Below are 54686 nucleotides of genomic sequence, written 5' to 3' on the forward strand. Positions count from 1 at the left end.
ATGCGCCACCACCGTTTGGCTGACGTGAACCCCTTATCGCCCTTGACCCTGATGACCATCGGCTGCAAGTGTTCTACCCTCGCAAACCCGATGCCCACAGGATCAACGAACACATGGACCGCCACCTGATTGTCGTCAGCGACGTCATCGAACCTGAAGTCGAGCACGTACTCAGCGCCGGGCTGAGTGCCTTCAATGATCAGATGACCGGCATCAACGACCGCCGGTCGCTGGCAGTCACGGTCCGCGATCCGGATACCCATCAGGTGCTGGGCGGTATTACCGGGCGTACGTCGCTCGGTCTGCTGTTTCTCGATTTGTTCTACTTGCCCGAGTCACTGCGCGGCTCCGGGCTCGGTTCTCGACTGCTCAACGCGTACGAGGACGAAGGCCGTCGTCGCGGTTGCCGCTCGGCGGTGCTCTATACCCTCAGTTTCCAGGCCCCGCAGTTCTATGAAAAACACGGCTGGCAGCGCTTCGGGGAAGTGCCTTGCGACCCGCCAGGCACGAGTCGGGTGTTCATGAGCAAGGCGTTGTGAATGAGCCTGTCTGCACCCGATCAATCCGCCGATCACTGCGCTTGAGTAAAACGTATCGCCCTGCGCCGATGTTTCATTTAATACCCCCGGATTTATCCGGGGTATTTTTTTGCGGCCCAGCTAAGATTTACAGATGGTGAACCTTATCCCCGGATACCCGGTCGATACATGCAACCTGACTTGGTTTGCCGACACCCCCGATTGAAGGGGTGATAACAGGCTTGCTTCACTTTTTGGAGAACGCCCCCGTGATATCGACCCTACACATCGCCAGGCTCAAAGCTTGGGGCGCCCATGGTTTTACCGCCACCGGCGTGGTCACTGCCTTCCTCGCGACCCTCGCCCTGCTGGAAAACCAGGCCACAAACTGCCTGCTGTGGCTGGGCGTCGCCCTGATCGTCGATGGGCTGGATGGCGCGTTGGCACGCAAGGTCAATGTCCAGTCGGTACTGCCAAGTTTCGATGGCTCGATCCTCGATCTGGTCATCGACTACCTGACGTACGTGTTTATCCCCGCGCTGTTCATTTATCGTTACATCCCCTTGCCGGACTACACGCTGCTGCTGTCCGTGTCGCTGATTCTGGTCTCGTCGCTGTTTTGCTTCTGCAACGTCAACATGAAGAGCAAGGACAACTACTTCCAGGGCTTCCCCGCCGCCTGGAACGTGGTCGCCCTGTGCCTGTACATCATCGCCCCGTCGCCGTGGATCACTTTTCTCACCATCATCGGCCTGGCGCTGTTGACCGTGACCCGGATGAAGTTCCTCCACCCGTTCCGCGTGCGCAAGTTCATGCCGATCAACATCGCGGTAACGGCCATCTGGCTGCTGTGCAGCTTGTCGCTGGTGGTCAACCATCCGGTGATCAACCCGCTGGTGATGGGGCTTTGGCTGCTGATGTCGGCTTACTTCCTGGGGATCTGCATCTGGCGCACGGCGCTGGAGTGGTTCGAAAACTCGCGGAGATAAGGGAACACATCGACCATGCCCATCCATATTGTGCAACTCGGTTCACCGCGCGCCGCCAATGAAGGCCTGCGCCTGGGCACGGTGCGGCGCCCGCCGCGTGGCGTGCCGAAGGCCGAGTTTGCCAGTCGGGACTTTTATGACGTGTGGCAGCCGCTGCTGTCTCCCAGTGCAGAACTGGTCGCAGAAGCCAAAGCGGCAGAAGACGCCAAGGCGTGGGAAGCCTTCAAGCGCAAGTTCAAGACTGAAATGAACCACCCGGCGCCCAGCCAATTGCTCGATTTGTTGGCGGCGTTGTCCCATCAAACGTCACTGGCAATTGGCTGTTATTGCGAAGATGAAGAGCATTGCCATCGGTCGGTATTGCGGGCGTTGTTAGCGGCGCGGGGTGCGCAGCTCAAATAGTCGCTCAAGATCGAGGTAAAGGATTTCGGTAAGGACACAAGGATTGGGGTCTTCAAATGAATAACCAGATTCGACTCGCCACCCCTGACGATGCGACAGCCATCAGCCAGGTCATCATTCAATCGCTGCGTCAGTCCAATTCCCTGGATTACCCTCCCGACGTCATCACCCAAGTAGAGAAAAGCTTCTCTACCGAGGCCATCCGCGCCTTGTTGAGCCAACGCCAGGTCTTTGTCGCCACCATCGATAAGCATGTGGTCGCCACGGCCAGCCTTGATCAAGACGTTGTGCGCAGCGTATTCGTTGACCCAGGCCATCAGGGGCGCGGACTCGGCAGGCAACTGATGGCAACGATTCAATCTGTCGCCCAGGACGCAAAAATCGAGGTACTGCGCGTCCCCTCCTCCATCACCGCAGAAGCCTTTTACTTCAAGTTGGGTTATCGAAAGATCCGCGACGAGTTTCACGGGGCCGAGCGCACGATCATTATGGAGCGGCGTTTGACGCCCGTTGTCGACGCCTCGACGTCAGTTCAACGGGGCTGACATTCAAAATAAGTAGGAGTTGATCGATGCGCATCGCCTTGCTGTCAGACATCCACTTGTCCGTCAACGCGTTACCTTTTCCCGATGTGGATGCCGATATTGTCGTTCTCGCCGGAGACATCTCTCGTCCGTCTGCGGCCATTGAGTGGGCCAAGTCGTGCCCTGTTCCGATCGTGTACGTGGCAGGGAATCACGAGTTTTATGGCAGTGACTTGATCTCTACCTACGAACATTTGAACTTGTTGTCGCAAGGTACACAGATCCACGTATTGGAACGCTCGGAGTATCTCCACAACGGCGTGCGGTTTTTGGGTTGCACGCTGTGGTCTGACTATCGTCTTTTCGATTCTGCAGAGGATCGGGCACAGGGTGTTGATCTGGCTACGAAGCTCATGCGGGACTTCACCCACATAAAAATCTCGCCCGATTTTCCAGACCTGTTCAGCCCGGCGGTTTCCCAACTGATTTTTTTACAGACCGTCGCCTGGCTGGAAGACTGCTTCACCCGCGACAGAACCACTCCCACGGTGGTGGTTTCGCATTTTGCACCGACACGGTTGAGCATAGGCCCGCTGTTTGAGAATTCGCCGATTAACGCGAGTTTTGTTTCAGACCTCGAAGACCGGATCAAGGTCTGGCAGCCGGCACTTTGGCTGCATGGCCATACCCATGGGAGCTTTGACTACCAGGTGGGCAAAACTCGCGTCATTTGCAACGCCCGGGGCTATGCAAAAAATGGCATTAATGAAAATCCGGAATTTAATCGCTCATACGTGATTGACCTGGATATCTGAGGCAACACGGCCCTGCCTCCTGGAAGCCGGGTCCAGAAAACCGAGCAAGGCCTGCCGGGTGTCATGCCAGGCCGCCGAATGTTCCATATCGAGGAAGTGCCCGGCGTTCTTGATGATATGGAACCGGGACTGAGACGCATGATCGGCGAACAGCCGGGCGTCTTCGACCGAGGTGTACTCATCCCATTCGCCGTTGACAAACAGCAGCGGTATTTCGATGGCAGCGGCACAGGCGACGTAGCAATGGGTGTCTTGGGTCAGCACCTCATTGACGTGGAAATGCATCTGCCTGTACTCGTGCTCGTCCAGGCTTCTGACATGGCGGTCATTAAAGCGTTTGAACAGCGATGGCAGGTGCTTGCCGATCGTGCTGTTGATCAAGCGACCGACACTGAGGCGGTCGCAAGCCTGGAGATGGTTCAGGCCGCTCTCCAGGTAATCGCGCATCGGCGTATTGATCCGCGCTGCGAATGAACTGATCACCGCCTTCTCGATTCGTTGCGGCCGCTGGGCCAGCGCCAGCAAGGTGGCCGCACCGCCCCAGGAAAAGGACAACACGTGGTGCGCACCAAAGTGTTCGATTAAATCCAGCAATATCGCGGCCTCGTCTTCCTTTCGGATCGGTTGGCCGTGGAGGTTGTGTTCCTTCGACTGACCGGCGTAGGGCTGGTCGTAGAGAACTACATTGAATCGCGGCTGCAGGTAACGCACCGTTTGGGCAAAAGATGCGGTCGTTGCCAGTGAGCCATTGACCAGAATGATGGTCTTGTCAGCGGCTGTGTTGAGATAGTGCTCGGTATAAACCTTGTACTTCCCGCAGATCTCGACGATGGCAGTTTTCGGCATCATGACATTTACTTCCTTGAACCCATTGGACTAAGCGCACAGCGTTTGGATGCCCACAGGGCCCTATCGCAGAAAGCAGTACACGTGGACCTGACAGTGAAGTGTCAGGCCAATACATTAATAACTCAGGGTGATTTTCAAGCGTCAACGCATAGGCCTCCTCGGGCTTAATCTGGCAACACGGACAAGCAACAACAGCGCGAGGGTGCTCCGATGGTTGCCGTGACCAATTAGTCACTGGTTGACCATATGTTCAGAGTTAAGCAGGGATTTCCCCATCTGCAAGAACGCAGACGAGTTATTGCGTCGAACCGCAAGCTAAGGCTGGAGGCTGGAGGCGTGAGGAATCAGATACGCAAGTGCGCACTCATGTAGTCAATGAAAACGCGCAGCTTGGGCGAGGCATAACGGCTGGCTGGCCACAGCATCCAGAAGACGACCTGGCGGTCAATGTAATCGTCCAGCACGGTGACCAGCTGGCCGCTTTCCAGCGCTTCGCGCACCAGGAAGGTAGGCAGAAAGGCAATGCCCCTGCCCTGGATTGCGGCATAGGCAAGAGGCTCAATCGTGTTCGACGTCATCGTGGCGGGCAGCACCAATTCAGCCTCGGAGGCTTCGAGCCGCAGCGGCCAACGCTCCAGCTTTCCCGTTGCGGGGAATTTGTGTTGCAGGCACAAATGGCGTTCCAGTTCACGCGGATTAGCGGGTACACCCTGCCGCTTGAGATAGGTCGGCGACGCTACCAGCACATGTGCACAGGAACCCAAGCGGCGCGCGGTCAAGCGAGAATCGGTTTGCTCGCCGGTCCGAATCACCGCATCGAACCCCTCCTCGATCACATCGACCATGCGGTCGCAAAAATCGATATCCAGTTCGACTTCCGGATACTGCTCCATGAACCCGTCAAAGGCCGGCATCATCAGGTCGCCCAGTAGAGGTGTGCCCACGCGAAGCCGTCCACGCGGACTGCCAGCCAGGCCTGACAGCTCGGACTCGGCAGCGGTGAGCTCGCTGAGGATGCGGCGGCATCGCTCAAGGAACAGGGTCCCCTCGGCCGTCAACGTGATGCTGCGTGTACTGCGATGAAACAGCCGTACATGCAAGCGCTCTTCCATTCGAGCGATGGTTTTGCCCACGGTCGAGGACGACACCCCTAACTGGCGGGCGGCCTCGGTAAAGCTGCGCGTTTCGGCAACCTGCACGAACATTGAGATGCCACTCAGACTTTCCATCGCTGTTCCTGCTTGCCCCGGTACAACCCAACCTACAAGGCGGGATTACGGAAAAATCATCCGAAATGTTCGGCATCGCGGGATATTTTTCTTCACGAACTTTACGCCTACATTGCGCCCATCTCACCACTGATAGGTATCGATGTTATGTCCAAACTGCATACGAGCATCCAAATAGGCCCCTACCAAATTGCCCATCGCGTCGTCCTGGCGCCACTTACCCGGATGCGTGCCGAGCCGGGCGCCATCCCTGGCCAGTTGATGGCCGAGTACTACGCCCAGCGTACAACCGCTGGCGGGCTGCTGATTGGCGAAGCCACTATCGCCGCACCCAATGGCAATGGATACCTCGGTGCTCCCGGTTTGTATGATGACAGCCAGATCGCCGGCTGGAAGCTCGTGACCGACGCCGTCCATGCCAAGGGCGGCAAAATCTTCCTGCAGCTCTACCATGCGGGGCGCCAGTCCAATAGCCTCTTGCAGCCGGACGGCGCCCAGCCGGTGGCCCCTTCCGTCGTGGACCACGGCGGCCTCGCCTTCACCGAGACCGGCTGGACCCCCGGCACCCCGGCGCGCGAACTGACCATCGCGGAAATCCGCGGGCTGGTAGACAGCTTCAGCGCCGCGGCCGAACGCGGTATCGCAGCCGGATTCGACGGCGTGGAGTTGCACTCGGCCAACGGCTACCTGTTCGATCAATTCCTCCAGGACGGTAGCAACAAACGTACGGATATCTACGGTGGCTCGTTCGAGAACCGCAGCCGATTCCTGCTGGAAGCAGCAGAAGCGGTGATCGCCGTCTGGGGCAGCAATCGGGTGGCGGTGCGTCTGGGGCCAAGCGGCAATTTCGGCGATATGTCCGACAGCGACCCCGTCGGCCTGTTCACCTATGTCGCGTGCGAACTGAACAAGCTGGACCTCGCCTATCTGCATCTGATCGAGCCACGCATTTTAGGTGTCGCCGAGGACGAGCGCCGGGACCAGAATCCCGTGGCGTCCCAACTCATCCGCCAGCACTACAAGGGCACCCTTATCGCGGCGGGCGGCTTTTCTGGTGAATCGGCGAAGGCGATCCTTGAAGCCGGCGATGCCGACCTGGTCGCTTTTGGCCGCCACTTCATCGCCAACCCTGACTTGCCAGAGCGCCTGCGCAAGGGCTGGCCGCTGAACCCTTACGACCGCGAGACTTTCTTCGGGGGCACCGAGGTGGGTTACACGGACTATCCTTTCCATACCGAAGCAGCATGACAATCCGCACCGCTGGCAACTGGGGGTCGTAGTACCCCCCAGCTGTCCAAAAAACCTGATTCACTTCAGTCACGGGCCTCTCGGGCCCAAGGTGCATTCTGGCTGATGGGAGGTGCTGAACAGATGAAGGACCTTTTCACCTACAGGCTTTTCACAAGGGTGGCGCGACTGGGCAGTTTTTCGGCCGCGGCACGCGAAGTGGGTCTTTCTCAATCCCAGGTTTCCAGAATTGTGGCCGAACTCGAAGCCGATCTCGGCACTCTGCTCTTGGCAAGATCGACACGCGCGGTCGTGCCCACTGAGGCAGGGGCAGATTTTCTGTCACGCATGGAGCCCATCCTTGCAGCGGTGGAAGAAGCTGAGCAGAGCGTTCGCGGAGGTGGAGAGCTGCGTGGCGTCGTCCGGATCAGCATGCCAACGAGCATCGGCATCAGGGAAATCATTCCGCGTATAGCGCCGTTCGCAGCAATGCATCCCAACCTGCATATCCAGGTCCTGCTCGCCGATCACTGGCAGGATCTGATCCGCGAAAATATCGATGTTGCGATAAGGCTGGGGCGGCTCTTGGATTCCAGCGCAACGAGCCGTCAGATCATGACCATCAAGCGATTCATTCTCGCCTCCCCCTCCTACTTGCGCGCCGCTGGAGAGCCGACGACACCGGAGGACCTGCAATCACATCGAATCATTGCAGGTCCAGCCTCGACTGTCCCGAGCGGCTGGATGTTCACACGCAATGGAGAGACCAGGACCATTCAGCTCGAGGCTCACTTCTCGACCGACGAAAATGAGGGTGCTGTCGCAGCCGCAGCCGCTGGGTTGGGGATCACGTCGACAACGGCCTGGGCGTGCCGGCGTGAGCTGGAAAGTGGTGAACTCGTCACACTGCTCACCGATTGGGAGACCGAATCCGTACCTGTTCATGCCTACTTCCCCCATGGTTCACGCACCCGGGGTGCCGGCCGCGCCTTGATCGAGCATCTTGTAACCAGTCTTCTGGCTGAGGGTTGTGACACGTCGGGCTTGTAGGTTTATGCATCCCTTGCATAGAAGATAGCGAAAAAGAGTGGCTAATCAGATCCCGCCGAAGCTGCCAATTTAGTGTCACCCCCCTGCACGACGCATCGGTCGACCTGTTCATCTGGGCGGCGCGCTGGACGGCCTTTATTTTCATCCTTCCAGGAGAAGTGTCATGCGTATGACCGGCAATACTATCTTCATCACCGGCGGCGGCTCCGGCATTGGACGAGGCTTGGCTGAAGCCTTCCACACGCTCGGCAATCAGGTGATCATCTCTGGCCGGCGGATGGAGCGGCTACAGGAGACGCTCGGCGCCAATCCGGGTATGGCCGCCATTGAGCTCGACATTACCGACCCGGACAGCATCCAGGCGGCAGCGCAGAAGCTCATTTCCAATTACCCGAACGTGAATGTGCTGATCAACAATGCCGGCGTCATGATGCTGGATCACGCAGACAAGCCAGTGGACGATGCGCTCGCACTGTCGACCGTCACCACTAACCTGCTCGGCCCGATTCGCATGACCTCGGTCCTGATCGAGCATCTGAAGGCGAAGCCTGATGCGGTGATCGTCAACGTCTCCTCCGTTCTCGGCTTCGTGCCGATGGCAGTGACGGCGGTCTATTCGGCGACCAAGGCGGCCCTCCATTCCTACACGTTGTCACAGCGTTATCTGCTGCGCGAACAAGGCATCCAACTGATCGAAATCGCGCCGCCTTGGGTACGTACCGAGTTGCTCGATAGCAGCGAGGAAGAGCGCGCCATTCCTCTCGACCAGTTCATTACGGAAGCGATGAAGCAGTTCGAGAGCGGCGTGGACGAAATCCTCGTATCACCCGCCGAGGCGATGCGTGCCAACCCTGGCCCGAATGAGCATGCGTGGGTCAATCAGTTCAACGACATGATCGCAGCCGGGCCCGCGTTGGGCTGACCGCGACGATGTCAGAACTGGCAACATCAGGCGGCCTCAGCGATCGTCTGTCCCTCATATTGCTAACAGGACCAAGACCATGACCGCACGCACACCCGCCGAGAACAAGGCAATCGTTCTCGAAGGCTTCGACACCCTATTCAACCGCAAGGATTTGGCTGCGGCCGAACACTTCTGGTCGCCCTCTTATATTCAACACAGTGCTCATGTGCCCCCAGGTCGCGAGGGCCTGTTCGATCTGGTCGCCGCGGGGTCGCCCACACTGCGTTATGAATGCCAGCTCGCGGTGGCGCAAGGCGATTTCGTCATGCTGCACGGCCGATTCTCTGGCCTCGGCCAGCCGGTGAACTGGGTCGTGGTCGATATTCTCCGCCTCGAGAACGGCGTGATGGTCGAGCATTGGGACGTCATCCAGGACGAGGCCACGCGCGAAAGCTCCGCGGGCGGCCATCCCATGTTCGGAGATCATTTCCCGGGCTGACGCCCCTTGAACAACCACTCGGTCGTTTGTTGCGGCGACGAACAACACAGGGCGTCGGTCTCGTCGAAATACTTGGCTATTGGCCCGCGCCTTGCTTTGGCATCTTTTGCGTGATGGGCGTTGCAGGATGCAGACCGCAAGCCTGGCAACGATCATGGAGTTTATGCAGGACCTGAACGGGGTGTTGATTGTGGTAAGCATCTAGACGACAGGCCGCCCCACTTTCAGGAACACCCCAAGGTTGGGGACTTTCGCCCGCCAAAACTGGCAGGCTTATTTATTGCCAAATTTCATTAAAGGCAGGCTGTCCACGCTCCGCGCGCAAATAAAAAAATAAATGAACTACAAGGGGAGCCCTACCTTGAAAACTTCAACAATCTGCGTCGCGGGCAGCCTTTTGGTTTCGGTCGCGGCGTCTGCTACAGGGATGATTCCCGTCCTCGACCTGGACTTCACAAGGTCGGCTGCTGAAACGCTGAAAAAACGGGGAATCAACGACGCTTGTATCGTTGCCGCTTCAAACCCGAAAACGTTCACCTATTGCCGAGAAGGATCGCCAACGCTCTGGAAGTATCAGGCTTTGGATCTGGAACAACAGGCGGTGATCCTGAATGACGAAAAGTTGCTCCTGACAGACAACGGGCAAATCACCGTCGCAGAAGTCGATAGCGCAGCCTGCCAACAAGATAACCCTGTGCCATTGGTTAAACCGGCTATTACTCGTGGGCTGGGAGTCGGCCTGATCACCCTGTTTCTATTGATTGGCTTGCGATATGCCTACCGGGCAAACCGCCGCCCGTAACCAAAATATGATGGGTAAAGGGTCGGCGTAAATCTGCGCAAATCACGAGTAAGCACAGACTCAAGAAGCAGTGCTATTTGACGAGTCGTGTTTCCTTGGAAGGCCTGTATCCGAAATACGAGCTATAGCACTTGCTGAAGTGGCTGGGCGATACAAAGCCACACGCAACCAACACGTCCACCTGGGACAGCTCCGTGTGCTGGAGCAGTCGACGCGCCTCGGTAATTCGCAGCTCCATGTAATACCGTTGCGGCGTTGTGCCCAGTTGCTCCTTGAACAAGCGCTCGAGTTGTCGACGCGAACGGCCTGCGTATACCGCCAACTGCTCCAACTCCAGAGGCTCTTCGAGGTTGGCATCCATCAGCTTCACCACCTCGCGTAATGGCGCACTCACGCAGACATTTTCAGTCGGTTTTATCCGCCGATAACGCGACTCCTCGAAAGCCAGAATGTCCTCAATCCCCTCGACGAGGGCTTTGTCGTGCAAGCCTTTGATCCAGTCCAGCGCCATGTGGAATGCCCCCGAGGGACTGGAAGCCGTGAGCCGGTCTCGATCAATGACGTAGGGCTCACTGGTGACATGCGTCGCCTTGGAGATTTCCGCGAGTGCGGGGCGATGTTCGGGGTGAATCGCGCAACGATATCCGTCAAGCAAGCCTGCCCTTCCCAGGAACCATGCGCCATTCCACAACCCGGCCAGACTGACACCCTGGTCTGATGCAGCCCTCAACAGGGAGATGAGTTCATCCGTCGCTTTGAGTTCTGTCCTGTAACCGCCACAAATGACCAGAAGGTCCAGGTCCTGGATCGCTGAGCCATCGAAACGGGCATCCGGCCGAATGACCAGGCCCAGGTCACTGATGACTTCCTCATCGGTCAAGCCAAACGTTCGGGAAGAGAACAACCCGGGTCGCAGAAGATTCGCGGTGACAATCGTATCCAGTGCTTGCGTGAATGCGGGCAGCGAGAAATGCTCAAGCAACAGAAATCCTGCCCGAACCATTTGAGTTTTCTCGTTGGGGTTCTCATTCAGATAGCGGAGATTTTTCCCCTTCATTCCTCCGCTAAATTGGCGTCGTTCGATCAATGTTCGACCTACTCGGTTACGTAACCCAACCTGTCGTTGGGTGCGTTGATAAACCTCAATGCTAACTGTAGAAGTTTCAAAACCACTAGCGCCATTTTTGCGATTGATCAGGCCAGCTGAAAGCCGTGACGTAGAGGGTCCTTATCCGTTTTCCATGACGAACTGAAAAACCAAGAAGATTACTCCTCGGCGAGCCGTGTCACTTTCGCTGCGGCTCGTAACTGAACCACCTGTGATTCCTCGCTCACCGTCGAGGTGACCATCGTTGCAATAATGGACTTGAGCGCCAACTGCCCCACCGGCTGACCCTGACTGTCAGTGACTACCAATTCGTCGAGTCCCGCTTCAACCAGTCGTTTGACCGCCGACTCGAGTGACGTCCCCATGGTTACCGCCAGCGTTGCTCCAGCCTTCGCCCGAACAAACGGCCGCATGATGGCCTCGACGCTGATCACCCGCCCCCGGTTCACTTCCTTGACGAAGTTGGCAATGTAATCGTCGGCAGGACTCATGACGATCTCCTGCCGGGTGCCTTGTTGCACCACCTCACCGTCACGCAAGATAGCGATGCGATCACCGATGCGCAGCGCCTCATCAAGGTCATGGGTAATGAACACGATGGTCTTCTTGATCTCTTTTTGCAGGTCCAGGAGCACCGATTGCATGTCCATGCGGATCAGCGGATCAAGGGCCGAGAAGGCTTCATCCATCAACAGGATCGGCGCATCACTGGCCAGTGCCCGGGCCAGGCCAACGCGCTGCTGCATGCCGCCGGAAAGCTGATTGGGATAGTGACGCTCGTAACCTTTGAGCCCTACCCGATCCAGCCAGCCCCTGGCGATCTCTTCTTGTTTGCCACGGGGCAATCCCTGGATCTCCAGCCCATAGACCGCATTGTCGAGCACGGTCCGGTTCGGCAGCAGCGCGAACTTCTGAAACACCATGGAAATTCTGTGCCGGCGAAATTCTCGCAAATCATTCTGGCTCATCTTGAGCACATCCACGCCACCGACGATGACTTCGCCGGCCGTGGGTTCGATCAATCTATTGATATGTCGGATCAAGGTCGATTTGCCCGAGCCGGAAAGCCCCATGATCACCTGAATGCCCCCCGACGGCATGCTGATATTGATGTCCTTCAAACCCAGTACATGACTGTGATTGCTCAGCAGTTCGGCCTTGCTCATGCCCTGTTTGACCCTCTCGATACTGGCATGCGCCTGGTAACCGAAGATCTTGTAGAGATGCTTGATTTCGATGCCGAAATCGTTGGTCAGATTAGTGGCCATGGACCCGCTCCAGATGCTTTTGCAACCTTTTGCCGTAGGCTTGGCTGACTCGATCGAAGATCACCGCAATACCGACAATGGCCAGGCCGTTGAACATGCCCAGGGTGAAGTATTGGTTGGAAATGGCTTTGAGCACCGGTTGCCCGAGCCCCTGAACCCCAATCATCGACGCGATGACCACCATGGCCAGGGCCATCATGATCGTCTGGTTGATGCCGGCCATGATCGATGGCAACGCCAGAGGTAACTGGACATTTTTCAGCTTCTGCCAGCTGGATGAGCCAAAGGCGTCGGCACACTCCATCATCTCGGCGTCGACGTGGCGGATACCGAGATTGGTCAGGCGGATCATTGGCGGCAAGGCGTAGACCACGACCGCAATCAGCCCCGCGACCTTGCCGATCCCCAGCAACATCACCACCGGAATCAAATAGACAAAACTTGGCAGGGTCTGCATCACGTCCAGTACTGGGCTGACCAGGTTCTGCAGACGATTGGAGCGGGCCATCGCGATGCCGGTCGGCAAGCCGATGACAACGGATATCACCGTGCAGACGAAGATCATCGACAGCGTCTTCATCGTGTCGGACCACATGTCCAGATACCCGATAGCCATCAGCGTGAACACGCAACCCAGGACAATTTTCCAGCTGCGGCTGGCGAACCAGGCAATCAGGGCGACCAGCACAATGATGATCGGCCATGGCGTCGTGGTCATGAACCGTTCGGACTGATTAAGGAACACTTGCAACGGCTGGAAAAAGGCCTCGAAGCTATCGCCGTAGGTGCTGGTGAAATTGCGAAAGGCACCGTCGATGGCCTTTTTCAAGGCCCGGAGTCTTTCGTCCTCCATATGTGGAAAGCTGAGTAACCACTCCATGACATTCCCCTTTCGTAGAAGACCGTAAGAACGCTGGCAGGTCATTTCAATACATGGGTGTTTTTATTGTTGTCTGCGCAAAGGGGTCGATGCAGCCTGTCGCAACGGGCTGCATTGACCCGAGAGATTAAAGTGCAGCTTTGATCTTGCTGCTCGCTTCAGGCGTGACCCACTGACTCCAGAGCGCTTCGTTGTTTTTCAGGAAGTACTTGGCGCCTTCCTCCCCGGTGGCCTGGTTATCGGTCATCCAGGCAATCAGTTTGTTCACCGTCTCGTTGGACCAGGCGCGCTTGTTCAGGTACGCCATGACGGTCGGCGAGCGAGCCGCGAAGGATTTGGTGGTCAAGGTAAAGACCCGATCGATCGGCCAGCCATTCGGTTTTGGATCAGGGCAGTCGGCGACCGTATTGCAACGTTTCCACTCCACCGGATCGACAGCAAGGCCATTTTCCAGTTTCACCATCGGGTACTTGCCCAACAAGGCGGTGGGCTCCCAATAAAACCCCAACCAGGGCGCCTTGCGCTCGTAGGCTTTGGCAATGGAGCCGTCCAGCGCCGCTGCCGAACCGGTATCCACCAGCACAAAACCGGCCTTCTCGAAGCCATAGGCCTTGAAGAACTGACTGGTCACCACGGTGCCGCCCCAACCTTGGGGGCCGTTGTAGATCGCGCCTTTTTTCTTGTCGTCAGGGGCCGGGAACAGTTCGGGATGCTTCTTCACATCATCGAAGCTCTTGATGTCGGGGTGGGCGTCAGCAATGTACTTTGGAATCCACCAGCCTTGAGAACCGCCGTCGGATAAGGAGCTTGCTGCCTGAACCAGGTTACCGCTTTGAATACCCTTCTTCGCGACCTCCGGAACCAGGTCGATCCAGCCTTCGGGGGCGATATCGGGCCGACCCTTTTCAGTCATCGAAGTGATGGTTGGAACCGTATCGCCAGAGACCAGATCGGCATTACAACCGTAGCCGGCATTGAGGATCAGCTTGTCAACATTGGCCATCACTTCGGCTGATTGCCAGTTCATGTTGGCGATCGTCACATCACCACACTCAGACGCTGACACCCAACCCGTGAAGGCAACAATCCCCAGTGCAAGTCCCGTCTTCGAGAAAGACTTTATATTCATAAACGCTAACCTCGATTGCGGCCAGAGTTAAGGAGGGCCAACTACCGCGTCATTGGACCTTCTTTCGTGTCAGCAGAATGGGCAAATGGACTCATGGAACTGGCGACCGAAGCCGCCGAATCCAGACCTGCTTTTATTGTTTTATCGAAGCCGTCGGCGATCATCGCTTCAAGGCCCGCCGCCGTGACGCCGCGGTAACTGATGAGCGCCTGCAAGAGTTCGTCGACGGTGTGCCCATTGCCGATCAGCTGGCTGGCATCGACCACCACTGCATTGGCGGCGCGCTGGGCAATGGCGGGAGGCAAGCCGCTATTCACGGCATGTTGGAACAAGCTGCGAGCCAGCAACGCCGGGTAAGCAGGCCCTGTTCCCACCAGCGCTGTCAGGTAGTTCAACTGGTGTTCGGTAAAGACTTCATCGGCGCTGCCGAAGGTTTCGAACAGCCGCTGGGCGAACGCTTTCTGCTCGTCGGTGACCTCTTGCGTGACCAACCACGGTGTATAGGACTTGCCGATCTCTGCGGCGGCATTGGCCATGGCGCGAATCACCTGACGACTGCCAGTACGCTGTACCACCTCTTCCAGGGACACGCCGGCCATCAACGAAATCACCAGTCTGTTTTCAGCAAAAATCTTCACGTCGACAAACTGCTCGGGACGTACTGACACGATGACCACATCACTACGTTCCACCAGTGCCTGGTTGTCCCGCGTTACCGACACCTGTGACCACTTGGCACTCGGTAACGGGTTGCTGGTGCTGCGATTCGAAAGCACCAACGCACCGGGCTGAACAAAAGCCTTGTCGAGCATCGCCAGAGCAATCGAGCGGCCAAGCCATCCCGATCCACCGATAATGCCTATCGTGGGTTCGTCGAACATTTGAACCTGCCTTCGTCAGTCAGAAGTCGCGGTCAGTCAGGGGTTGGCGGTGAAACTTCATCCATCACAAACCCATGGCGGGAGTAGAAGCGTTTCAACTCGCGTTCCAGGGGTTCCTGGCCGGTGAATATCTTCACGTACTCGGGAATCCGCCGCATTCGCTCCCCGACATCCTCTCGGGTGTTGGTGCTGATATAGCCAATCTGCGTCAGGTAAATCGTTCGAGCTCGCACATCGGCGGCGTCAAATGCATAGTCGAAACGCACGAACATCCGGATAAGGGCTTCGCGCCTGGCAATGTCGGCCACCCGGATATGTTCAGCCACTTCAGCGGACTGCAAGGCCCAGCTGCGCATCGCAAATTCAAACTGTGAATCGAACAGTTCCGGGTTCAGCCAACAGTCGAAAACATTGAGCATCGCCTCGGCAATGCTTTCGGCATAACACTCCGTCTGGGCGATCAGATTGCCGGTGTTCTTCACCCGCCAGCGCTCGATCAATGCGGCGAGCAGCTCTTCGCGATCCTTGAAAAACCAGTAAAAACTGGTTCTCGACAACCCCAGTTTTTTGGCCAGCGGCATCACCCGCACCGTGTCGACACCGCACTCGGTCAGGCTTTCATACGCTGCATCGAGCCACCCTTCCAGGGACCCTCTCCAGCCGGTTTCTACTGCTTTGGTTTGTTCGTTCATGGCTCGATCCTAGTCGCTCACCCGACACCGCGCAAGCAAAATGTACACCTGTGTCTAGCTTGTTGACACAGGTGTACATTTCATCCTAACGTAATTTCAACGTAGGTCCTTGCCCTCTTCCGGAGAGTCTTGACGATGCTGAATGATCCGCTCCTCCAGCCCTATCAGTTGAAGCACCTGACTCTCAGAAACCGCATCATGACCACCGCCCACGAGCCGGCCTATCCCGTAGACGGCATGCCCAAGGATCTCTATCGCGCCTACCACGTGGAACGGGCGAAGGCCGGCGTGGCCTTGACCATGACGGCTGGGTCTGCTGCGGTTTCGCGGGACAGCCCACCGGTGTTCAACAACATCCTCGCCTACAAGGATGAGGTGGTCGGCTGGATGAGAGACCTCAGCGACGCCTGCCACGAACATGGCGCTGCGGTCATGATCCAGTTGACCCATCTTGGTCGGCGCACGCGTTGGGACAAGGGCGACTGGTTGCCCGTGGTCTCACCGTCATTCGAGCGAGAGGCTTCCCATCGCTCCTTCCCGAAGAAGATGGAAGACTGGGATGTGGAACGCATCATCAAGGACTATGCCGACGCCGCCGAGCGGATGAAATTTGCGGGTCTGGACGGCATCGAGCTGCAAGCCTACGGGCATTTGATGGATCAATTCTGGTCGCCGCTGACCAACGACCTCGATGGCCCCTATGGCGGTTCCATCGATAACCGGCTGCGCTTTACCTTCGACGTCCTCAGCGCCATTCGCCAGCGCGTCGGCCATGAGTTCATCGTCGGTGTGCGTTATACCGGCGACGAACAACTGCCCGGTGGACTGACCCCGGCCGATGGTCTGGACATCTCCAGACGTTTGAAAGACAGCGGCATGGTGGATTTTCTTAACGTTGTGCGTGGACACATCGACACCGACGCTGGCTTGACCGACCTGATTCCGATCCAGGGCATGCGCAACTCACCGCACCTGGACTTCGCAGGAGAGATTCGCGCCGCCACCGACTTCCCCACCTTTCATGCGGCGAAGATCCCGGACGTGGCCACCGCCCGCCATGCCATCGCCTCGGGCAAGATCGACATGGTGGGCATGACCCGCGCGCACATGACCGATCCCCATATCGTGCGCAAGATTATCGAGGGTCGCGAAGAGGATATTCGCCCCTGTGTCGGCGCCAACTATTGCCTGGACCGGATCTACCAGGGCGGTGCGGCCTATTGCATCCACAACCCGGCCACCGGCCGTGAAACCACCCTGCCCCATGACATCCCCAAGGCGCCGAGGAAACGCAAAATCGTGATTGTCGGCGCCGGTGTCGCCGGGCTGGAAGCGGCGCGAGTGGCGGCCGAGCGCGGTCACGAGGTGGTGGTATTCGAAGCGGCCAATCAGGCCGGTGGCCAGGTTCGGCTCACCGCGCAATCGGAGCGGCGGCGGGAAATGATCAGCATCGTCGAGTGGCGCATGGCCCAGTGTCTGGCCCGAGGCGTCAGCTTTCGTTTCAATACCTGGGCCGAGGCCAGCACCGTCCACGACGAAAACCCGGACGTGGTGATCATCGCCACCGGCGGCCTGCCCCACACCGAGATTCTTTCTGCGGGCAATCAGCTGGTGGTCTCGGCCTGGGACATTATTTCCGGGGATGTGAAACCCGGGCGCAATGTCCTGCTGTTCGACGACGCGGGTGATCATGCGGGCCTGCAGGCCGCCGAGTTCATCGCCAAAAGCGGTGCAAAAATCGAGATCATGACGCCGGACCGGACCTTCGCACCGGAAGTCATGGCGATGAACCTGGTGCCCTACATGCGCTCGCTGCAAGCCCTGGATACCACCTTCACCGTCACCTTCCGACTGCTCGCCGTCGAACGCGAGGGCCATGATCTGCTGGCGACCATCGACAGTGACTACGGCAGTGCGCGCAAGGTCCGACGCGTCGATCAAGTGGTGGTCAACCATGGCACCCGACCGCTGGACGAACTGTATTTCGAGTTGAAACCCGTCTCCAGCAACGGCGGTGTGGTCGAACATCAGGACCTGATCGTCGGCAACCCACAAAGCGTGCTGACCAACCCGGACGGCAGATTCCAGTTGTTTCGCATTGGCGATGCCGTGGCTGCGCGCAACACCCACGCGGCGATCTACGATGCCTTGAGACTGGTCAAGGACTTGTAAACGAACCCAGGTGAAGAATCATGCCAAGAGATGAAACACCCTCGTGGAGAATTGCCGGAAAAAACGGCATTCAGGGGCCGGTCGAAGGTTCTCTCTATTACTCGTCCTCGATGGATGACTGGTTGCCGACAAAGGCTGAAGGCTTCTGGATCAAACCCCTGTTCGAGGACAGCGAGCGCGGTGAAAAAACCCTGTTGATGAAAGTCGACCCTGGCGCGCATGTCGCCAGCCACACCCACGAAGGGGAGCTTGAGCAACTGTTCGTGCTGCAAGGCTCATTCTTTGATCAGGATCGAACGCTGAACGTCGGCGACTACTGTTGCCGCGCCCCCAACGCGGCACACAGTGCGGGCTCGGTACAAGGGGCCATTCTGATGGTGATCTATACGCGCCGCGCCTAAACGATAGCGGGATACCCATCGACACTGTCGGGCCAACGGGTCAGAACTTCGAAACCGTCGTCAGTGACCGCGACCATATGCTCCCACTGAGCCGAGAGTGAGTGATCCTTGGTGACTACGGTCCAGCCATCAGCCAGGGTTTTTACATGGCGTTTGCCAGCGTTCAACATGGGTTCAATGGTGAAGATCATGCCGGCTTTCAGTTTCAGGCCCTGGCCTGGGAAGCCGTAGTGAAGGACCTGCGGCTCATCGTGATAAATCTTGCCGATACCGTGACCGCAGTATTCGCGCACGACGCTGAACTCGTCTCTTTCGGCCACCGTCTGAATGGCATGGCCAATGTCACCCAGGGTAGCGCCGGGGCGGACGACGCGAATACCGGCACACATCGCTTCATAGGTCGTCTCTGCCAGGCGTCGGGCATCCGGGCCGGGCTCACCCACGAAGTACATGCGGCTAGTGTCGCCGTACCAACCCTCCTTGATAACGGCAATGTCGATATTGACGATGTCGCCATCCTTTAGTGGCGTGGCCGAAGGAATGCCATGGCAGACCACCTGGTTGACCGATGCGCACACGGTTTTCGGGAAGCCGTGATAGCCGACATTCCCCGGAATCGCTTTCTGCACATTGACGATGTAGTCATGACAGAGCTGATCCAGTTCATCGGTAGTGACCCCCGCTTTGACGTGGGGAGCAATCATGGCCAGCACCTCGGCGGCCAGCGTGCCCGCAGCCCGAGACATGGCTATTTCTGCCGGGGTATTGAGCTTTACATTGGCCTTCATTGCTTGGCTCCTGATGCTGCATCAACCTGGGCGCTTTGCGAAAAATCGGCGAGTGCGCATAGCTGTTTTACATCGAGGCCGCCAGCCAGTTCGGCACGAATCAGCACGCGGCAGATGTCGCTGTGATCCAGGTTGGGATGTAACTCGGCAAGCATCCCGATGCGCATCCAGTGCTCGGCTTGGGCGTTGATCGAGCGACTCAACGCATCGCTGGCGACGCGCAGATTCTCGTGCATGGCTTCTGAAATTTTTACGATACCCACTGCTCAATCCAATATGAAATGTATATGGATCGTATATTAGTCGGTAGTCATGTGAAATTGCAATTTCACGGACAAAACGCGCTGAGGCCGCCTGGATTGAAGGCGGGTCAGGTGGAGCCGATGGTGATCGGGTTCAGACCGGCACGCGAGTGGTGTACTTCACCCGCGATAACGCGAACTGTGAGCTGGCATTCGCAACAGAGGGATGTCGCAACAGGGTGTGCATCAAGAATTGCTCGTAGTCTCGAATATCAGCCGCGACGATCCGAAGCAGGTAATCCCATTCGCCCGATACGGTGTAGCACTCGAGAATGTTCTCCTGGTCTGCGACGAAGCGTTCGAAGACTTCGGCATCCTGCTCGCCGTGGGACTTGAGCCGCAGCGAGCAGATCACATCGACATCGCGATTGACTGCCCGTCGATCAATCAAGCGAACGGTAGCCCCCAGGACGCCTGTTTCTTCCAATGCCCGAACTCTTCTCCAGCAGGAGGCTGGCGAACTGGACACCGCTTCAGCCAACGCTATTCCATTGAGGCTGGCATCGGACTGCAAGGTACGAAGGATACGTCGATCCAGATTATCGAGCTGAATGATTTTTTCCATTTTAGGCCTACTTGTGAATTCAGAATTTCATAGTAGTGCACCACCACGAAATACTGATCAAACAATATCGGCTCCAGTCGGCAAACTAACCATTCAGTTTGTCCGTCACTCTTTTCCCATCAAACCAGGCGATCTGCCTCGGTAGGGACGCAAACCGCACAGTGCTCCGTGCCTGTGCTCGTGCGCGCTGTGGCGGTGGAGATCTCATGCGGAAAATCAGTTTTTCCCCGGCCGGCATCGTCATCCTGTCGGGCGTGGTCGCCGCCCTGCACCTGGGTAAGGTTTCCCCGGCCATTCCCGCTCTCCAGGCCTCGTTGAACCTGACGATGGTGCAGGCAGGGTTCCTGCTATCGCTGACGCAACTGGCGGGTATGCTTGCCGGCGTTTTGATCGGTGTATTCAGCGATGGCATGGGGCTGCGCAGAAGTATCGTTAGCGGTCAGATGATCCTGTGCGTCGCCAGTGTCATTGGTATGGGGGCGCGGCAGCCCGATGAACTGCTGATGCTTCGAGCCCTGGAAGGCTTGGGCTTCCTTCTCACAACATTGCCGACGCCCGGATTGATACGACAATTGGTTTCTCGCGAGCGCCTGGCTTTACATCTGGGGCTATGGGGATGCTACGTAGCGATCGGTACGTCCATTGCTTTTATCGCCGGCCCCATATTGATAGAAGTTATGGGATGGCAAGGGTGGTGGGGCGTTCCGGCCATCTGTTCGGCCGTAATGATTATCTGGCTTGTACGGGCCGTGCCATCCGATCGACAGCGCCGGCCACCAGAGACTGCCTCTGCGCGGCGGACAACGGCGCCCAATGAAGTCTGGACGCATCGACTATGGACCACGCTGAAGGCGAGTGGCCCCTGGCGTGTAGGCATCGCCTTTGCCATGTACGCGGGGCAGTGGATTGCCGTCATCGGCTTTCTGCCATCGATCTACGCCGACACCGGTTTGTCGGTGCCGATGGCAGGTGCGCTGACGGCGCTGGCCGCGTTCGTCAATATCAGCGGAAGTACCTCGGCAGCGCTTTTGCTGCATCGGGGTATCAGTGCCAGGCGGCTGTTGATGGTCGGATACATGTGCATGGCCATCACGACGCTGTTCGCTTTCGGCCAGTTCACTCAAGGCATGCCTGTCTTGCGTTATGGCGCCGTACTGGTCTTTTCTGCCGTCGGCGGGGTAATCCCGGGGACGCTATTCATGCTCGCCGTGAGCGTTGCGCCCAGTGAACGAACCGTGTCGACGGCTGTGGGTTGGGTGCAGCAGATTTCATCAATGGGCATGTTTGTCATGCCGCCACTGCTGGCCAAGTTGGCCGGTTGGGCGGGTGGATGGCATTGGACCTGGTTGGCGTCAGGACTGGCATCGTTGATTGGCCTGCTGCTTGCGACTGGCTTGGCACAAAGCGATTACGTTCCATCTATGCCAGAGACGGATTATTTGTGAGGTCAGGGCCTATGAGGTCGCCCCTGCCCCACGATCCGCACCGTTGAACCACTCCTATTGCAAGATTGCTCGATGGCCAGACTTGAAGCCATCGTTCCTGGCTTGCCAAACCACGAACAGACCGAGCACCGCCAAAACCAGCAGCGTTGGGGGAAAAGAACTGGGTCCCTCCTTCTCCAGCAACAGCCCACCAACGATGCCACCCGCTGCCACTGCCAGATTGAAAATGGTGACCAGCATCGACTGCGCGACATCGGCGCCGTCGCCGGCGGTATCGGCAATGGCCGTCTGTAGCAGCGTTGGCGCCCCACCGAACGTCAGCCCCCAGATCGCAATGCTCAGGAGCACAAGGCCGGGCGAGGTGCTTGCCATTCCCAACACCAGCGCCGCCATCGCGAAAACTGCCAGACTAAGAAGCGTCAGCGCGCGCAACCCGCGATCCACCCACATTCCTGTGACTGCGATGCCGACGATAGAGGCGACACCGAAGAGTAGAAGCACGAGGTCTATTCGCTGGCCAAGTCCGACGGAAACCAGGAATGGCGCTATGTAGGTATAAAGGATGTTGTGCGCAAGTATCCAAACGAAAATCACAAAGAGTATCGAGCGCAACCCTGGGGTCAGAAGAATGCTGCGGATCGGCTGACGCTGACGTTCAGTTTGTCCCGCGTAGTCAGGTACGCCAAACCGCACCCACACGAACAGCAGTAACGCGAGGGCTGACATGATCCAGAACACGCCACGCCAATCAAACAGAGCACCCAGCCAAGTGCCCAGGGGCACACCGAGACACAAAGCAACCGGTTGACCGATACCGACCACCGCCAAGGCCCGTCCCTGCAAATCATGGGGCACCATGCGGCGTGCATAACCGGCCAACAGTCCCCATATCACGCCCGCCGCCATTCCGGCGATGAAGCGCGCGACCAGGGTCAGTACATAGTGGGAGGACAATGCCGTCACGGTGTTGAAGACCAACAACCCGCCGATCGCCATCAGGAACAACGGCCTCCTGCGCCATTTTCGCGTAGCAGCAACGACCGGAATCGCCGCCAGCACCGAACCCAAGGCGTAGAGCGTAATCAACTGACCCGCCATGGCCTGCGAGACGCCCAGCCCCTGCCCGATCAGGGGCAGCAGGCCGGCAGGCATGGTTTCCGTCATGATGGTGATGAAGCCAGCCATCGTAAATGCCAACAGTCTCCACACAGGTAGCCTTTGCGCAGAAGACGTTTCGTCGGGCCCCGTTGTTATCAATCCATTGTCGCGTTGCATGGTCATCCTGGTATCCCTGATAAAGACTTCACTCCCTGGAATGATCGTTCCAGTACTGGACAAAAAAATCCTGGCCGATGCCAGGTATCGCGCTCGCGACGCCGGAACAATCGCTTGCGCGCTACAACGAATCTAGCGCGACATCGACCACATCCAGCAAGCGTTGCCGACGATTCTGGTGAGCGCTGCCTTTACTCAAGACCCGCAGGCCCTGGATCGTGTTCACGATAAAACGTGCGAGCGCGCGAGGGTTCTTATGCATGGCGATTTCTCCTTCTGCCTGGCCACGGATGAGCGCGCGCTCCAACGCTTTCTCCAGACGCAGGAAGTTACGCGAGACCAACTCGGCAACGGACTCGTCCTGGCCGGCCAGTTCCAGTGTGGCATTGGCGACAAGGCAGCCACGTTGCCCGGTATTGCTGAGTTCATCATTCACGATCCTCATCAGCAGTTGCTGGATCAGTCCTTTGACCGAGCCAGACTCCTCGAGCAGCGCTACGTTCGTGACAGTCAGATCGTGATACCGGCGCAGTGCATGCTCGTACAATCCATGCTTGTTCTCAAAGGCGTTGTAGAGGCTGCTTCGAGACAATCCGGTACCGTCAACCAGATGCTGTATCGACGTGGCGCAATAGCCGAGTTGCCAAAAAACCTGCATGGCAGCGTCGACAATTTCGTCGTGCTCAAATTCCTTGGGACGCATCGGATTACTTCTCTGGAATGATCATTCCAGAAAGGTACGGACTTCCTTTTCGCCAGTCAAGGATGGTATGAGGCACCCACCTACTCCGTCTCACCGGGAAAATCTGGCGACTTGAAGTCTGACTTCAATAGCTGAGGGAATGAAGTGCTGAGCAATCATCGTTTGTACCCCTACTCGATGATGCTCAGAATTCGTGGTGCAGACGTTAGCCGTTGTTCTTCCAATTGATCGAGTCAGTACCTGTCAGAAAGAGAGCGATTCACCCTTTCACACCGCACCATTCGACTCAGGAGATAACAATGAATAAAACCATTTCTCGTCGTAGCGGAGGTCAGATATTGGTGGATGCCTTACGCATCCATGGCGTCAAAAGAGCTTTTTGTGTTCCGGGAGAAAGCTACCTCGCGGTTCTCGACGCATTGCATGACGTGCCAGAAGAAATCGATCTGGTGGTGTGCCGTCAGGAAGGTGGGGCGGCCTATATGGCAGAAGCCTACGGCAAGCTCACTGGAGAGCCTGGCATCTGCTTCGTGACCCGAGGCCCGGGTGCAACGAACGCCTCGGTTGGCGTTCACACCGCGTTCCAGGATTCATCGCCGATGATTCTGTTCATTGGCCAGGTCGCTCGCGATCAGCAGTATCGCGAAGCCTTTCAGGAAGTTGATTTTCGCCAGATGTTTGGCCCCTTGGCGAAATGGGTCGTGCAAATAGACGACACCCGCAGAATTCCCGAACTGATCAGCCAGGCGTTCCACCGAGCGGTCAATGGCAGGCCTGGGCCTGTCGTGGTCGCACTGCCGGAAGACATGCTGACCGAAATGGCGGAAGTCAGTGATGCAGGGCCGTTCACACGCGTATTGATGACCCCGGCAGCCGAGCAAATGGCCGCCATGCAGCAACTGCTTGAGCGATCGGAGCGGCCATTGATGGTGCTGGGTGGCAGCGGTTGGGATACCGAGTCAGTACACGACATTCGCCTTTTTGCTGAACAGCAAAATATCCCGGTTGCCGCCTCCTTTCGCTGCCAGGACCTGTTCGACAATCGACACCCGAACTATGTCGGTGATCTTGGTTTCGCCGCGTCAGCGCAGCTGTCCTCCGCGGTAAAAAACGCCGACCTGCTGTTGGTCGTGGGCTCCAGAATGGGTGAGGTTTCAACGGGCGGATATGCGGCCTTGGACATCCCGGTACCGAAGCAAACCTTGATCCATATTCACCAAGGCATCGAGGAACTGGGGCGGGTTTACCAGCCTGCGTTAGCGATAAACAGCAGCATGTCGACCTTTGCCAAATCAGCCGCAAAACTTCCGGCGGTGACCAGCCAGATAAAGAGTGAATGGACGCGCACCCTCAACAAAAACTACCGCGAAAATCTGCAACACTCGCCCTCCCCAGGCGACGTCCAGATGGCGGAAATCATTGAGTGGTTGAATCGCAGACTTCCGGACAACGCGATCCTGACCAATGGCGCCGGAAATTATGCCGTTTGGCTTCAACGCTTCTATCAGTTCCGCCAATACCGCACCCAGCTAGGCCCTACCAATGGCTCCATGGGCTACGGCGTTCCTGCTGCTGTGGCCGCCAAACTGACGTGCCCGGATCGAGTGGTGGTTTCGTTTTCAGGGGATGGCTGCTTCTTGATGAACGGCCAGGAGATAGCGACCGCAGCGCAATATGGCGCCAATGTGATTTTCGTTGTGATCAACAACGGAATGTACGGAACCATCAGAATGCACCAGGAACGCAATTACCCTGGACGCGTGTCAGGCACTGAATTGCGCAACCCGGATTTCGCCGCACTTGCCCAAGCCTATGGACTGCATGGCGAGGTGGTAACAACCACGTCGGAGTTTGCACCAGCGTTTGAACGCTGCCTTGAAATGTCCCGACCATCCTTGATTGAGGTCAGAGTCGACCCTGAAGCGTTGACCCCTCGACTTAGCCTGACTCAGATCAGAGAGCAATCAAGCAAGAAGTAACCCATTTCTTCCGTTTTTGGCGCCTGAGTCACGATTTACAAGGCGCCTTTTTTTGAGCTTGTGACTCATCAGTTCATCGACCTGTCCCACCTACAACAGCAGTCGATCAATGGCCTGAACAGCATGCATCCGCAAAGACAAACCCTGCACAACGAACTGCACGCGCGTCCGTCACTGTACTTCGACGAACCGGCCCATGTGTTTCATCTGGCCTTCCTTGGCGGGGAACCGGAGTGCAATGCGCTGCTGGAGCGCTGCGGCCCTACCCCGATCGATCCTCATGCCGCCCAAGGCATCACCCAACTCGATGGCCACGCCCTGAAATGGGAGCGCCACGCCGAGTTCTTCACCCTGACCCTGGTGGTCACTTCATCCAGCGATGACCTGTCCTGGACATCGCTGCCCGAGGTGCTGGCGCAGAAGGTCGAAGCGCATTTGCCGCAGCTGATCAACTCGGTGCAGATCGTCGTGCGTGGCGAAGCCGGTCTGGACCTGGCCGGCTACGGCTTCAAGGACCCGTGCGGTTCCTGCGTGGGCGGTGGCGATGCGGTGGTCTGGAGCGATTTTCGTCTCAGCGAGGACGGCAACAACCACATCCTGTTCGTCAACCGGCGCCTCAACGCCTACCGCCAAGGGCGGATGATCCGTCGTCTGCTGGAAATCGAGACCTACCGCATGATGGCCTCGCTGTCGTTGACCACGGCCAAGACCTTGAGCGCGCAACTCGATGTCTTTGACAAGACCTTGGTCACCCTCTCCGAGCGTAACGCCGACGCTGACAGCGGCAACGCGAAAGCCCTGCTGGCGGACATCTCCAACCTGTCAGCCCAAGTCGTCAGCAGTACCGCGAAAACCCGCCACCGCTTCAGTGCCACCCAAGCCTATGCGCAACTCGTGTACGAGCGCCTGGGCGAGTTGCGGGAAAGTCACGTAGGCGATTGCCAGCGCCTCGGGGTGTTCATCGAGCGCCGCTTCAAACCCACCGTCAGGTACTGCACCGCCACCGAACAGCGCCTGGAGCACCTGGCCAAAAGCGTGGCCAACCTGGGCGACCTGTTGCAAGCCCGGGTTCAGGTGGAAATGGAAGAACAGAACTCGGAAATTCTCAAAAGCCTGAACGCCCGCGCCGACGCCCAGATCAAGATCCAGCGCGCCGTCGAAGGTCTGTCGATTATTGCCATTACTTACTACCTGCTGAACCTGCTCAAGCTTGGCTACTCAGGGTTGCACCTGCTCGGCGCCGAGGTGGCCCCGCGAGAGGCGATGCTGGCGATGACGCCCCTCGCGATTGCGATCCTTGCGCTGATTATTTTCCGCATCAAGAAAGTCAAAGAGCACTGAAACGGTGAATCGCCGGGAGGCGCCATCACCCATCAGGATGGGAACAGGTCCAGTGTGCGCTCAACCTCTTGAATGTCGATGTTGAAGCCATCGCCCTCCGGCGTTCCGACCACAAAGCCAAAATTCTGGTTGTCGCGATCCGTCAGGTACTTGAAGTAGCTGACGAAACGGTTCGGTGGCTGCAGTACCAGCAACGAACCACCCTGCGGCAGTACATTGACACCATGTACAAGCTGGCTCCCTTCGACCCCTACCACGGTCCGCGCCCCGGCACACGTCGCCACGATGGTAGGGACATCGGTCTTCAAAGGATTGATTATGCGAAAACCCCTGGTCTTGCGCAGATGTTCAGCGAGCTCCATTTCATTGCGCAAAAAGCGCAAGTCACCATCGCCACCCCGGAGTATGAACACGCCAGGGTGAGCGTCATAGCTCACGTGCGACAGTAGCTTTTCACCCATGGCACGGAAACGTAAATGCCTGCTTTGATTGTTGCTCACATCGTCGAATAGCACGAGCTCACGAAAGAACGCGCCGTTCAAGCGAACCGGTTTCATGTCAAACCAGTCCTCGTAAGCGGGGGCCTGGGTAAATAAGGGAAACCTGGCAGATGGCGCGGTGGTTATCGGGACGCCTTCATCGCAGGCCAATGAATAGGTCGGGCAGTCTTCCATCAACCATGTCCCAAACCATGTATTTCCATTTTGCGTGCAGTAAGCGGCCGCGCGATCGATCTCGTTTTCCACGACAATTCGCGGAAACATACCAGGCTTGAGAGACAGCCAGAAACTTGCATTGTCCTTGTAGAGCGCGCCATCGATCAGCCAGACATCCTTGATCAAGTAGCCACGTGTCGGGCCTTGTACTACGTCGCCCAGCCCTTCCATTGTGCGAGCGGGATGCTCGAAAGGATAAAAGCGCTTCGCCTCCCATCCTGTCACACGGTCCATTTGATTGGGCAGGAAGAAAGCCGGTGGAGAATGCGATATCCCACTCGGAGCAACATCCCAGCTTTTCACCGCCAGGCTTTTCAAGCTGATCTCCGCCTTTCGTGCGAGTCTTTTTCTTGCCATAAATCTGTAGGCGGCAAGGGTCCATTTTTTCCGATTGCCAGTGGTCGACGTGCTTATTTGCGAGACATCGCTTTCCATGAAGAGTCCTCCCTGCGGGACAGGGTCAATAGCCAGACGCGAAGCGCTCTGTTTATTTCAGTCGTGGAAACTGCTCAGCTGGATGCAATCCTTTTCATAATGGGTGGGGTCTGCAAACTGGCGTAGCGACTACGCAAGGTGTCGAGAAACTTTTCACCCGAACTCCTGGCGCAATAAAGATAAATCTTGTGCAGCCCGCCAAATACCATTTCATGATAACGACTGGCGACCTCCTCATCGCTTAGCCCGTCCGGCAAGCCAAGGTGAAGGGTCAACTCCTTTCCTTCGACAGCGAATAACGGCGTGTCCCAGAGGAATTTGGCTGTACCTGTCTTGGGCAGCCGGACAAACATGTAAGCGTGGTTTCCCAGGGAATCAATATCACCGCCGCGCCTTCTTTTCCATTTCAGAAGTCCGTCATCTGGTCGTGCCAGGCAAAGACCGATGTCGTAATAATCGAAGCCATTTTCTATCGCCCATTCAAGTGCCATGAAGGTAGTAATCGAGTTCACTTCACGCAGTTTTTTGGCATCTGAAAAAATCGCCTCGGTATATCCGAAACGTAGCGTGCTCCAGTAGCGTTTTCCGCCCCGGGTTATTACGCAGCCAAGGTGACATGCAACAACCTCGTCCTCCAGCATGATCAGGTCGAGCCGGCCGACAGTCTTGGCGATCCTTAAAACCTCCTGCGTGGCTAATTGCGCAGCGTGGATGCCTTGCCTTGCCGTGGCATAAGGTCGAAGCATTTCCTTGTCTGCCTTTTCAATGTCTTCATCCAACAGCGTCTGGACCATTCGGTAGCGCGGTCGGTTCTTGCGTATATTTCGACGCAATTCGCTATCGTATTTTGTGGTGATCTCCTCGATGGATCGCCCCAGCGGTACGACGGCACTCAGATACAAGGGTACAGACAAGGCCCCCGAGGTCGGCATTTCACTGACCACTACCACATGATTCAACGCGCCAGGTTCCGGTTCGCTGTCGACCATGGGGGAATCACCTTGGGCCTTTCCCCTTATGAGAAGCTTGGCCATCTCCCGCTTCTTTTTCCTTCCGATATAGAGGATTTCGTAAGGACTTTTGTTCTGCACTCTGAACCTGGCAATCTCCCAGCGCCAGAAACACGCACGGCGAAGGAAGTTTCGCAACCAGTTTAAAGCGTTCCTTATCTCATACCGCATTGAAGGAGATATAAGTTTCCTGACAATTGCCGCCACGTTCTCTTTCATTTCTTCGTCATCCGTTGAGCTTTATTTTGGGTAGATCAGAAAAAGATCAAGGCGGAACTTCAAGAGGCGAGCTTAAACCTTGATATAAAAGACATATTTGATGAGGAACGCTCCCACGTTCAGTGACTAGTAAAGATCAAGGTAGAGACTTTGCAAGCGGCATGGGGTGGCGCCAGCCGTCTATTTCATGACGCCAGTTTTTCTTCCTGTAGTGGTCAACTAATCCCGGACACGACGTTAGTGCTTGAAGCAGAAACATTAAGGAAGGCATTCCAGATTTCGTAAGCATCGTGATGCCGTTTAGTCGCCTCTTCCCATTCTGGTCCTGAAACACATTTGGAAGAGACCAGCGTCATCATGCCCATCGTTGCGGCGTCCAACTCGATCAGGAAAGCGTGAGACTGGATTCTGAAATCTTCGACCGATGGCATTACGTGTTCCCCCGGCGGATTACACCGCTATTAAGGAGCGGCTGCTCCTCGGACGGTGGAGTACCGCCAGGAGGGAAAATTCAGGCAGTCTGACCGCCGGTACGTTTCATTGCCCAAGCTGATCGCCGAGGGTCGTGAGGCTATAATCTTGAAGACACGCTGCTCCTTCACTACTGTAATTAGCACTGACGTTGGACGGGGCCAGGCCGGTTCCGGTGCTACGCTTTCATTTCCTGATAGAGAACGAAGCGATGTCCACCGAACTCTCAACCCCCATACTCACGACTGTAGCCATGAAACGGATCCTGATCGGTGGTATCACCGCAGCAATTATCGGCACGATGACGTATGGATTTTTCCAATGGAAAATCGTCGAAAGCCAAAAACACGAAATGCTGTGCGGACAGGCCAAGCAGACGCTGAAAGGCGTGGAAATCCGGGCGCGGGCATTGGCTGCAGGACTGTCTGTAGAAGCCTATGGCAAGGCTGAAGAAGACGAAGTGGCGACACTCATTGGTGCGCTCGACGCCGCCAAGAACGACGCAGAAGTCGACTCGGTCATAGAGGCTCACGCTGCCACCATCGAAGCAGAGGATGCGGCTATTGACGCTCAGGTTGATACCCAAGGCGATCAGACATTCCTCGAGCAACGACTCGTGAAACAGCGGATACCGGTCGACGTTAAACAAGAACTGCGACGCGCCGCGAAGGCCGTCAGCGTCATGTGCAGTTAGTGCTCAACAGTGCCCTACCCCACGGCCCCCAAGTAGTAATTCTGTATATCTTCGCGCGCGGCCAACTCGGCCGCCGAACCTTCATCCACCACCCGGCCGTTCTCCAGCACAAAAGCGTACTGAGCGTAATCCAGGGCGATGTTGATGTTTTGCTCGGCCACCAGCAGGCTCAAACCCTCATCGCGGTTGAGCCGGGCGAGGATCTCGAAAATCTCCTCGACCACCTGCGGCGCCAGGCCCATGGACGGTTCATCCAGCAGCAACAGGCGCGGCTCGGACATCAGTGCCCGGCCGATGGCGACCATCTGCTGCTCGCCACCGGAGGTGTAGCCGGTCAGGCGCTTGCGCAGCAGGCGCAACCTGGGGAAGTAACCGTAGATGCGTTCCAGACGCTGATTCAGCACCTTGCGTGACGGCCGCCCGACAAATCCGCCGATCAGCAGGTTCTGTTCGACGCTCAGGTGGGTGAAGCAATGCCGCCCTTCAAGCACCTGGGCCAGCCCCGCCAGCACGAGGCTGGCAGGGTCGGCATCGGTGATCACTTGCCCTTGATAGACAATTCGGCCCTTGACCACTTCACCGCGTTCGGCCCGCACCAGGCTGGAAATCGCCTTGAGCGTCGTGCTCTTGCCTGCCCCATTGGCCCCGAGCAGGGCCACCATTTGCCCCTTGCCGACCTGCAGCGTGACGCCGCGCAAGGCGAGAATCGACTGTTCGTAGAAAACTTCGACCTGCTCCACGCTCAGCAATGGCGGGTCGGCTTGTAGGCTCTGGCTCATCGGACCTTATTGCTCCTGGCTGCAGTTACGCGGGGTGATGCCCTTTTCCTTGGCGTACTGGGCGGCGGAGGCTTCGATGATCGGCCGCAGCAAGGCACGATCAGCCTGGACCCAGTCGCTGATCAGGTTCCAGCGTTGGCCGTCCCATTGCTGAAAGCGCACCGCACCGCCGCCTTCATGGTCGGCACACGACAGCTTCAATGGCTGCACCAATCCTTTGGCGCCCAAGGCCTGCAATCGCCCATCGTCGAGGTTCAGGTGCTCGAAGCCCCAGCGCACTTGCTCACCGGTCAGTGGCTTGTTGCCGTATTTTTCCTGAGCCAGTCGCAGGGCTTCGACGTTGAGAATGCCGTTCACCACACCGAGGTTGTAGTACACGGTGCCGAAGCGCTTCGGATCGGCCAGGTTGCCGTTGCCGGCGTCCACCACGTTTTGCTTGATGCCTTGCAGCACCGGGAAATCGGTACCCGAAGGGTGGGTGGTGATCGAGATGAACCCTTTGGCGGCAGCACCGGCCGGGACCACGTCTTCTTCCGAGTTGCTCCAGATATTGCCGATGATGTGATCCGCCGGGTAACCGACCTTTTGCGCCGACTTCAGCGCCACCGGATTCATCACCCCCCAGCCGCGCAGGATCACCCAGTCAGGCTTGAGGCGACGGATATTCAGCCACTGCGATTGTTGCTCGTTGCCGGGGTGCGGCACTTCCAGAAGGGTCAGCTCGAAACCGGCGTTTTTCGCCAGGGTTTCCAGTACGCCGTTGGTTTCCTTGCCATACGGCGAGCCGTGATAAAGCACGGCGATTTTCTTGCCTTTGAGTTTGTCAGCCCCGCCTTCGCGCTGGCCGATGTAATTGATGATCGCCGAGACTTCCGAATACGGGTTGAGCTGCAACGGAAACACGTAAGGGAAGACGCTGCCATCCGTGGAGTCGGTGCGGCCATGATTGATGGTGATCAGCGGCAGTTTGTCGGCCGTTGAACGATCCAGTGTCGCGTAGGCAATGCCCACCGACAGCGGGTTGGTCGCGGCCGCTGGCGCACCGTTGAGGCCACCTTTGAGACGCTCGTAGCATTCGACGCCCTTCTCCACCACGTACTCGGTTTCGCATTCGCTCCAGGTCAGCTTGACCCCGTTGACCCCGCCCTTGGCGTTGACGTATTGCAGGTAATCGATAAACCCGCCGAAGAAGCCAGTGCCACCGGCGGCGTACGGGCCAACCCGATAGCTCTGCAAAGGAAAGTACTGCTCGTTGGCAGCCTGAACGCCGGCACTGAGCCCGGCAGTCAGCAAGGCCAGGCCCAACGCCAGGCGGCGCAGCGGTTTACGGTGAGTCATAAGGGCAGTTCCTCGTGGGAGATCGATGGTGTTTGGTCAGGGATAAAAGGAGTCAGTAACGCAACGGCCAGACCCGCGCCCGTTGACGAAAGCGCTGCCAGAGCCGCGCCAGGCCTTCGGGTTCCTTGATCAGGAAGGCGATGATCAGCGCGCCGAAAAGCATTTTCTGGATGTTTTCCAACTGCCCGGAATCGATCAGCCCCGAGGGCAACAGCCCGAAGACATTGGCCAACAGAATCGGGAACAGCACGATGAACGCAGCGCCCAGAAAGTTGCCGAGCACACTGCCCAGGCCGCCGATAATGATGATGAACAACACCTGAAATGAGCGGCTGAGATCAAAGCCGTGAGGCTCCACCGTGCCCAAATAGGCGAACGCCCACAGCGAACCGGCGACGCCGAGGTAGAAGCCGCTGATGGCAAACGCCAGCAGCTTGGCCTTGAACAGACGAATGCCGATCACCGTTGCGGCCGTGTCCATGTCGCGCACCGCCATCCAGTTGCGCCCCAACTCGCTGCGCACCAGGTTCTTGCCCAGCCAGAACAGCGCCACCACCACGGCCAGGGTCAACAGGTAACGGCCACGGGGCGAACTGAAATCCAGCCCGGCGATCAGCAGCGGTGGCGAGGTGATGACCCCGGACGCGTTGTCGTTGGTAAACCAGCTGAACCGGGTCAGCACCCACTCGACAACGAACTGCGCGGCCAGGGTCGCCACCAACAGGTAAAAGCCCTTGATTCGTAGGCTCGGCAAACCGAAGAGCACGGCCACCAGCGCGGCGATCACTCCGCCCAGGGCAAAACTCACCAGCAAAGGCAAGCCGGGAACTCGCAATTGCAGGTTGTAGGCCGCAAAAGCCCCCACCGCCATGAACGCCGCCGAGCCCAAGGACAATTGCCCGGCGTAGCCGGTCAGCAGGTTCAGACCCAGCCCCGCCAGGGACAGCACCAGCAGCGGCACCAGAATCGCGCTGAACCAATAGTCATTGCCGAGCAAAGGCACCACGATGAACGCAAAGCCCAATAGCAGCCACAGACCCACGCGGTCCTGGCGCAAGCGAAACGTGCGCCGCTCCGCCGCGTAGGTGGTGCTCAGTTGACCGGCTTCTCGATAAAGCATGGAAGTATTCCTTGAAAGAAAATCAGACCCGCTCGATCGCCCGCTCACCGAACAACCCGGCAGGCCGCACTAACAGGAACAGCAACGCAAGGACGTAAGGCACCCAGTTTTCGATCCCGCTGCCGATGATCGGGCCGAGGTAAATCTCGGCGAGCTTTTCCGCCGCTCCGATGATTAGCCCGCCGGCAATGGCGCCACCGATAGAAGAGAAACCGCCGATGATCAGTACCGGCAACGCCTTGAGCACCACCAGCGACAGTGAAAACTGAACCCCAAGACGAGCGCCCCAGAGCAGCCCCGCGACCAGGCCGACGAAACCCGCCACCGCCCACACCAGCGCCCAGATCCGTGGCAGTCGAATGCCTACAGCCAGTGACGCCAGCGGATCATCGGCCACCGCTCGCAAGGACAAACCGACCCGGGTCTTGTTGAACAACAGCGACAAGGCAATCACCAGGGTGGCAGCAGTGCCTGCGGCGAACAGGTCGAATTGCGAAAGCAACATGCCGCGAATTTCCAGTGGCTCATCGGCAATGCCCAACTCCAGGCCGTGGACCTGAGCGCCCCAAAGAAACTGAGCAAGGCCTTCGATCATGTACGACAGCCCGAGCGTCGCCATGAACAGGATGATCGGCGGGCGATTGACCAAGGGCCGAAGCACCATTTTCTCGACCAGCAACGCCAGCACCACCATGCTCGCCAGGGTGGCGATAAAAGCCCATACGAATGGAAAGCCGCGTTCGAGCAGGCTGACAAAGGTCAACGCGGCGAACAGCACCATCGCCCCCTGGGCGAAATTGAACACGCCGGAGGCCTTGTAGATCAGCACAAAACCGATGGCCACCAAGGAATACATGACACCGGCCAGCAACCCGCCAATCAGCACTTCAAAGAAAAATTCCATGCTCAGTGGCGCTCCGTGCGGGTTCGCCGCGTGCCCAGATAGGCCGCGATCACCTCGGGATTGGCGCGCACTTGCTCAGGGGTGCCATCGCCAATTTTGCGACCGTAATCGAGCACGACCACGTGATCACACAGCCCCATGACCACACCGATGTCGTGCTCGATCAGCACAACGGTGGTGCCGAACTCACGGTTGATGTCACGGATGAACTGGCTCATCTCACCCTTCTCTTCCGCGTTCATACCGGCCATGGGTTCATCCAGCAGTAATAACTTCGGTTCAGCGGCCAGGGCTCGGGCCAGCTCGACACGCTTCTGCAATCCATAAGGCAACTTGCCCACCAGCACATGGCGCCAGGGATGGATGCGCAGGAAGGCGATGACATTTTCGGCGTGACGACGCTGCTCGTCGTCCTCACGAGGGGCACGGCCCAGGCGCAGCATCTGCTCGACCCAACTGCTGCGTCGTTTGAGGTTGCGCCCGGTCAGCACGTTGTCGAGCACGCTCATGCCCTTGAACAGCGCGATGTTTTGAAAGGTCCGCGCAATGCCGCGCTCGGCAGCCTGGTGCGGGCGCATGCGCCGACGCGTCTGTCCGGCATAACTGACGCTGCCGCTCTGGGCTTGGTAGACACCATTGATCACATTCAGCAGCGAACTTTTACCCGCGCCGTTGGGGCCGATCAGCGCGCAGATTTCCCCGGTCTTCACAGCGAAGCTGATGGACGTAATGGCCTTGACGCCCTTGAACGACAGGGAGATGTCATCGAGCCGCAGTAATACGGATTCAGTGGTTGCGCTCATGGGGGCTCGTCAGATGGATTGAGAAATCAGCTGGGCTGGCGCTTCGACCAGTGCCCGAGGGGTGGATGGCTCCTGCCAGTTGCCTGGGCGAATGCCCAGGGCACCAAAGAACTCGGCGCTCTCTTGGCTCAGCGCTGGCCCGACCAACAACGGCACCCGCAGGCGACTCATGCCCAGCACGTCGAGCAACGGTCGGCGGATCAGCCAGTTACCGAGCCAGCGGCGAACACTGTTCACCTCCGGCACCATCGCCCAGCGGTACACACGATGACTGAGCGAGCCCGGCAACGGCAGGCGTTCCCGGGCCCAGAATTCAAGGCGGGCATAGGATTCGCGGGTACCCAGCACAAGCGTCGGCCCGAGCTCGCGGCGATCGTTGTCGCGTGTGGCCAGGGCCTCTGGGAAGTTCAGGCAGAAGCCGGCGCTCAGCCACGGCGCCAGCAAGTAACGCGCCTGACCGCTGGCGGCGAACACCCGGGCCGCCAGCGCTTCTTCGCGGGCGCTCAGCGATTCTCGCGCCACCAATTTGCGGGCACCGTCCAGCAACTGCCCATGACTCAAACGCTGGGGCTGACCAAGGCCGGCAGGATGAAAAACAAACGCCGTGGCCGTCGAGTCACTGACGGGTGCGGGTGCATCAGCCGTTACGCCAACGGACAACTCGGCATAAGCGTTCAATCCGCGATCTTCGGGAGTGTTCAGTCCACGCCCGTCCAGGTACAGCAATACCCGTGGCGGTGTATCGGTACTGCGTACCTGTTGCACGGCGTCCAAGGCTTCGGCCAACACAAAGGCCGGTTTCAGTCGGGTCAACAGCGGTCGATTGTCGAGATCAGGGTCCAGCAGCGTGACGCTGCCACCCAGCCACTGTGCGGCCAATGCCAGCAACAACGCTTCGGACCGTGCCTGGCTGATGATCAGCAAGTCATCACCGCGACTGAACCCGCGTTGATGTAAAGCAGCGGCGAGACGCCTGACATCCTGTGCCAGTTCGCTCCAGCTGCGGACGTGCCAGATGCCCAGGCGTTTGTAACGCAGGGCGATCGCCGAACCTCGGGTTTCGGCTTGTAGCAATAAGGCCTGGGGCAGTGTCTGGATCATGTGGCCTTCCTTCGGAGTGCTGTCTGCAAACAGCCATTGCAGCCTCCGTGCCAGCCACTAAATACTTATTTATCAACGGGTTAAACGATGCTACCGATCCAGCCCCCTGTATCGCTTGAGCACAGCCTGCCTAATCTCTGTTGCCTCACCAACACTTGCGCCCACTTGAGTGGATGCGCTGCCTTAATAAGAACCAAAAAGCATTAATAAATACAAAATCAGTATTTATCGTTATAAAAATATCCGCGTACTCTCAGCTCATCCCGTCATTCATCACCACAGTGAAGTGCCCCATGAATCCGACTGACAACCTCATCGACTTCGCCAGCTACCGCAAACGCAAACAGGCTCAGCAACGGGCACGGGCCATGTGGGAAATGTATGCACGCAATGCAGGTTTACAGGCTTTTCAGTGGGTGCAAGCCGCTAAAGCCACCGAGACGCGTCACGCATGAACGCGCAGCAACCCTCGCGCTTTCTGGCGAGCGCCGACGAACCCGTGCTGGATTTGAATAACCTGGAACCACTGGAAGAAGACCCGATCTGCGAACGGGTCGCACAGAACCTGCAACGTCTGCGCGGCAAGCGTCATCTGTCCCTCGACGCCCTCGCCCGACAGTGCGGCGTAAGCCGGGCCATGCTGGCGCAGATCGAATCCGGGCGCAGCGTGCCGTCGATCAAGGTGCTGTGCAAAATTGCCAAGGGCTTGAAGGTATCGGTGGCTGCGTTTCTTGAGCATCGGGCCTTCGAAGGCGTGGCGGTGCTGTCGGCCAGCCAGAGCAAGCGCCTGGTCAGTGCCAGCGGCGCCTTTGTCAGCCGCGCGCTGTTCCCGTTCGACGTAGCGCGCCAATCAGAGTTTTACGAACTGCGCCTGAGCCCGCTAGGCGAAGACGTCTCCGAGGGCCATGGCCCCGGCGTACAGGAAAACCTGGTGGTGTCCCAGGGTGTGCTGGAAATCAGCGTCAACGACGAGCGCTACCTGCTCTCCACCGGCGATTCGATCCTGTTCTATGCCGACCAGCCCCACCGCTACCGCAACCCGGCCGACAGTGAGGCAGTGGCCTATCTGGTGGTGACGTACCCGGAACGCCTGGACTGAAAAGCAGGCATTAAAAATGCCCGGCAGGTTTAACCCCTGCCGGGTTTTTTTAATGTCTGTAGCTGAGGATCAGCAGGTGCAGCACATCAGCGGCATGCCATTGCAACTCATCATCATCGGCATGCTGCAATCGTTCATCATTTTCATCATCAGGGTGCAGCAGTTTTTCATCATGTCCATGTTCATGCCGGCCATCGGCATGATTTTGCACATCATGCAGTCAGCCATCAGCGTGCATTCCATCACGCACTTCATCGATGGCATCGGCATGCCCATCATCGGCATTGGCATCATGGTGCTCATCATCGGCATGGCCATGCTCGCCTGGGACATGCACATCATGCTCATGTTGCCGCAATGCATCATCATCGGCATGCCGCAGTTCATCATCATCTGCATCATTTCAGCGCTGTTCTTGAACATGGCCATGTCCATGCCCGCCGCCGGCATCATTTTGCACATCATGCCGTCGCCCATCATTTCGCAGGTCATGGTCGCCATCATCATCGGCATGCCCATCATCGGCATCATTGGCATGGTGGTGTTCATCGGCATTTGCATCGGCATGGCGTTCATCTTGGTGTTGCTCCCTGAAGGATTGAATAGTTGGACGAAGCTGATGGAGCGAATTCTAAGGACTGACGCAGAGGCGGCAAGATGATGATCGAACAGCAAAAACGGATGTTAGAACCGCCCAAGTGCGGCCTTCGGGGCAATCATTGCTGCTACAACGAGCAGGCCGCTGTTATCACGAACACAGACAACGCCATGGCGCGGTTTTAAAGGTCATGGATATGCGAACAACAGCTATATAAATAACCGAAAGAAATAATCGATCTAAACAGGATCCGGTTTTTTCAATTCAGGTACTTATCAGCTCAATAAGGACGTGCCAAGCCTAAACACTTTTACTGGCCGCAGTTTTCCTGGCAGTTACCGGTTGTGCCAACACGAACCTCAGCCTGCGCCCGGTTTACGGACGGGAGGTTGATCATGGTCAATACTTAGAGACTGGATGTACGTCGCACGAGCCGCACGTCGGGCGGCTATTCCACGGGAGGTTCGTCATGTCTGGTCAATCCCGCTTCATGCTGGTTGCATCACCGCTGATGGAACACAGCCCCGCTTTCGACAGGGCCGCTGCACTGGCCAAGGCCGAAGACGCCGCGCTGCACATCGTCGCCTTCGATTATCTGGAAGGTCTGGCGACCGCCAGTCTGGTCAACGAAAAGGCCCTGGAACAGATGCGCGTGGGCTACGTCGAGCGCCACCGCCAATGGCTTGAGGAACAGGCCCGCCCCTTGCGCAAAATCGGTGTGCACGTCACCACCGAAGTGGCCTGGGTCGAACGCCCATTGGAGGAGATCCTGATTCACCTCAAAGAACAGCCGATGGATGTGCTGATCAAGGCACTGGAACACGAATCGCTGCTGTCGCGGCTGATGTTTACCCCGCTCGATGTGCATTTGTTGCGCGAATGCCCGGTGCCGCTGCATTTCGTCAGTCACGCCGTGCACGCCTTGCCGCGAAAGATCATCGCGGCGGTCGACCCTTTTCATCGCGATGACCATTACAAAACCTTCAACGATCGAATCCTTCACGAGGCGGCGAAACTGGCGAGCGCCTGTAATGCCGAGCTCGATGTGGTCTACGCCTATGACCTTTCATCCATCAGCGCCGACGAATTCGGCTTCGACAACGGGTCGGCGTTCTTCTCGTCGGGCAAGGCCAAGACCGTGTTCGATTACCAGGAGGATGCCTTCAACGACCTGGCCGAGCGCAACGGCATCGCGCCGGAGCAGCGGCATATGATCATGGGCAACCCGGCCAAGGTCCTCACCCGCTATGTCGATGCCTATGACGTTGACGTGATTGTCATGGGCCGGATCGGCCATCGCGGCATGGGCCGGCTGATCGGCAGTACGGTGGAGCACCTGCTGTACAAAATGCCGTGCAGCGTTTGGGTGGTATACACCGAGCGGCTGGATGAATAATTACCCTACCAGACACCACAACCCCCTGTGGGAGCGGGCTTGCTCGCGAAGGCGGAGTGTCAGGCAACATCATTGTCGACTGACACTCCGCCTTCGCGAGCAAGCCCGCTCCCACAGGGGTTTTGCATTGTCATGAAGCTCGTTCAGTTCAACGCCGGGTAATCACCACCTCCAGGTATTCACTCGGCACCACCAGCGATTTTTCTCCCGCCCTGTTCAAACGGTTGATCAGTTCGGTCAGGTCGCTTTCCAGCGCTTGGGCGCCTTCAGGAGGCAACGCCGCGAAGGCCTTGTGGACCGGGCCGTACCAGGTGCGGAACGTGTCGATGAAATGCGCGGCCGAGCGGTAACGGAAGTTAAAGGTCTTGCGCGTCACCTGGAGCAGAAAGTCACGTTCGTCGAACTGCGTGTGCAGCCAGGCTTCGGTGCCCCACTGCGAAGGCGGTTGAGCGCCTGGCGGTGGCGGCAGGTGGCGGCCGAGGGTCTTGAACATCTGGCCGACAAACCCTTCGGGCGTCCAGTTCGCCAGGCCGATCCGCCCTCCGGGGCGACAGACCCGCGCCAGTTCCGCGGCGGCCTTGGGTTGGTCCGGCGTAAACATCACCCCGAAGGTGGAAAGCACGGCATCGAAGCTGGCATCCTCGAAGGGCAAGGCTTCAGCGTCGGCCACTTGAAACGTCACTTCCAGGCGCTCTGCCCTGGCCCGGTCTTCGCCGCGTTCCAGCAGCGCGGCCACGTAGTCGGTAGACGTGACGAGGCAACCACGGCGCGCGGCAGCGAGCGTCGCGTTACCGTTGCCGGCGGCCACGTCGAGCACGCGTTCATCGCAAAGCAGGTCGCAGGCCTCGGCGAGTTGCTCGCCGACAATCTGCAAAGTGGTGCCAATCACGGCATAGTCGCCACTGGCCCAAGAGGCCATCTGACGGTTTTTCAAGGCAGTAAGATCAATGGGTGTACTCATGAATTCCGCTCCGTTGCGGGTTGGAATGCAGGCCCGGCTTACTCGGCCGTGGTCGGATCGATGATGGCCGTGACCTGGGAAATGCGGTTGGCCGGAAAACCGCTCTGCCTGGCGTGTTCCTTGATCAACTCTTCGTTGGGCGCGATGTACACGCAGTAGAGCTTGTCACCGGTGACATAACTCTGCTGCCACTGCACCTCAGGCAAGTCGCGCAACGTCCTGCAGGACTTTTGCGAAGCGGCTTTCAAATCCCTTTCTGACAGTGTTCCAGCACCCGGAATGTCGCGTTCTATAACGAACTTAGGCATGGCAACCTCTCATTTTTGTTATTGATGACAGGGTCGGCAGACCCTGTGTGCCAACTATCGCGCCGGGCAACGCTGGCGTCCTGCCCGATCGTCGGCCAACCCTGTCCGATCGTCCGGAGATTTCACGGTTTGCGGCGACAGGCTCACAATCAAGCTCACCCCCCAAAGCAGCCGCCCACACGGAAAAACCCCATGGACGCCCTGTCCCAGACGCTGCGCGTCGTCCGCCTAGTCGGCGCGATTTTCATCAATGCCAGGTTCACTGCCCCCTGGTGCTACCAGTCGCCGAGCGCCGACACGGCGGCGCCGTTTCTGGAGCCCGGCGCCGAACGCGTGGTGATCTTCCACTTGATCACCGAAGGCGAGTGTTATGTCGAACTGGGTGATGATCCCCCGCTCCTGCTAACGGCCGGCGATGTGGTGGTTTTCCCGCAGGGAGACGCCCACCGCATGAGCTCTAAACCGGGGCTCGCGCCCGCCACGGGTGCGCGGCTGGACGTGGTGCTGGCGCGCCGTCCACGGCAATTGAGCTATGGCGGTGGCGGCGCGGTAACGCGTCTGGTGTGCGGCTATCTGGCATGCGATACCCGTCTGGCCGGCATGTTGCTGACCGGGTTGCCGGCGGTGGTCCGGGTCAATGTGCGCGGCTCGAATGCCGGTATCTGGCTGGAGTCGTCGGTCCGTTATGCACTGGCCGAAGCGCGCTCACCCCGCCCCGGCGGCGAAGGTGTGCTGGCGAAACTGGCCGAGGTGTTGTTCATCGAAGTGCTGCGCCTGTACATGCACGAACAAGGCGAAGGCCGCACCGGTTGGCTGGCGGGTGTGAGCGACCGGATTGTCGGCGCCGCCCTCAACGCGTTGCACAAAAAACCGTGCCACGCCTGGACGCTGGATGAACTGGCGCGCACGGCCGGCACTTCAAGGTCGGTGTTGGCGGAGCGCTTTCAGCAACTGGTGGGGAGTTCGCCGATGCAGTACCTGACGCAATGGCGCATGTTGCTGGCGGCCAACCTGTTACGCAGCAGTAACAGTTCATTAATGCGGATTGCCGAAGAGGTGGGCTACCAAACTGACACGGCGTTCAGTCGGGCGTTTCGTCGAGAGTATGGAGCGCCACCGGCGGCGTGGCGGCGCAGTCAGGAGAAAAAACCAATGGCCCACGGCGTGCAGCCTGTGAGCCATTGATTTGAAGTATTACGCAGCGGGTGCTTTAGCCTCTTCCAGCAACTGCTGAATCACTTTCTCCTGAGTCTCGTAACTGCCTTCACCAAAGTGGGTGTAACGCACCTGGCCCTTGGCGTCGATCAGGTAGTGAGCCGGCCAGTACTGGTTGTCGAAATTGCGCCAGATCGCGTAGTTGTTGTCGATGGCCACCGGGTAAGTAATGCCGAGCTTTTTCACCTGATCTTTTACGTTGTCGATGATGCGCTCGAAACCGTATTCAGGGGTGTGGACGCCGATCACCACCAGGCCATCCTTCTCGTATTTCTTCGCCCAGTCCTTCACGTACGGCAAGGTGTGTTGGCAATTGATGCAGTCGAAGGTCCAGAAGTCCACCAGCACCACTTTGCCTTTCAGCGAATCGTTGCTCAGCGCCGGCGAGTTGAGCCATTCGACCGCACCGGACAGCGACGGCATGGGGCCTTGGGCGTTGTCCATGGACGAGTCTGCCTTGACCTTGCTGACGAAGTAATCGACGACTTTCGGTACGGTTTCCAGCACGCGTTGCTCAACCGTCGTCACGCCTTCGGACGAGGTGCCGGCCAGCAGTGTTTTGTCGGCACCGGTGGAAATCACCACCGCCGCCGCCAGCACCGCAACACCCGTACCACGACGCAGCCAACCGGTGACCGGGATCGACGCTTTCAGGCGATTGACCAGGCCGCGACCGGCGAAGATCAAGGTGCCCAGGGACAATGCGCTGCCCAGGCCGTACGCCACCAATAACAGGCTGGTTTGAGCGTTTGCACCTTGCAGCATGGCGCCGGTGAGGATGACCCCGAGGATCGGTCCGGCGCACGGAGCCCAGAGCAGACCGGTGGCAACGCCGATCATGACCGAGCCCAGCGGACCGGACATTTTGCGGGTGTCCGGATCGACGCGGTTGCCCAGCGCCACGAAGGGACGGGCCAGCCAGTCACCGACACGGGCGGAAATCAGCGACAGGGCGAACAGCACCATCACGATCAAGGCCACATGACGACCGGTGTTGTTGGCGCGTACCACCCACTCGCTGCTGACCACGGCCAGGCTGGAGATCAGGGCGAAGGTCAGGACCATGCCGCCGAGGGTGAGCAGGATCGAGGAACGTGTGCGTTTAACACCGGCGAACAGGAACGGCACGACCGGGAGGATGCAAGGACTGAGGACGGTCAATATGCCGCCCAGGAAAGCGATGAGAAACATGGGATCACCTATGTATATAGAGAGGGCGACACACCACACATCCCTGTGGGAGCGAGCTTGCTCGCGATGAGGCCGGAACATTCAACATTGACGTCGACTGACACTCCGTCATCGCGAGCAAGCTCGCTCCCACATTGGAATTGTGGTGTTCACAGAAACAGTGCCTGGCTTCAGGCCGTCTGGTTTTCCAGTTGCTGCCCCTGCGGCGTACGGCTCGAACCATCCTCTGCCAAAAAAGCGCTCCCTCCCTTCTCCCCCACCGGCGTCAGCTGGAAGCAAGTCGCGCTGCCACAGCTTTTCTGTTCAACAGCAGCGTTGGCATGGGCAGTGGCGCCAGCCGCGGAGAAGGCAATGGCAGTCAAAAAGCGGGTGACGTTGTTCATGATGTGCTTCCTGTTTCAATGGGGATGGGCAATGGGTCAGCGCAGGACTCAGTTGTCTGAGTTGCAGCCATCAGCAAATTTGCGATAGTCCAGAACCTGGGTTTTGTTATGGGAGTCCAGGTAAGTCAGCTGGGCATCCACAACCCCACAGGAAGTCGAGGTGTCCTGTTTCAGCGACAGCACTTTCTTGATGTCCAGGTGCGAGCCGTAGGTGTAGGTTTTAGCGGTGACATCGGCTTCGGCGCGGGCCGACAAGGTGCAGATGTTCAGGGCGGCAAACAGGCATGCGGCGTAGACGGCTTTGGTGTTCATGGTGGTTTCCTCAAGGCTTCAATAGGGCAATCGTTGATTGGGCCGAGGCGGTTTGGTTTGCCTCGATGGAACCTATTAGAGGCTCGCGAGGTATCCCGACTGTGTCGGGAACAGGCGCGTGTAAATCGGTACGTATCAAAACCGGGCCGGGATACAGAGCGATACAAAAGCCCTGAAAATGGGTGTTTTTACGTCCACGTGTATCCGCCGACAGGCCAGATACACTGCAATACAAAGGACTGCGGGCGAGCGGGCCAAGGCTCGATAGACTGCGCGACATCCCCCATCTACAGAGGCCTGGCCAAATGGAACACGTCGATCACATTCTCATCGTGGACGATGACCGCGAGATCCGGGAGCTGGTAGGCAACTACCTGAAGAAAAACGGCCTGCGCACCACCGTCGTCGCGGATGGACGGCAAATGCGCACGTTCCTGGAGTCCACGCCGGTGGACCTGATCGTGCTCGACATCATGATGCCGGGCGACGATGGCCTGATGCTGTGCCGTGAGTTGCGCGCTGGCAAACACAAGGCGACGCCGGTGCTGATGCTCACCGCGCGCAACGATGAAACCGACCGCATCATCGGCCTGGAAATGGGCGCCGACGATTACCTGGTCAAGCCATTCGCCGCCCGTGAACTGCTCGCCCGAATCAACGCCGTGCTGCGCCGCACGCGGATGCTGCCGCCCAACCTGGTGGTCACCGAAAGCGGTCGCCTGCTGGCCTTCGGGCGCTGGCGCCTGGACACCTCGGCCCGGCACTTGCTCGATGAAGACGGCACGATGGTCGCGCTCAGTGGTGCGGAATATCGGCTGCTGCGGGTGTTCCTCGATCACCCACAGCGGGTACTCAATCGCGATCAATTGCTGAACCTGACCCAAGGCCGCGATGCCGACCTGTTCGACCGCTCCATCGACTTGCTGGTCAGCCGCTTGCGCCAGCGCTTGCTGGACGATGCCCGCGAACCGGCCTACATCAAGACCGTGCGCAGCGAAGGCTATGTGTTTTCGCTGCCGGTGGAAGTCCTCGGGGCGCCCTCATGAATCTCTCGATGCGCTGGCCCCGCACCCTCGCCTCGCGGCTGTCGCTGATCTTCCTGATCGGCTTGATTCTCGCGCAGGCGCTGTCTTTCGGCGCGCAGTACTACGAGCGCTACGAAAGCACCAAGAACACCATGCTGGGCAATTTGGAAACCGACGTCTCGACCTCCATCGCCATCCTCGACCGCTTACCGGCCGAAGAACGCATGAGTTGGCTGCAACAACTGGATCGACGTAACTACCGCTATTTGTTGAACGAAGGCTCACCCGGCATGCCCATGAGCGATTCGCCCATAGCGATGACGTCGATCAAAGAGGCCATCGGCAAGGATTACCCGATGACGGTGACCGACATCCCCGGGCCGGAAAAACATTTTCAGGTCCACCTGAAACTGGCGGACGGCAGCCCGGTGACCATCGACGTGCGTCCCTCGATGGTGCCGCTGTCGCCGTGGTTACCCATCGTGTTGCTCGGGCAACTGGCACTGATGCTCATCTGCACCTGGCTGGCCGTGAGAATCGCCATCCGCCCCCTCACCCGCCTGGCCCAAGCGGTAGAGACCCTGGACCCCAACACCCACGCGGTGCACCTGGATGAAAAAGGCCCGACCGAAGTCGCGCATGCCGCCATGGCCTTCAATTCAATGCAGGCGCGCATCGCCGCTTACCTCAAGGAACGCATGCAACTGCTGGCGGCGATTTCCCACGACCTGCAAACCCCGATCACCCGCATGAAACTGCGCGCCGAATTCATGGACGACTCCGCCGAGAAAGACAAACTCTGGAATGACCTTGGCGAGATAGAACACCTGGTGCGCGAAGGCGTGGCCTATGCCCGCAGCGTGCATGGCGCCACCGAGGAAAGTCGCCGCACCAATCTGGATTCGTTCCTCGACAGCCTGGTGTTCGACTATCAGGACATGGGCAAAGACGTGCAGCTGGGCGGTAAAAGTGACGCAGTGATCAACACCCGGCCGCACGCCTTGCGGCGAGTGCTGGTGAACCTGACGGACAACGCGCTGAAGTTCGCCGGCGCCGCCGAATTGAGGGTGGAAGCGAAGGCTGACGGCAGTTTGTCGGTGAAGGTGATGGACCGCGGGCCGGGGATTGCCGAGGAAGAATTGGCTCAGGTGATGGAACCGTTTTATCGCGTGGAGAATTCGCGCAACCGCAGTACCGGCGGGACCGGGTTGGGGTTGGCGATTGCACAGCAGTTGGCGTTGGCGATCGGGGGATCGTTGACGTTGAGTAATCGTGAAGGGGGTGGGTTGTGCGCGGAGCTTAGATTGCCGGCTCAGTAGCATGATCGTTGATCGATTGATCGTTCCCACGTGCGTGGGAACGATCAGTTCAAGGTCAGGCCGGGTAGTTGGCGCGCAGAGCTTCCAGGCCACCCTGATAGATACCGGTAAACAGCGCCACCACTTCCTCGTCACTCACACCGACAGGTGCAAATCGCCCAGACCAGGTCACTCGCGCGCTCTGCCCCTGCGCTTCAACACTGATGGTCGCCAGATAGTCAGTAGCCGGAAACGGCGCCTGCAATATCGAATAACTGTAAGTCTTCCCAGCGTTATCAAACGCCTCCAACCGCTCAACCACCACCGCCCCATCCGCCGTTTGCAAGCTACGCACCCGGCCGCCTTCACTCAGCTCGCTTTTGGGAATAAACGGCAGCCAGTCCGGCAGCGAGTCAAAGCCGCCAATCAATTGCCAAACCTGGTCGGCGGTCGCCGGGATATCAATAAACGCTGATGCAGTTGCCATGAAATGTTCTCTCTCAATCAATAAGGTTCAAATCGCCATGCTGTCGACGACGCCGCCGTCGACCCGCAAAGCCGCGCCGGTGGTGGCCGACGACAGTGGCGAGGCGATGTAGGCCACCAGATTCGCGACTTCCTCGACATTTGCCACGCGCTGGATAATGGAGGTCGGCCGGGCCTTGCGCACGAAGGCATCGGCTTCTTCCCGAACGCTCCGCCCCGATTTGGCAGTGGCGTCTTTGAGCATCTGCTCCAGGCCATCGGTCAACGTTGGGCCAGGCAGGATCGCATTAACCGTCACCCCGGTGCCCGCCAGACGCTTGGCCAAACCATGGGACACCGCCAGGTTGGCGCTTTTGGTCACGCCGTAGTTGAGCATGTCGGCCGGAATGGCGATCCCGGATTCCGAGGACAGGAAGATCACCCGGCCCCAGCCCTGCTTGACCATGTCTGGCACGTAATGCCGTGACAGGCGCACGCCGGAGATCACGTTGACCTCATAAAACCGCGTCCACTCGCTGTCTGGCGTGTCGAAAAAGTCCACGTCGTTGAAGATCCCGAGGTTGTTCACCAGGATGTCCGCCCGCGGTTCGGCGGCAAACAACAACTCGGCGCCTTCGGCCGTGCCGAGGTCTGCGGTCAGGCCACGCAACTGCGCGTCCGGCACGCTCTGGCGAATGCTCGCCAGCGCCTGTTCGACCTTGGCCGTCTCGCGGCCGATCACCACCACCGTGGCGCCGGATTCGGCCAGCGCCTTGCTGATGCCCAGGCCAATACCGGCGGTGCTACCGCTGACAATGGCGAGTTTTCCAGTCAGATCGATTTTCATGCTCAACCTCCAATAATCGACAATGGCGCACGTTCAGACACCAGTTTCGCGTCGCGCATCGCCTGCCAGAAAGCGGCGGGAATGACGGCCGACATCGCCGCAACGTCTTCAGCAATCCGGTCCGGACGGCTGGAACCTGGAATCACCGCCGCCACGGCCGGGTTAGCCAGGGAGAACTGCAACGCAGCCGCCTTGATGTCGACACCATGTGCAGCAGCGATGCGTTTGATCTGCTCGACTTTGTTGATGATCGCCGGGCTGGCTTTCTGGTACTCGAAGTGTGCACCACCGGCCAGAATGCCCGAGCTGTAAGGACCACCGACCACGATCTCGACATTCTGCGCCAACGCGGCGTCCATCAGACGTTGCAAGGCACGATCGTGGTCGAGCAGCGTGTAGCGACCCGCCAGCAGAAAACCGTCCGGCTGGGCTTCGGTCAGATCAAGGGTCAGTTCGCACGGTTCAACCTTGTTCACGCCCAGGCCCCAGCCCTTGATCACGCCTTCTTCGCGCAAGCGGGTCAGCACTTTGAAGGCGCCGGTGCGGGCCTGGTTGAAGTATTCCAGCCATTGATCGCCGTAGAAGTCCTGGGCGATGTCATGCACCCAGACGATGTCCAGACGATCGGTTTGCAGGCGCTTGAGGCTGTCTTCAATGGAGCGCATCGTGGCGTCGGCGCTGTAGTCGTTGACGATCTTGTTCGGGCGACCGTGTTCGAACACCCCGCTCTTCTCGCCCAAATCGCGGGCCGCAGTGTCTTCGACTTCATCGAGTATGACCCGGCCGACTTTGCTGCTCAGCACATAGTCGTCACGGTTGTACTGGGCCAGCGCGGCGCCCAGACGAATTTCCGACAGGCCCGAACCGTAAAACGGTGCGGTGTCGAAGTAACGCACGCCGGCATCCCAGGCAGCGTGCACGGTGGCCAGCGCCTCTTCTTCAGGAATGGCGCGGAACATGTTGCCCAATGGGGCGGTACCGAAACCGAGGGTGCCAGGCAGTTTGTCTTTCAAGCTCATGGGTTTTTCCTCTTGAGTGTCAGGGGTCATCAGAGGTGACCGTTGAGCAGATCCTAGATTGCGATGATCGGACCGTCCAAGACATAATGCGCAGCACTTGAGTCCCTATAGGTCTGACATGATCGACATCCGCCAATTGCGCTACTTCGTCGCCGTCGCCGAAGAAGAACACGTCGGTCGCGCCGCCGAACGCCTGCACATTTCCCAATCGCCCCTGAGCCGGCAGATCGCCCAGCTCGAAGAACGCCTGGGCCTGACCCTGTTTGAACGCAGCCAGCAACGCATTCGCCTGACCCGCGATGGCCAGACTTTTCTGGCTGAAACCCGTGCCCTGCTGACCCACGCCAATCGCCTGGAATCCCTGGGCAAGCGCCTCGGCCGTGGCGAAGAAGGCGGCTTGTGCATCGGCTACATCGAAAACGCCATGCACGCCGGCGTCCTGCCCAATGCCTTGCGGGTGCTGCGGGTCGACCGGCCGAATGTGCACGTCGCGCTGTACAACCTGAATTCCGCCGAACAACTCGAAGGCCTGCGTCAGCGTAGTCTGGATATCGCACTGGTCAGCGAACCGCCCGTCGCCGACGACCCGGACCTGCTGGGCTTTCAGGTGCTGGACGATCCGATGCTGCTGGCCCTGCCCGAGCATCATCCTTTGGCGAACAACCCGACACTGACCCCGGCAGACCTCGCCGATCAGGAATGGATCGGCGTGCAACCCCGCCAGGACGCCGCCAGCCGCGATGACTTCGTCAGCGCCTGCATCCGCGCCGGTTTCACCCCGGACATTCGTATGGAAGCCACTGAACCGTTTACCGCGTTGGGATTGGTGGCGTCGGGGCTGGGCATCGCAATGATTCAGAAAGGCCTGAGCCGCAACGCACCGCCGGGCGTGGTGCTGCGGGAAGTGCCGTGGATTTCCTTCACCACGCCGCTGTGGGCCGCGTGGCACCGGATCAATTTGCGACCGCTGGTGGAAACGTTCAGGAAAGTGCTGACGGAACCGGGCCCGACCACCGATCCGGCATCCCCCTCGCCACACGTGCTTTACTGAAAAGACCCCGAATTCCTGCGAGAAGCCCGGATGAACCGCAACGACCTGCGCCGCGTCGACATGAACCTGCTGGTGATTTTCGAAACCCTGATGTTCGAAAAGAACCTGACCCGGGCCGGGGAGAAGCTGTTTCTCGGCCAGCCCGCCGTCAGTGCCTCACTGGCCAAGTTGCGCGACCTGTTCGACGACCCGCTGCTGGTGCGTAACGGTCGTGTGCTGGAGCCGACACAGCGGGCCCTGGCGATTCTCAAGGAATTGCAGCCGGCGATGGACACCATCTCCGGCGCGGTCAGCCGGGCCAAGGATTTCGACCCGTCCACCAGCCGCGATGTATTTCGTATCGGCCTGTCCGACGACGCCGAGTTCGGTCTGTTTCCGCCGCTGCTCAAGCAAATTCGCGAAGAGGCGCAGAACGTCGTGGTGGTGGTGCGTCGGGTGAATTTCCTGCTGATGTCGTCGATGCTCTCCACCGGGGAGATTTCCGTCGGGATCAGCTACACCACGGAACTGCCGGCCAACGCCAAGCGCAAGAAGTTGCGTGACCTGAGCGTGAAGATCCTGCGCGGCGACAATCGTCCCGGCCCCCTGACCCTGGATGAATACTGCGAACGTCCGCACGCGCTGGTATCGTTTTCCGGGGATTTGACCGGGGCCATCGACAACGACCTCGCACGCATCGGCCGCTCACGTCGGGTGGTGCTGGCGGTGCCGCAATTCGCCGGCCTGCGCGCCTTGCTGGCCGGCACCGATATGCTGGCCACGGTGCCGGACTACGCGGCGTGCGCGCTGATCGAAGGCAGCAGCCAGCTGCGGGCCGACGACCCGCCGTTTGACATCGTGCTGTCCGAACTGTCCATGGTCTGGAACGGGGTCAACGATAACGATCCGGCAGAACGTTGGTTGCGCTCGCGAATCTCCCAACACATGTCGGCGCCGCTGCCGGGGCACTAATCGATTGGAAAGACGCGGGGTCGGTCTCTCGCAGGTACACCGGCAAGTCAGTGACCGGCGGCATGACTGGAATCTCGAAATACATCTGGATCACCCAGCCGCGGTGATAACTGGCGTGATTGACCACATGCATCAGTATCGCGCCGGCGCTCATGATGCCGCTTTCCCCCGAGACAAAACTGAACTCGACGGGTTTATCCAGCGAGGCATCGGTCTGCCGTTCGCTCCAGTCGCAGTACCAGTGATCGATGTCCTTTTGCGCCAGGCGCAACTCGGCGAGGTCGGGATGCAGCAGATCGTGTGAAGTTTTAAAGCCGTGCCCTCGGCCTTCGAGGTGGGCCCGCCAGATGCAGTCCACCACGTAGATGTGGTTCAGGGTGCCGATCATGTTCTTGAACACCGACACGCGCTCTTTATTGACCTCACCCGGTGGCAGTGCGGCCAGGCTGTCAAAGAGGCGTTGATTGGCCCAGCGTTTGTAATCGGCAAGCATGCGGGCAGTGCGTACGTTAATCATCGCAGGTCTCCCATTGTGATGGGCGCACTGCCAAGCATAGCCCTCAGGGCGAGCTGCATTGCAAACGCTGATTACCGGTCACTTCGTGGTGCGGCTAATATCGTCGTCACCCGATCGGCCAGCGCCAGGCAACTGGTCAAGCCCGGCGATTCGATACCGAACAGGTTCACCAGCCCCGGCACACCATGCTCGGCCGGACCACTGATGACGAAGTCGGCCGCCGGTTCGGTCGGCCCGGTGATTTTCGGGCGGATGCCGCTGTAGGCCGGTTGCAGGCTGTTATCGGGCAACGCCGGCCAGTAGCGCCGGATCGCCTCGTAGAAGCCATCGGCTCGGCGTGGATCCACACGATAATCGACCTGATCGATCCATTCGACGTCCGGCCCGAAGCGCGCCTGACCGCCCAGATCCAGCGTCATATGCACGCCCAGCCCCGCGCTCTCCGGTGCCGGATACACCAAATGCCGGAACGGCGCCCGGCCGCTGAAACTGAAATAGCTGCCCTTGCACAATCGTGCCTCGGGGACGTGCTGCGACGGCAAGCCTTCAATCCGGCTCGCCACCTCAGGCGCGGATAATCCGGCGCAATTGATCAACTCACGGCAGCTCAAGGTCATGGGTTGGGCGCCGCCCATCTGCAGTTCGAAACCTTGCTCGGTCCAACGGGCCGACGCCAGCGGCGTATGGAAGGCAAGCGACGTGCCGCTGGCCTCGGCATCCGCCTGAAGCGCCAGCATCAGGGCATGGGAATCGACAATCCCGGTAGACGGCGACCAGAGCGCAGCGACGCAGGACACTGCCGGCTCACGTTCCCGCGCCTGTTCGGCGTCCAGCCATTGCAGGTCATCGACGCCGTTGCTGCGACCCTGCGCCAACAACTTCTGCAAGGCCGTGCACTGACCGTCATCCGTGGCCACGATCAGCTTGCCCAGGCGCTGGTAATCGACGCCGCGCTCATCGCAAAAAGCGTAAAGGCGTTGCTTGCCCTCCACACACAATTGCGCCTTGAGGCTGCCGCTCGGGTAGTAAATGCCGGCGTGGATCACTTCCGAATTGCGCGAACTGATGCCCACGCCAATGCCCTCGCCCGCCTCGACCAGGATCACTTCCCGCCCGCTGCGGGCCAGGGCTCTGGCGACCGCCAGCCCGACCACACCGGCCCCGACCACCACGCACTCGATATCGACGCTCACCTGCCCTCCGCTCCTTTCACGCCAGCCCTCGTTCCCGATAATCGATCAGGCTGGAGAATATCGCCAGCAGCACGGCCATGACCACGAAGAAGATCAGCACCAGGAAGTACGACCCGGTGAACTGCACGATCAGCCCGATCAGGATCGGCACGATCACCCCGGCCATGTTCCCGCAGAAGTTCATGGTGCCGGCCAGCACGCCGGTTTTCGAGGTACCGCCGAGGATCGACGGAATGCACCAGTACATGCCGCACCACCGAATGAAAAACATCGCCACGCAGAGCAAGCCGATCGCTTTGCTGGCCTCACTCGCATACGCCACCGCCAGCATGCACAGGGCCGCCACCAGCGCCGAACCGCTGAACATGCTGCGCATCACCAAATTCGGCGAGGCGCCGCTGGATTTCCACTTATCCCCCAGATAACCGCCGACCAGCTCGCCGACGAAACCGCACATGAAGATCAGGAACGTCGCCCCGCCCATGCTCGAAATGTTCAGACCATGGGTCTGATGCAGGTAGCTCGGCATCCAGGTCAGCAGTCCGTAGAACACGCTGAGAATGCAGCAATAACCGGCGAACATGGCCAATACCGAGCGATCCTTGAGCAGCTCCTTGAGAGGAATACTGGTGACCGCGCCGGGTTGGCTGACTTTGATATTGCCTTCGGTGATGTGCGCCAGTTCCGCAGCATTCACTCCAGGGTGTTCGCTGGGATGGTTGCGGATGTATTTCCAGGCCAGCACGCCGGCGAGCATGGTGCCGATGCCGGCGATCACGAAGGCGATACGCCAGGAGTCGAACCAGCCGATCAGGCCGGCAATGATGATCGCACCGAAGGCACTGCCCAGCGGTGCGCCACCGTCAACCAGTACCGCGCCGCGCCCGCGTTCGTTAGGCGTCAGCCAGGCGCCGTTGAGCTTGGCCCCGGCCGGCATGATCGGCGACTCGGCAATGCCCAGGCCCATGCGGGTGATCAGCAGCGTGATCCAGTTGTGCGCGCCCGCGGCCAGGGCTTGAAAGGCGCCCCAGGCGACGGTCGCGATGACGATCACACGGCGAGTCTGAAAACGGTCCAGCAGCATGCCGCCGGGAATCTGCATCAACGCGTAGGACCAAAAAAACGCGCTGAGCATCAAGCCTTCCAACGCTGGCGGAATCTGGAACTCACTGGAAATCAGCGGCAAGGCCACCGACAGCGAGGCGCGGTCGATGTAGTTGATCGCGGTCAGCAGCAACATGATGAGGAAGATCCGCCAGCGCACGCTGGTCGGGCGCTCGGTTGCAGACGCGGCGGTCAGCCGCAAGGTTTCGGCACTCGGAATGTTCATGAGGGGCGCTCTTTATTGTTGTGGATGCAAGCGGCCCCACTCTAATCACGCCCTCGATCGCTGAATAATGAGGGGATCTGATTGGGGGATCACCGAATGTCATCCCCCCAAAAGATCAGAACGTACCGGGGTAACTGCCGCCGTCCAGCAACAGGTTTTGCCCGGTGAGGAAACCGGCGTGGGCGCTGCAGATGAACGCGCAGTAGGCGCCGAACTCGTCGGGCTGGCCGAAACGCTGGGCCGGCACGTGCTTGCGCCGCTGCTCGCTGATGCTCTCGACCGTGGTGCTGTTGGCTTCGGCGGCGGCACTCAGGGTTTTGTGCAAGCGCTCGGTCTCGAATGGGCCTGGCAGCAGATTGTTGATCGTCACGTTGTGCCCGGCCAGACGCGACTGGCGCGCGAGCCCGGCGATGAAACCGGTCAACCCGCTGCGGGCGCCGTTGGACAGGCCCAGCACATCGATCGGCGCCTTCACCGCGCCAGACGTGATGTTGACGATGCGCCCGAAACCGCGCTCGGCCATGCCATCGACGCAGGCCTTGATCAGTTCGATGGGTGTGAGCATGTTGGCGTCCAGCGCTTTCAACCAGTCTTCGCGCTGCCAGTCACGGAAGTCACCCGGCGGCGGACCGCCAGCGTTATTGACCAGGATGTCCACCTGCGGACACGCCGCCAACACCTGCTCGCGCACCGCAGGTGTGCTGATATCCCCGGCCACTGTGCGCACTTCGATGCCCGGTGCCAGTTGGCGCAATTCGTCGGCGGCGGCCTGCAAGGTTTCGTTGCCACGGGCGTTGATCACCAGGTTGACGCCCTCCTTCGCCAAGGCTCGCGCACAGGCCAGACCCAAGCCCTTGCTGGCGGCGCAGACGATGGCCCAGCGACCCGAAATAGCCAAATCCATGATGGTGCTCCTGTTGGTTGTGAGTTGAGGGAGATTCTGGACTTTGCGCCAGGCTTTGGAACCAGCCCTCACCCTAGCCCTCTCCCGGGGGGAGAGGGAACTGACCGAGGTGTTTGCTCGGAATACGGCGACCTGAGATATCGAGTCGAACTCAGGCTTTGAAAGCGACACAGATCGGCTCCCTTTCCCCCTCTCCCCTGTGGGGAGAGGGTTGGGGTGAGGGGCTGGATCTCGAAGCCGACACATCCTCACCGACTTGCCCCCCACCGACAAGTGATGACAAACAGTGATCCCCA

At 58.8% G+C, this 54686-nt stretch carries 59 protein-coding genes; 24 read left to right on the plus strand and 35 right to left on the minus strand.

Going from position 1 to position 54686, the window contains the following annotated elements; translation table 11 throughout:
- Positions 1 to 113: 113 nt before the first annotated feature.
- The 5 genes from ACYZTZ_RS16005 (at position 114) to ACYZTZ_RS16025 (ending at position 3248) form a co-directional block, all read left to right on the plus strand.
- Complete coding sequence (locus tag ACYZTZ_RS16005) at positions 114 to 539, plus strand: GNAT family N-acetyltransferase (protein WP_436274204.1); 426 nt, start codon at positions 114 to 116, stop codon at positions 537 to 539.
- Positions 540 to 787: 248 nt separating this feature from the next.
- The gene (pcsA, locus tag ACYZTZ_RS16010) at positions 788 to 1507 is read left to right on the plus strand and encodes a phosphatidylcholine synthase (RefSeq protein WP_046046557.1); all 720 of its coding nucleotides are present in this window, start codon (positions 788 to 790) and stop codon (positions 1505 to 1507) included.
- Between the two features lie 15 nt (positions 1508 to 1522).
- A complete protein-coding gene (locus ACYZTZ_RS16015; protein ID WP_461998932.1) occupies positions 1523 to 1909 on the plus strand; it encodes a DUF488 domain-containing protein in 387 nt (128 codons plus the stop codon).
- A 56-nt stretch (positions 1910 to 1965) separates the two neighbouring features.
- Entirely contained in the window at positions 1966 to 2454 is a 489-nt protein-coding gene (locus tag ACYZTZ_RS16020; protein ID WP_461998933.1) for a GNAT family N-acetyltransferase, read from the plus strand.
- Positions 2455 to 2480: 26 nt separating this feature from the next.
- The gene (locus ACYZTZ_RS16025) at positions 2481 to 3248 is read left to right on the plus strand and encodes a metallophosphoesterase (RefSeq protein ID WP_461998934.1); all 768 of its coding nucleotides are present in this window, start codon (positions 2481 to 2483) and stop codon (positions 3246 to 3248) included.
- Here ACYZTZ_RS16025 and ACYZTZ_RS16030 read toward each other — a convergent pair.
- Positions 3222 to 4097 (minus strand): alpha/beta fold hydrolase, encoded by an 876-nt coding sequence (locus ACYZTZ_RS16030; RefSeq protein ID WP_461998935.1) that lies wholly within the window; start codon positions 4095 to 4097, stop codon positions 3222 to 3224. The two genes, ACYZTZ_RS16025 and ACYZTZ_RS16030, sit on opposite strands and share 27 nt — an antisense overlap.
- Before the next feature lie 344 nt (positions 4098 to 4441).
- Entirely contained in the window at positions 4442 to 5326 is an 885-nt protein-coding gene (locus ACYZTZ_RS16035) for a LysR family transcriptional regulator (RefSeq protein WP_461998936.1), read from the minus strand.
- Positions 5327 to 5473: 147 nt separating this feature from the next.
- Between ACYZTZ_RS16035 and ACYZTZ_RS16040 the strand changes: the two genes are divergently transcribed.
- The 5 genes from ACYZTZ_RS16040 to ACYZTZ_RS16060 all read left to right on the plus strand — a co-directional run bounded on the left by ACYZTZ_RS16040 (position 5474) and on the right by ACYZTZ_RS16060 (position 9808).
- Complete coding sequence (locus ACYZTZ_RS16040; protein WP_461998937.1) at positions 5474 to 6574, plus strand: alkene reductase; 1101 nt, start codon at positions 5474 to 5476, stop codon at positions 6572 to 6574.
- A 123-nt stretch (positions 6575 to 6697) separates the two neighbouring features.
- Complete coding sequence (locus ACYZTZ_RS16045; RefSeq protein WP_461998938.1) at positions 6698 to 7603, plus strand: LysR family transcriptional regulator; 906 nt, start codon at positions 6698 to 6700, stop codon at positions 7601 to 7603.
- 163 nt (positions 7604 to 7766) lie between these two features.
- A complete protein-coding gene (locus tag ACYZTZ_RS16050; protein ID WP_461998939.1) occupies positions 7767 to 8525 on the plus strand; it encodes an SDR family oxidoreductase in 759 nt (252 codons plus the stop codon).
- A 79-nt stretch (positions 8526 to 8604) separates the two neighbouring features.
- Complete coding sequence (locus tag ACYZTZ_RS16055; RefSeq protein WP_461998940.1) at positions 8605 to 9006, plus strand: nuclear transport factor 2 family protein; 402 nt, start codon at positions 8605 to 8607, stop codon at positions 9004 to 9006.
- Between the two features lie 361 nt (positions 9007 to 9367).
- Positions 9368 to 9808 carry a hypothetical protein gene (locus tag ACYZTZ_RS16060; RefSeq protein WP_461998941.1) on the plus strand — a complete coding sequence of 147 codons (441 nt, stop codon included), beginning with the start codon at positions 9368 to 9370 and terminating at the stop codon, positions 9806 to 9808.
- A gap of 73 nt (positions 9809 to 9881) precedes the next feature.
- Here the strand turns inward: ACYZTZ_RS16060 and ACYZTZ_RS16065 are convergent, their stop codons facing one another.
- From ACYZTZ_RS16065 to ACYZTZ_RS16090, 6 genes are all read right to left on the minus strand, one after another.
- Positions 9882 to 10895 (minus strand): GlxA family transcriptional regulator, encoded by a 1014-nt coding sequence (locus ACYZTZ_RS16065; RefSeq protein ID WP_461998942.1) that lies wholly within the window; start codon positions 10893 to 10895, stop codon positions 9882 to 9884.
- A 179-nt stretch (positions 10896 to 11074) separates the two neighbouring features.
- Positions 11075 to 12184 carry a quaternary amine ABC transporter ATP-binding protein gene (locus ACYZTZ_RS16070; RefSeq protein ID WP_461998943.1) on the minus strand — a complete coding sequence of 370 codons (1110 nt, stop codon included), beginning with the start codon at positions 12182 to 12184 and terminating at the stop codon, positions 11075 to 11077.
- Entirely contained in the window at positions 12174 to 13037 is an 864-nt protein-coding gene (locus ACYZTZ_RS16075; RefSeq protein WP_462000682.1) for an ABC transporter permease, read from the minus strand. The genes ACYZTZ_RS16070 and ACYZTZ_RS16075 overlap by 11 nt, the downstream gene beginning before the upstream one ends.
- 154 nt (positions 13038 to 13191) lie before the next feature.
- Positions 13192 to 14193 (minus strand): ABC transporter substrate-binding protein, encoded by a 1002-nt coding sequence (locus ACYZTZ_RS16080; RefSeq protein ID WP_461998944.1) that lies wholly within the window; start codon positions 14191 to 14193, stop codon positions 13192 to 13194.
- 41 nt (positions 14194 to 14234) lie between these two features.
- On the minus strand, positions 14235 to 15074 hold the full coding sequence (locus ACYZTZ_RS16085) for a pyrroline-5-carboxylate reductase family protein (RefSeq protein ID WP_461998945.1): 840 nt from the start codon (positions 15072 to 15074) through the stop codon (positions 14235 to 14237).
- A 32-nt stretch (positions 15075 to 15106) separates the two neighbouring features.
- A complete protein-coding gene (locus ACYZTZ_RS16090; protein ID WP_461998946.1) occupies positions 15107 to 15766 on the minus strand; it encodes a TetR/AcrR family transcriptional regulator in 660 nt (219 codons plus the stop codon).
- 135 nt (positions 15767 to 15901) lie between these two features.
- Between ACYZTZ_RS16090 and ACYZTZ_RS16095 the strand changes: the two genes are divergently transcribed.
- Entirely contained in the window at positions 15902 to 17938 is a 2037-nt protein-coding gene (locus tag ACYZTZ_RS16095) for an oxidoreductase (protein ID WP_461998947.1), read from the plus strand.
- A 20-nt stretch (positions 17939 to 17958) separates the two neighbouring features.
- A complete protein-coding gene (locus ACYZTZ_RS16100; RefSeq protein ID WP_461998948.1) occupies positions 17959 to 18339 on the plus strand; it encodes a cupin domain-containing protein in 381 nt (126 codons plus the stop codon).
- Here ACYZTZ_RS16100 and map read toward each other — a convergent pair.
- The 3 genes from map to ACYZTZ_RS16115 all read right to left on the minus strand — a co-directional run bounded on the left by map (position 18336) and on the right by ACYZTZ_RS16115 (position 19994).
- Entirely contained in the window at positions 18336 to 19127 is a 792-nt protein-coding gene (map, locus tag ACYZTZ_RS16105; RefSeq protein ID WP_461998949.1) for a type I methionyl aminopeptidase, read from the minus strand. The two genes, ACYZTZ_RS16100 and map, sit on opposite strands and share 4 nt — an antisense overlap.
- The gene (locus ACYZTZ_RS16110; protein WP_046046601.1) at positions 19124 to 19390 is read right to left on the minus strand and encodes a ParD-like family protein; all 267 of its coding nucleotides are present in this window, start codon (positions 19388 to 19390) and stop codon (positions 19124 to 19126) included. The genes map and ACYZTZ_RS16110 overlap by 4 nt, the downstream gene beginning before the upstream one ends.
- Before the next feature lie 133 nt (positions 19391 to 19523).
- Positions 19524 to 19994 (minus strand): Lrp/AsnC family transcriptional regulator, encoded by a 471-nt coding sequence (locus tag ACYZTZ_RS16115; RefSeq protein ID WP_056741847.1) that lies wholly within the window; start codon positions 19992 to 19994, stop codon positions 19524 to 19526.
- Between the two features lie 206 nt (positions 19995 to 20200).
- On the opposite strand from ACYZTZ_RS16115, the gene ACYZTZ_RS16120 reads away from it, so the two are divergent.
- Positions 20201 to 21439, plus strand: a complete 1239-nt coding sequence (locus ACYZTZ_RS16120; protein WP_461998950.1) for an MFS transporter — start codon at positions 20201 to 20203, stop codon at positions 21437 to 21439.
- 54 nt (positions 21440 to 21493) lie between these two features.
- On the opposite strand, the gene ACYZTZ_RS16125 is transcribed toward ACYZTZ_RS16120, so the two are convergent.
- Both ACYZTZ_RS16125 and ACYZTZ_RS16130 read right to left on the minus strand, forming a co-directional pair.
- Positions 21494 to 22714, minus strand: a complete 1221-nt coding sequence (locus tag ACYZTZ_RS16125; RefSeq protein WP_462000683.1) for an MFS transporter — start codon at positions 22712 to 22714, stop codon at positions 21494 to 21496.
- A 121-nt stretch (positions 22715 to 22835) separates the two neighbouring features.
- Complete coding sequence (locus ACYZTZ_RS16130) at positions 22836 to 23417, minus strand: TetR/AcrR family transcriptional regulator (RefSeq protein WP_461998951.1); 582 nt, start codon at positions 23415 to 23417, stop codon at positions 22836 to 22838.
- A gap of 299 nt (positions 23418 to 23716) precedes the next feature.
- Between ACYZTZ_RS16130 and ACYZTZ_RS16135 the strand changes: the two genes are divergently transcribed.
- Positions 23717 to 25396: a thiamine pyrophosphate-binding protein gene (locus ACYZTZ_RS16135; RefSeq protein WP_461998952.1), complete on the plus strand. Its 1680-nt coding sequence runs from the start codon at positions 23717 to 23719 to the stop codon at positions 25394 to 25396.
- A gap of 123 nt (positions 25397 to 25519) precedes the next feature.
- Positions 25520 to 26737: a DUF3422 domain-containing protein gene (locus ACYZTZ_RS16140; RefSeq protein WP_462000684.1), complete on the plus strand. Its 1218-nt coding sequence runs from the start codon at positions 25520 to 25522 to the stop codon at positions 26735 to 26737.
- A 32-nt stretch (positions 26738 to 26769) separates the two neighbouring features.
- Here ACYZTZ_RS16140 and ACYZTZ_RS16145 read toward each other — a convergent pair whose 3' ends face one another.
- The 3 genes from ACYZTZ_RS16145 to ACYZTZ_RS16155 form a co-directional block, all read right to left on the minus strand.
- Positions 26770 to 27888: a glycosyltransferase 61 family protein gene (locus ACYZTZ_RS16145; protein WP_461998953.1), complete on the minus strand. Its 1119-nt coding sequence runs from the start codon at positions 27886 to 27888 to the stop codon at positions 26770 to 26772.
- A gap of 74 nt (positions 27889 to 27962) precedes the next feature.
- Positions 27963 to 29117 carry a hypothetical protein gene (locus tag ACYZTZ_RS16150; RefSeq protein ID WP_461998954.1) on the minus strand — a complete coding sequence of 385 codons (1155 nt, stop codon included), beginning with the start codon at positions 29115 to 29117 and terminating at the stop codon, positions 27963 to 27965.
- Between the two features lie 215 nt (positions 29118 to 29332).
- Positions 29333 to 29548, minus strand: coding sequence for a hypothetical protein (locus ACYZTZ_RS16155; RefSeq protein WP_056741852.1), 216 nt, complete (start codon positions 29546 to 29548; stop codon positions 29333 to 29335).
- A 293-nt stretch (positions 29549 to 29841) separates the two neighbouring features.
- Between ACYZTZ_RS16155 and ACYZTZ_RS16160 the strand changes: the two genes are divergently transcribed.
- On the plus strand, positions 29842 to 30282 hold the full coding sequence (locus tag ACYZTZ_RS16160) for a hypothetical protein (protein ID WP_056741936.1): 441 nt from the start codon (positions 29842 to 29844) through the stop codon (positions 30280 to 30282).
- 14 nt (positions 30283 to 30296) lie between these two features.
- Here ACYZTZ_RS16160 and ACYZTZ_RS16165 read toward each other — a convergent pair whose 3' ends face one another.
- The 6 genes from ACYZTZ_RS16165 to ACYZTZ_RS16190 are packed head-to-tail and all read right to left on the minus strand — an operon-like array spanning position 30297 to position 36327.
- Positions 30297 to 31061 (minus strand): ABC transporter ATP-binding protein, encoded by a 765-nt coding sequence (locus ACYZTZ_RS16165; protein WP_461998955.1) that lies wholly within the window; start codon positions 31059 to 31061, stop codon positions 30297 to 30299.
- 6 nt (positions 31062 to 31067) lie between these two features.
- Positions 31068 to 32399 (minus strand): ABC transporter substrate-binding protein, encoded by a 1332-nt coding sequence (locus ACYZTZ_RS16170; protein WP_461998956.1) that lies wholly within the window; start codon positions 32397 to 32399, stop codon positions 31068 to 31070.
- Positions 32400 to 32451: 52 nt separating this feature from the next.
- Complete coding sequence (locus ACYZTZ_RS16175; RefSeq protein WP_461998957.1) at positions 32452 to 33519, minus strand: branched-chain amino acid ABC transporter permease; 1068 nt, start codon at positions 33517 to 33519, stop codon at positions 32452 to 32454.
- A 22-nt stretch (positions 33520 to 33541) separates the two neighbouring features.
- On the minus strand, positions 33542 to 34423 hold the full coding sequence (locus tag ACYZTZ_RS16180; protein WP_056741856.1) for a branched-chain amino acid ABC transporter permease: 882 nt from the start codon (positions 34421 to 34423) through the stop codon (positions 33542 to 33544).
- Between the two features lie 2 nt (positions 34424 to 34425).
- On the minus strand, positions 34426 to 35226 hold the full coding sequence (locus ACYZTZ_RS16185) for an ABC transporter ATP-binding protein (protein WP_461998958.1): 801 nt from the start codon (positions 35224 to 35226) through the stop codon (positions 34426 to 34428).
- A 9-nt stretch (positions 35227 to 35235) separates the two neighbouring features.
- The gene (locus ACYZTZ_RS16190; RefSeq protein WP_461998959.1) at positions 35236 to 36327 is read right to left on the minus strand and encodes an AMP-binding protein; all 1092 of its coding nucleotides are present in this window, start codon (positions 36325 to 36327) and stop codon (positions 35236 to 35238) included.
- A 293-nt stretch (positions 36328 to 36620) separates the two neighbouring features.
- Here ACYZTZ_RS16190 and ACYZTZ_RS16195 point away from each other — a divergent pair, with 293 nt between their 5' ends.
- Together ACYZTZ_RS16195 and ACYZTZ_RS16200 are read left to right on the plus strand one after the other, a co-directional pair.
- Complete coding sequence (locus tag ACYZTZ_RS16195) at positions 36621 to 36782, plus strand: hypothetical protein (RefSeq protein ID WP_008156931.1); 162 nt, start codon at positions 36621 to 36623, stop codon at positions 36780 to 36782.
- Positions 36779 to 37426 (plus strand): helix-turn-helix domain-containing protein, encoded by a 648-nt coding sequence (locus ACYZTZ_RS16200; protein WP_008156932.1) that lies wholly within the window; start codon positions 36779 to 36781, stop codon positions 37424 to 37426. Before ACYZTZ_RS16195 ends, ACYZTZ_RS16200 begins: the two co-directional genes overlap by 4 nt.
- A 69-nt stretch (positions 37427 to 37495) precedes the next feature.
- On the opposite strand, the gene ACYZTZ_RS16205 is transcribed toward ACYZTZ_RS16200, so the two are convergent.
- Positions 37496 to 38002, minus strand: a complete 507-nt coding sequence (locus ACYZTZ_RS16205; RefSeq protein ID WP_461998960.1) for a hypothetical protein — start codon at positions 38000 to 38002, stop codon at positions 37496 to 37498.
- Positions 38003 to 38493: 491 nt separating this feature from the next.
- On the opposite strand from ACYZTZ_RS16205, the gene ACYZTZ_RS16210 reads away from it, so the two are divergent.
- Entirely contained in the window at positions 38494 to 39420 is a 927-nt protein-coding gene (locus ACYZTZ_RS16210; protein WP_461998961.1) for a universal stress protein, read from the plus strand.
- A gap of 148 nt (positions 39421 to 39568) precedes the next feature.
- Here the strand turns inward: ACYZTZ_RS16210 and ACYZTZ_RS16215 are convergent, their stop codons facing one another.
- Complete coding sequence (locus ACYZTZ_RS16215) at positions 39569 to 40381, minus strand: class I SAM-dependent methyltransferase (protein WP_461998962.1); 813 nt, start codon at positions 40379 to 40381, stop codon at positions 39569 to 39571.
- Between the two features lie 38 nt (positions 40382 to 40419).
- Positions 40420 to 40689 (minus strand): DUF4242 domain-containing protein, encoded by a 270-nt coding sequence (locus ACYZTZ_RS16220; protein WP_461998963.1) that lies wholly within the window; start codon positions 40687 to 40689, stop codon positions 40420 to 40422.
- A gap of 192 nt (positions 40690 to 40881) precedes the next feature.
- Here ACYZTZ_RS16220 and ACYZTZ_RS16225 point away from each other — a divergent pair, with 192 nt between their 5' ends.
- The gene (locus ACYZTZ_RS16225; protein ID WP_461998964.1) at positions 40882 to 41874 is read left to right on the plus strand and encodes an AraC family transcriptional regulator; all 993 of its coding nucleotides are present in this window, start codon (positions 40882 to 40884) and stop codon (positions 41872 to 41874) included.
- Between the two features lie 9 nt (positions 41875 to 41883).
- Here the strand turns inward: ACYZTZ_RS16225 and ACYZTZ_RS16230 are convergent, their stop codons facing one another.
- From ACYZTZ_RS16230 to ACYZTZ_RS16240, 3 genes are all read right to left on the minus strand, one after another.
- Positions 41884 to 43095, minus strand: coding sequence for a cytochrome c biogenesis protein DipZ (locus ACYZTZ_RS16230; protein WP_461998965.1), 1212 nt, complete (start codon positions 43093 to 43095; stop codon positions 41884 to 41886).
- A gap of 170 nt (positions 43096 to 43265) precedes the next feature.
- Entirely contained in the window at positions 43266 to 43478 is a 213-nt protein-coding gene (locus tag ACYZTZ_RS16235; RefSeq protein ID WP_461998966.1) for a hypothetical protein, read from the minus strand.
- 48 nt (positions 43479 to 43526) lie between these two features.
- Complete coding sequence (locus tag ACYZTZ_RS16240) at positions 43527 to 43790, minus strand: DUF2790 domain-containing protein (protein WP_461998967.1); 264 nt, start codon at positions 43788 to 43790, stop codon at positions 43527 to 43529.
- A 305-nt stretch (positions 43791 to 44095) separates the two neighbouring features.
- Between ACYZTZ_RS16240 and ACYZTZ_RS16245 the strand changes: the two genes are divergently transcribed.
- Positions 44096 to 44836, plus strand: coding sequence for a response regulator (locus tag ACYZTZ_RS16245; protein ID WP_033060285.1), 741 nt, complete (start codon positions 44096 to 44098; stop codon positions 44834 to 44836).
- Entirely contained in the window at positions 44833 to 46134 is a 1302-nt protein-coding gene (locus ACYZTZ_RS16250) for a sensor histidine kinase (protein WP_461998968.1), read from the plus strand. Before ACYZTZ_RS16245 ends, ACYZTZ_RS16250 begins: the two co-directional genes overlap by 4 nt.
- A 55-nt stretch (positions 46135 to 46189) precedes the next feature.
- On the opposite strand, the gene ACYZTZ_RS16255 is transcribed toward ACYZTZ_RS16250, so the two are convergent.
- From ACYZTZ_RS16255 to ACYZTZ_RS16265, 3 genes are read right to left on the minus strand one after another with little or no spacing between them, the layout of a single operon-like run.
- Positions 46190 to 46600, minus strand: a complete 411-nt coding sequence (locus ACYZTZ_RS16255; RefSeq protein WP_461998969.1) for an SRPBCC family protein — start codon at positions 46598 to 46600, stop codon at positions 46190 to 46192.
- A 27-nt stretch (positions 46601 to 46627) separates the two neighbouring features.
- The gene (locus tag ACYZTZ_RS16260; RefSeq protein ID WP_461998970.1) at positions 46628 to 47425 is read right to left on the minus strand and encodes an SDR family NAD(P)-dependent oxidoreductase; all 798 of its coding nucleotides are present in this window, start codon (positions 47423 to 47425) and stop codon (positions 46628 to 46630) included.
- Positions 47426 to 47427: 2 nt separating this feature from the next.
- On the minus strand, positions 47428 to 48444 hold the full coding sequence (locus ACYZTZ_RS16265; RefSeq protein WP_461998971.1) for an aldo/keto reductase: 1017 nt from the start codon (positions 48442 to 48444) through the stop codon (positions 47428 to 47430).
- A 118-nt stretch (positions 48445 to 48562) separates the two neighbouring features.
- Here ACYZTZ_RS16265 and ACYZTZ_RS16270 point away from each other — a divergent pair, with 118 nt between their 5' ends.
- Together ACYZTZ_RS16270 and ACYZTZ_RS16275 are read left to right on the plus strand one after the other, a co-directional pair.
- The gene (locus ACYZTZ_RS16270; protein WP_461998972.1) at positions 48563 to 49495 is read left to right on the plus strand and encodes a LysR substrate-binding domain-containing protein; all 933 of its coding nucleotides are present in this window, start codon (positions 48563 to 48565) and stop codon (positions 49493 to 49495) included.
- A 30-nt stretch (positions 49496 to 49525) separates the two neighbouring features.
- Positions 49526 to 50446, plus strand: a complete 921-nt coding sequence (locus ACYZTZ_RS16275; RefSeq protein ID WP_461998973.1) for a LysR substrate-binding domain-containing protein — start codon at positions 49526 to 49528, stop codon at positions 50444 to 50446.
- On the opposite strand, the gene ACYZTZ_RS16280 is transcribed toward ACYZTZ_RS16275, so the two are convergent.
- The 4 genes from ACYZTZ_RS16280 to ACYZTZ_RS16295 form a co-directional block, all read right to left on the minus strand.
- Positions 50367 to 50963, minus strand: coding sequence for a DinB family protein (locus ACYZTZ_RS16280; RefSeq protein ID WP_461998974.1), 597 nt, complete (start codon positions 50961 to 50963; stop codon positions 50367 to 50369). The genes ACYZTZ_RS16275 and ACYZTZ_RS16280 overlap by 80 nt on opposite strands.
- Positions 50964 to 51034: 71 nt before the next feature.
- Positions 51035 to 52156 (minus strand): NAD(P)/FAD-dependent oxidoreductase, encoded by a 1122-nt coding sequence (locus tag ACYZTZ_RS16285; protein ID WP_461998975.1) that lies wholly within the window; start codon positions 52154 to 52156, stop codon positions 51035 to 51037.
- A gap of 16 nt (positions 52157 to 52172) precedes the next feature.
- Positions 52173 to 53486: an MFS transporter gene (locus ACYZTZ_RS16290; protein WP_461998976.1), complete on the minus strand. Its 1314-nt coding sequence runs from the start codon at positions 53484 to 53486 to the stop codon at positions 52173 to 52175.
- Between the two features lie 115 nt (positions 53487 to 53601).
- Entirely contained in the window at positions 53602 to 54390 is a 789-nt protein-coding gene (locus tag ACYZTZ_RS16295) for an SDR family oxidoreductase (RefSeq protein WP_461998977.1), read from the minus strand.
- Positions 54391 to 54686: the final 296 nt, after the last annotated feature.

The organism is Pseudomonas sp. LB3P58 (assembly GCF_054897895.1).

What these genes read in the sequence shown, in the direction of transcription:
- ACYZTZ_RS16015 (WP_461998932.1), top strand. Translation starts at nt 1,523, where the DNA reads ATGCCCATCCATATTGTGCAACTCGGTTCACCGCGCGCCGCCAATGAA.
- ACYZTZ_RS16120 (WP_461998950.1), top strand. Translation starts at nt 20,201, where the DNA reads ATGCGGAAAATCAGTTTTTCCCCGGCCGGCATCGTCATCCTGTCGGGC.
- ACYZTZ_RS16240 (WP_461998967.1), bottom strand. Translation starts at nt 43,790, where the DNA reads ATGAACACCAAAGCCGTCTACGCCGCATGCCTGTTTGCCGCCCTGAAC.
- ACYZTZ_RS16150 (WP_461998954.1), bottom strand. Translation starts at nt 29,117, where the DNA reads ATGAAAGAGAACGTGGCGGCAATTGTCAGGAAACTTATATCTCCTTCA.
- ACYZTZ_RS16025 (WP_461998934.1), top strand. Translation starts at nt 2,481, where the DNA reads ATGCGCATCGCCTTGCTGTCAGACATCCACTTGTCCGTCAACGCGTTA.
- ACYZTZ_RS16220 (WP_461998963.1), bottom strand. Translation starts at nt 40,689, where the DNA reads ATGCCTAAGTTCGTTATAGAACGCGACATTCCGGGTGCTGGAACACTG.
- ACYZTZ_RS16035 (WP_461998936.1), bottom strand. Translation starts at nt 5,326, where the DNA reads ATGGAAAGTCTGAGTGGCATCTCAATGTTCGTGCAGGTTGCCGAAACG.
- ACYZTZ_RS16070 (WP_461998943.1), bottom strand. Translation starts at nt 12,184, where the DNA reads ATGGCCACTAATCTGACCAACGATTTCGGCATCGAAATCAAGCATCTC.
- ACYZTZ_RS16005 (WP_436274204.1), top strand. Translation starts at nt 114, where the DNA reads ATGGACCGCCACCTGATTGTCGTCAGCGACGTCATCGAACCTGAAGTC.
- ACYZTZ_RS16050 (WP_461998939.1), top strand. Translation starts at nt 7,767, where the DNA reads ATGCGTATGACCGGCAATACTATCTTCATCACCGGCGGCGGCTCCGGC.
- ACYZTZ_RS16165 (WP_461998955.1), bottom strand. Translation starts at nt 31,061, where the DNA reads ATGAGCCAGAGCCTACAAGCCGACCCGCCATTGCTGAGCGTGGAGCAG.
- ACYZTZ_RS16045 (WP_461998938.1), top strand. Translation starts at nt 6,698, where the DNA reads ATGAAGGACCTTTTCACCTACAGGCTTTTCACAAGGGTGGCGCGACTG.
- ACYZTZ_RS16255 (WP_461998969.1), bottom strand. Translation starts at nt 46,600, where the DNA reads ATGGCAACTGCATCAGCGTTTATTGATATCCCGGCGACCGCCGACCAG.
- ACYZTZ_RS16095 (WP_461998947.1), top strand. Translation starts at nt 15,902, where the DNA reads ATGCTGAATGATCCGCTCCTCCAGCCCTATCAGTTGAAGCACCTGACT.
- ACYZTZ_RS16190 (WP_461998959.1), bottom strand. Translation starts at nt 36,327, where the DNA reads ATGATCCAGACACTGCCCCAGGCCTTATTGCTACAAGCCGAAACCCGA.
- ACYZTZ_RS16145 (WP_461998953.1), bottom strand. Translation starts at nt 27,888, where the DNA reads ATGGAAAGCGATGTCTCGCAAATAAGCACGTCGACCACTGGCAATCGG.
- ACYZTZ_RS16195 (WP_008156931.1), top strand. Translation starts at nt 36,621, where the DNA reads ATGAATCCGACTGACAACCTCATCGACTTCGCCAGCTACCGCAAACGC.
- ACYZTZ_RS16130 (WP_461998951.1), bottom strand. Translation starts at nt 23,417, where the DNA reads ATGCGTCCCAAGGAATTTGAGCACGACGAAATTGTCGACGCTGCCATG.
- ACYZTZ_RS16125 (WP_462000683.1), bottom strand. Translation starts at nt 22,714, where the DNA reads ATGCAACGCGACAATGGATTGATAACAACGGGGCCCGACGAAACGTCT.
- ACYZTZ_RS16080 (WP_461998944.1), bottom strand. Translation starts at nt 14,193, where the DNA reads ATGAATATAAAGTCTTTCTCGAAGACGGGACTTGCACTGGGGATTGTT.
- ACYZTZ_RS16055 (WP_461998940.1), top strand. Translation starts at nt 8,605, where the DNA reads ATGACCGCACGCACACCCGCCGAGAACAAGGCAATCGTTCTCGAAGGC.
- ACYZTZ_RS16275 (WP_461998973.1), top strand. Translation starts at nt 49,526, where the DNA reads ATGAACCGCAACGACCTGCGCCGCGTCGACATGAACCTGCTGGTGATT.
- ACYZTZ_RS16230 (WP_461998965.1), bottom strand. Translation starts at nt 43,095, where the DNA reads ATGTTTCTCATCGCTTTCCTGGGCGGCATATTGACCGTCCTCAGTCCT.
- ACYZTZ_RS16225 (WP_461998964.1), top strand. Translation starts at nt 40,882, where the DNA reads ATGGACGCCCTGTCCCAGACGCTGCGCGTCGTCCGCCTAGTCGGCGCG.
- ACYZTZ_RS16040 (WP_461998937.1), top strand. Translation starts at nt 5,474, where the DNA reads ATGTCCAAACTGCATACGAGCATCCAAATAGGCCCCTACCAAATTGCC.
- ACYZTZ_RS16210 (WP_461998961.1), top strand. Translation starts at nt 38,494, where the DNA reads ATGTCTGGTCAATCCCGCTTCATGCTGGTTGCATCACCGCTGATGGAA.
- ACYZTZ_RS16085 (WP_461998945.1), bottom strand. Translation starts at nt 15,074, where the DNA reads ATGTTCGACGAACCCACGATAGGCATTATCGGTGGATCGGGATGGCTT.
- ACYZTZ_RS16160 (WP_056741936.1), top strand. Translation starts at nt 29,842, where the DNA reads ATGAAACGGATCCTGATCGGTGGTATCACCGCAGCAATTATCGGCACG.
- ACYZTZ_RS16135 (WP_461998952.1), top strand. Translation starts at nt 23,717, where the DNA reads ATGAATAAAACCATTTCTCGTCGTAGCGGAGGTCAGATATTGGTGGAT.
- map (WP_461998949.1), bottom strand. Translation starts at nt 19,127, where the DNA reads ATGAAGGCCAATGTAAAGCTCAATACCCCGGCAGAAATAGCCATGTCT.
- ACYZTZ_RS16235 (WP_461998966.1), bottom strand. Translation starts at nt 43,478, where the DNA reads ATGAACAACGTCACCCGCTTTTTGACTGCCATTGCCTTCTCCGCGGCT.
- ACYZTZ_RS16265 (WP_461998971.1), bottom strand. Translation starts at nt 48,444, where the DNA reads ATGAGCTTGAAAGACAAACTGCCTGGCACCCTCGGTTTCGGTACCGCC.
- ACYZTZ_RS16090 (WP_461998946.1), bottom strand. Translation starts at nt 15,766, where the DNA reads ATGAACGAACAAACCAAAGCAGTAGAAACCGGCTGGAGAGGGTCCCTG.
- ACYZTZ_RS16260 (WP_461998970.1), bottom strand. Translation starts at nt 47,425, where the DNA reads ATGAAAATCGATCTGACTGGAAAACTCGCCATTGTCAGCGGTAGCACC.
- ACYZTZ_RS16155 (WP_056741852.1), bottom strand. Translation starts at nt 29,548, where the DNA reads ATGCCATCGGTCGAAGATTTCAGAATCCAGTCTCACGCTTTCCTGATC.
- ACYZTZ_RS16100 (WP_461998948.1), top strand. Translation starts at nt 17,959, where the DNA reads ATGCCAAGAGATGAAACACCCTCGTGGAGAATTGCCGGAAAAAACGGC.
- ACYZTZ_RS16185 (WP_461998958.1), bottom strand. Translation starts at nt 35,226, where the DNA reads ATGAGCGCAACCACTGAATCCGTATTACTGCGGCTCGATGACATCTCC.
- ACYZTZ_RS16030 (WP_461998935.1), bottom strand. Translation starts at nt 4,097, where the DNA reads ATGATGCCGAAAACTGCCATCGTCGAGATCTGCGGGAAGTACAAGGTT.
- ACYZTZ_RS16175 (WP_461998957.1), bottom strand. Translation starts at nt 33,519, where the DNA reads ATGCTTTATCGAGAAGCCGGTCAACTGAGCACCACCTACGCGGCGGAG.
- ACYZTZ_RS16180 (WP_056741856.1), bottom strand. Translation starts at nt 34,423, where the DNA reads ATGGAATTTTTCTTTGAAGTGCTGATTGGCGGGTTGCTGGCCGGTGTC.
- ACYZTZ_RS16200 (WP_008156932.1), top strand. Translation starts at nt 36,779, where the DNA reads ATGAACGCGCAGCAACCCTCGCGCTTTCTGGCGAGCGCCGACGAACCC.
- ACYZTZ_RS16215 (WP_461998962.1), bottom strand. Translation starts at nt 40,381, where the DNA reads ATGAGTACACCCATTGATCTTACTGCCTTGAAAAACCGTCAGATGGCC.
- ACYZTZ_RS16075 (WP_462000682.1), bottom strand. Translation starts at nt 13,037, where the DNA reads ATGGAGGACGAAAGACTCCGGGCCTTGAAAAAGGCCATCGACGGTGCC.
- ACYZTZ_RS16295 (WP_461998977.1), bottom strand. Translation starts at nt 54,390, where the DNA reads ATGGATTTGGCTATTTCGGGTCGCTGGGCCATCGTCTGCGCCGCCAGC.
- ACYZTZ_RS16205 (WP_461998960.1), bottom strand. Translation starts at nt 38,002, where the DNA reads ATGAACGCCATGCCGATGCAAATGCCGATGAACACCACCATGCCAATG.
- ACYZTZ_RS16280 (WP_461998974.1), bottom strand. Translation starts at nt 50,963, where the DNA reads ATGATTAACGTACGCACTGCCCGCATGCTTGCCGATTACAAACGCTGG.
- ACYZTZ_RS16170 (WP_461998956.1), bottom strand. Translation starts at nt 32,399, where the DNA reads ATGACTCACCGTAAACCGCTGCGCCGCCTGGCGTTGGGCCTGGCCTTG.
- ACYZTZ_RS16290 (WP_461998976.1), bottom strand. Translation starts at nt 53,486, where the DNA reads ATGAACATTCCGAGTGCCGAAACCTTGCGGCTGACCGCCGCGTCTGCA.
- ACYZTZ_RS16140 (WP_462000684.1), top strand. Translation starts at nt 25,520, where the DNA reads ATGCATCCGCAAAGACAAACCCTGCACAACGAACTGCACGCGCGTCCG.
- ACYZTZ_RS16250 (WP_461998968.1), top strand. Translation starts at nt 44,833, where the DNA reads ATGAATCTCTCGATGCGCTGGCCCCGCACCCTCGCCTCGCGGCTGTCG.
- ACYZTZ_RS16245 (WP_033060285.1), top strand. Translation starts at nt 44,096, where the DNA reads ATGGAACACGTCGATCACATTCTCATCGTGGACGATGACCGCGAGATC.
- ACYZTZ_RS16270 (WP_461998972.1), top strand. Translation starts at nt 48,563, where the DNA reads ATGATCGACATCCGCCAATTGCGCTACTTCGTCGCCGTCGCCGAAGAA.
- ACYZTZ_RS16115 (WP_056741847.1), bottom strand. Translation starts at nt 19,994, where the DNA reads ATGGAAAAAATCATTCAGCTCGATAATCTGGATCGACGTATCCTTCGT.
- ACYZTZ_RS16020 (WP_461998933.1), top strand. Translation starts at nt 1,966, where the DNA reads ATGAATAACCAGATTCGACTCGCCACCCCTGACGATGCGACAGCCATC.